Genomic DNA, 44,161 nt, shown 5'->3' on the forward strand with positions numbered 1-44,161 from the left:
CCCGAGCGCAGCGCGCGGCTCAGCGCCCGGTCGAAGCCGAGATCCTTCCACAGCTCGTGCAGCGCAAAGACGTCGCCGTAGCTTTGCGCGGGTTCGTGGGTGAGGTGCGAGGCGGTGTTCTCCGCCCGGCCCAGGACGCGGTTGAGCCCACTGATCAGGGGATCCAGCTTCTCGGGCGTGAGATCCTCGATCCGCCCCAGGTTCGCGATCACGCGGTGGCGAACCTTTCCCGCATCATCACGATAGCCCTCGACCAGCTGCAGATAGCGTCGTCCGCCCGACCGGGTGATCTTCGTGTACATGCCGCAACGATATCACGGCAGAAAACTGCTTTCCATCGTGAAATACCGATGACGTGCCACAACACAACTTCGCTGAAATCACCCCCGGGCAAAGGCTAAGTTATTGATTACCCAGAGGCTAACGGTCCGGGTGCCCGAAAATCGGGGCCGGAAGTGTCGAACTCCGGAGGTATTCATCTGCAACATTGAGTACTGCAATCATTGGGGATGATGGTTTACTGTATCTCGACTCGCCTCAGATTCTATTTTCATATCTGAACTTTGTGTTGAGCAACTTTGACAAAAAAGATGGCTATCACTTTATTGCTGAAAAAAAATTGTTATGTCATCCAACTAAAACTCGACTAGCTATTGAAATGATGAATGCTGTTGCTCTGCCAAGTAGAGATATCCCCTTTGACGAAATTATCTCTTTTCGGACTGAAAGGCTTAAAGAGTTACGTAGGTTCTGGTTGCTCTGCAATGATTTAAATGAAAAAATAAATCCTGATACTGGTAATTTTCAGCAAACCATCCAATACTTCAAAGATACATTGGAGGACAATAATAACTTTGTTAAACAAAATTTCCCTTATCAGATGGTAAATTTTAGTATCCTTTTGACGCTTTCCGAGGCAGCAATCGCAGCAGTATTAGCTTACTTTGCTATTCCCAATGGATACAAGATACCTGTTGCGGCTATAGCCGGGGGAACGGTGGCCCTTCGGCAATTACGTGCACCAAACTTTAATGGGCTCACCATAAATAATCGATATACGTACTGTATATCGGTCTCAAATTTGTAACTATTTTGAGATCGATTTACTAATATACTGTATTTTATCAATAAATATAGTCGACTTTATTTATAATACGTTTGCAAAATTTTCTTCCTGTCGCGCCGACGTCAATAGGTGGTGGAGTATCAGCGCACCTACCGCGAGGCCGCCTTCCGCACAACGTCAGTCTCGCAGCTCAACCACCAGTCCCGCTGGGAGCTGGAGAGCACGCGCGACGCTGCGCCGAACCTGCCATCCCGCCGATAGCGGCCTGAGCGCCCGCTCCACGCTGCGCGGCGTCCTTTTCGGCGCAGGACCTGTCGGTCCGGGTCGCCCGCCGCCGGGCGTCTCTTCGCGCATGGCGGAGTCTCGCAGGCGGGTGGCGGCGCCCCCCGAAACGCGAAACGGCCCCGGCGTCGCCGCCGGGGCCGTCCGGGCAGTCATCCTCGCCCGAAGGCGGCGTCGCGCCGGCGCATGCGCCGGCGCGGCTCGTGTCAGGCGTTCTTGCGGCCGCGGGCGACGTAGCCCATGCCGGCCAGACCGGCCAGCAGCATCCACGCCGCGGCGGGCAGCGGCACCGGCGCCACTTCGATGGAGGCCAGCGAGTAGTCGGGGTTGCCGAGGTTGTCGTTGCTCGGCGCGGCGAAGAAGGTGATCGACGTCACCGGCGCCACGTTCGCGAGACCGACAACGAAGCCGGGCTGATTCGCCGACGGGGTCTGCAGCGCGGCGAACGAGATCATCGTCGACATGTCGTCGTTGAAGTAGATCTTGGCCGTCTCGAGGTCGGACCCGTCAGTGGCCAGGTAGAGGTCGAGGAACGAGAAGCCCTTGACGAAAACCGCGCTGGAGAAGCTGACGGTCGCGGTCTGCACCATCGACCCCTCGGTGGTGATCTCGTCGTCGGTGACGCCGAGGCCGTCGCTCACGCAGGCCAGCGCGCCGCCGAAACCGTCGCAGACGCCGGTCTTGGAGCGGTCATAGTCCTGGGTGAAGTTGATCGCGCCGCCGGTGGCGCTGATGCTCACGGTCGCCCCGAAAACGGAGGTCGTGCTCGCCGCCGAGTTCCACACCGAACGATCGGTGAAGTCGATCGTCGCCGCCGACGCCACGCCGGCCGCGAGAGTGATGGCCGCAGCCATCGTCACTGTCTTGATCCGCATGTCTTACCCATCCACAAATAACGCGAGCGGAACATCAGCCTCCGGTCGCAACCATCTCGTCGTGCAACCGCTTTGGACTTTCTGCGGGAAAGTTTCAAACGTATTTTAGGTAAACACGGCCAAGTAATTTTGCTCGGGGCTGTTAACCATAGCTGTTGATATCTCCGCGTGCCTAGCCACAAATCACGCGTCTGACGTATAACCGAAATGCAAAACGGCCCCGGCGTTTCCGCCGAGGCCGTCCGGATTCGCCGCCCCGCGAAGGGGCGCTGCGCCTCTTATCAGTCGGTCAGCTGCAGGTTCGCCGCCGATTCGCGGCCATCGCGGCCGCGCTCGAGGTCGAAGGTGACTTTCTGGCCGTCATTCAGAGAGTTGAGGCCCGCGCGCTCGACGGCGGAGATGTGGACGAAAACGTCCTTGGAGCCGCCATCGGGCTGGATGAAGCCGAAGCCTTTGGTGGCGTTGAACCATTTCACGGTGCCAGTGGCCATCGTGTGTCTTCCCTTACGTGTTTCCGCCCGCGAGAGTGCGGCGGCGTGAGCCTCAGTCAGAGCAAGATCGTGCGACTGAGATCCGGGTGAGGGAGACAGCGAAGCGACTTGAGCGATTGGACTGCTGTGGGATATGCGCGCAAAGGGCGCGAAATGCAAGCCTTGCGCGCGAGGCCGGCGGCCGTGCAACCCCGACGCGGCTTAGGCGCCGGCGCCCGCCTCAGCCGTGGACGCCTCCAGCCGCGCGCTCTCCCACGCCAGCATCGCCCGCTTGACGTCGAGCCCCCAGTGGTAGCCGCCGAGCGCGCCGGAGGCCCGCAGCGCCCGGTGGCACGGGATCAGCCAGCTGACCGGGTTGCGCCCCACCGCCGTGCCGACCGCGCGCACCGCCTTCGGCGCGCCGATGGCCCGCGCGATCTCGCCATAGGTCACCACATGGCCCGAGGGCACGGCCAGCAGCGCCTCCCACACCTTGATCTGGAACGGCGCGCCCAGCGGCGCCAACGCGACCTCGCCGCCGCCGAAGGCCGCCGCGACCCACCTCCCGAGTCGCTCCGGCGCCTCGACGAAATCCGCCGCCGGCCAGCGCCCCCGCATGTCCGCCAGCGCCGTCGCTCGCCCCGTCTCCGCCGCAAACGCCAGCCCGCAGAGCCCCCTGTCGGTTCCCATCGCCAGCGCCGGCCCGAAGGGACTGTCGAACCACCCGAAGGCGATCCGGAGCCCAGCCCCGCGCCGCGCATAATCCCCGGGACTCATCGCCTCCCACCGCACGAACAGGTCGTGCAGCCGCCCCGGCGAGGAGAGGCCCGTCTCCAGCGTCGCGTCCAGCACCGTGGCGCGCTCGGCGAGCAGGCGGCGGGCGTGGTCGAGGGTGAGGTATTGCAGGTAGCGCTTGGGGCTGACGCCCACCCAGGCGCTGAACACGCGCTGGAAATGGGTGGGCGAGAGGCCGATATGCGCCGCCACCGCCTCCAGCGAGGGCTGCGCGTCGGCGTGCTCGGCGATGTATCTGAGCGCCGCGCCCATCAGCTCGTACTGGAAGGCGTCAGCCTGCGGCTGGGCGGTCATCGGCTCGGCTCCGCGATATGTCGGTCTACCGAACCATCGCGCCCCCGGCGTCGCCCCGCCACCCGGTTCATGCGCCGCCCCCGCGAAGGGGCGGCGCGGGTTCATCTCAGGCCGCGGGCGCCATCGGCGGGGCCGCGACGGCGTCGGCCTCCCTGGAGAGCAGATGCACCCAGATCGCCGCGCCGATCGCCGCGCCGGCCAGCGGGGCCACCCAGAACAGCCAGAGCTGACCGAACGCCCCGGTCTCGGCGAAGAGCGCCGCGGCCGTGGAGCGCGCCGGGTTCACCGAGGTGTTGGTGACCGGGATCGAGATGAGGTGGATGAGCGTCAGGCCGAGCCCGATGGCGATCGGGGCGAAGCCAGCCGGCGCCTTCGGCGACGTCGCGCCGAGGATGATCATCAGGAAGGCCGCGGTCAGCACGACCTCGATGACGAGCGCCGCCGCCATCGAATAGCCGCCGGGCGACTGCGCGCCATAGCCGTTCGATGCGAAGCCGCCCGCGGTCCAGCCCGCCTGCCCCGACGCGACGAGATAGAGCACGAAGGCCGCGACCGCGCCCCCCGCCACCTGCGCCGCGACATAGGCGGGAACCTCGCTCCACGAGAAACGTCCGGCCACCGCGAGGCCGAGCGAGACGGCGGGGTTGAAGTGCCCGCCCGAAATGTGCCCCACGGCGTAGGCCATGGTCAGCACGGTGAGCCCGAAAGCCAGGGAAACCCCGACGAAACCTATGCCGAGTCCCGGAAAACCGGCGGCGAGCACGGCGCTCCCGCACCCGCCGAAAACCAGCCAGAAGGTGCCGAAGAACTCGGCGGAGAGTTTTGGAATCATGACGCATCGTCCCTGCATGCGTCCGACGCCTCCGGCGTCGTCAACGCGTCCCGCACAATGCCCGGGCGTCGCGCGCCACGGCTTCATGGCGTCGGCGCGTCGGGACGAGTGGTGTTTACCACGGCGGCGCCCAGTTGAAGGCGCATTGGCGCCTCGCGGCCGTGGGCAAGATGCCGCGGCGGGAACTAGGCGAAGGATGTCGGGCGCGGCGCCCGCAGGATGATCCAGCTCCCGTCAGCCGGGCGGCGCAGCGCCAGCCGGGCGGCATGGAGCATGAGCCGCGGGACGCCAGCGAGCGCTTCGGCGGGGGCGTAGAACTCGTCGCCGAGGATGGGCAGCCCGATCTCGGCCAGATGGACCCTCAGCTGGTGGCTGCGACCCGTGAAGGGCCTCAGCGCCATGAGGCTGGCGTCTGCGCGGCGCTCGACGACGCGCCATCGGGTGCGCGACGGGCGGCCCGTCTCGCCGCAGATCTTCTGCAGAGGGCGACGCTCCCAGTCGGCGGCGATCGGCAGGTCGACGACGCCGGAATCGGCGGCCGGCGCGCCGAGAACGCGGGCGAGATAGGTCTTTCGCGCGATGCGCCGCTCGAACTGGAGCCCGAGATGGCGCTGGGCGCGGCGGTTTCGGGCGAAGACGATCACGCCCGACGTCGCCATGTCGAGGCGGTGGACCAGCAGCGCCCCCGGCCATGCCGCCTTGACGCGCGTCTCGAGGCAGTCGGCGCGCTCGGGGTCGCGACCGGGAACGGTCAGCAGCCCGGCGGGCTTGTCGAAGGCCAGCAGGTCGGCGTCGGCGTGGAGCGGCTCGGGAAGGCCCGGCGGCGGCGAATAGACGAAGGTCTGAAGATGCATGAGCGGCACATCCGCCATCGGGCGCGCCGCCGTCAAGCCGCGACGACGCCGGGCGGGCGGCGCCCGGAAAGAAGCCGCCCGGAGGTTTCTCTCCGGGCGGCGCTCACTGTCCCAGTATGATTTCGGCTCAGGCCGAGATCACATCATGCCGTCCATGCCGCCCATGCCGCCCATGCCGCCGCCCATGCTCTGGCCCTTCGGCTCGGGCTTCTCGGCGACCATGGCTTCGGTGGTGATCAGCAGGCCGGCCACCGAGGCGGCGTCCTGCAGCGCGGTGCGCACGACCTTGGCGGGGTCGATGATGCCGGCCTTCATGAGGTCGCCGTAGACCTCCTTCTGGGCGTCGAAACCGAAGTTGCGGTCGGAGGACTCGCGCACCTTGCCGGCCACGACGGCGCCGTCGACGCCGGCGTTCTCGGCGATCTGGCGCAGGGGCTGCTCCAGCGCGCGACGCACGATGGCGACGCCAGCCTTCTGGTCCTCGTTGTCGCCGTGGAAGCCCTCGAGCACCTTGCCGGCATGGACGAGGCACACGCCGCCGCCCGGAACCACGCCTTCCTGCACCGCGGCGCGGGTGGCGTTCAGCGCGTCGTCGACGCGGTCCTTGCGCTCCTTCACCTCGACCTCGGTCGAGCCGCCGACGCGGATGACCGCGACGCCGCCCGCGAGCTTGGCCAGACGCTCCTGGAGCTTCTCACGGTCGTAGTCCGAGGTGGTCTCCTCGATCTGCGCCTTGATCTGGGCGACGCGCGCCTCGATCTCGGACTTCTCGCCATGGCCATCGACGATGGTGGTGTCGTCCTTCGTCAGACGGATCTTCTTGGCGGTGCCGAGCATGTCGAGGCCGACGTTCTCGAGCTTCATGCCGAGGTCGTCGGAGATCACCTGGCCGCCGGTCAGGATCGCGATGTCCTGCAGCATGGCCTTGCGGCGGTCGCCGAAGCCGGGGGCCTTCACGGCGGCGATCTTCAGGCCGCCGCGCAGCTTGTTGACGACGAGCGTGGCGAGCGCCTCGCCCTCGACGTCCTCGGCGATGATCAGGAGCGGTTTCTGGGTCTGGATGACGGCCTCGAGCAGCGGCACCATCGGCTGCAGCGACGACAGCTTCTTCTCGTGCAGGAGGATGTAGCAGTCCTCAAGCTCCGCCACCATCTTGTCGGCGTTGGTGATGAAGTAGGGCGAGAGGTAGCCGCGGTCGAACTGCATGCCCTCGACGGTCTCGAGCTCGAACTCCATCGACTTCGACTCTTCGACGGTGATGACGCCCTCGTTGCCGACGGTCTGCATCGCCTCGGCGATCTTGTCGCCGATGATCTTCTCGCCGTTGGCGGAGATCGCGCCGACCTGGGCGACCTCGTCGGAGCCCGACACGTCGCGCGCCATCGCCTTGATCTCGGCGACGACCTTGAGCACGGCGGCGTCGATGCCGCGCTTCAGGTCCATCGGGTTCATGCCGGCGGCGACCGCCTTCATGCCTTCGACCATGATCGACTGCGCCAGAACGGTCGCGGTCGTGGTGCCGTCGCCGGCCTCGTCGTTGGTCTTCGAGGCCACTTCGCGCACCATCTGGGCGCCCATGTTCTCGAACTTGTCGGAGAGTTCGATCTCCTTGGCGACCGACACGCCGTCCTTCGTGATGCGCGGCGCGCCGAAGGACTTGTCGAGCACCACGTTGCGGCCCTTCGGGCCGAGCGTCACGCGCACCGCGTTGGCGAGCGTGTTGACGCCCTTCATCATGCGGTCGCGGGCGTCGGAGGAGAACTTGACGTCTTTAGCAGCCATGTGAGCAGCTCCTTGGAAGGGGGAAAGGAAGGATTACGCGGCCTTCTGGGCCGCGGCGCCGCCCTCGACGATGCCGAGGATGTCGCTTTCCTTCATGATCAGCAGGTCTTCGCCGTCGATCTTCACTTCCGTGCCCGACCACTTGCCGAACAGGATGCGGTCGCCGGCCTTCACCGCCATGGGGATCAGCTCGCCGCTGTCCTTGCGCGCGCCCTCGCCCACGGAGATGACCTCGCCCTCCTGGGGCTTCTCCTTGGCGGTGTCGGGGATGATCAGGCCGCCGGCGGTCTTGGCGTCGCCCTCGATGCGCCGAACCAGCACACGGTCATGCAGAGGCTTGAAGTTCATGGGTTTGTCGCTCCCTTTAACGTAGCGCCACGAAGCCGGCGGCTGCGCCGCCGACCCTGTTAGCACTCACCCGAGGCGAGTGCCAACGCGCTGTGGAGATAGTCTGCGGCGCGGCGTCAGGTCAAGAGGCATGCGGCGGCGGCAAGCGGAGATTTTCGCATTTCGCGCGGCCTTCGCGCGGTCAGGCCCAGCGGTCAGGCCCAGCGGTCAGGCCCAGCGGTCAGGCCCAGACGGCTGCAAACAGGCTCGCCGCCGCGCCAAGCGTCAGCGGCAGCCGCAGTTGCGGCCACCAGGCCGGCGCGCCGCCCTCGGCGGTGAGCCGCAGGTCCATGACGTAGAGGATCAGCAGGCCGAGCCCAAGCATCTCCTTCTCGAAGGGCGGCGGCAGCATCAGCGCCACCCAGGCCCAGAGCGACGGCCCGACGGCCCAGGCCAGCGGCCCAAGCTCCGCCCCCCGCCCCAGACCCGCCGCCGCGAAGCCCCAGCGGCAGCCGCCCATGAAGGCGAGGATCGTAGCGCCGTAATAGGCGAGCGCCTTCAGCACCGTGTCGCTCCACGACGCCGGCCCGACCAGCGCCAGCGCCGCAAGCCCGACGAAGGGGATCAGCCCGGCCAGCCCGAGCAGCCGCGCCGCGTCGGGCACGTCGCCCATGAAGCCGCGACCGCCGGCCATCACGACGCCTCCGCGATGGCCGCGATCATCGCCCGGCTTGCGGGAAACGCCTCGCTCCGCGTTCCGGCGCACGCCTCGACGCCGTCGAGCGCGACGATGCGGCCCGCGAGGGCGCGGCTCGCGCAGCGGTGACGCAGGGCGGGCCGCCCTTCGTGAAGAATGTCCATCGCCTCTCCTTTCCGCGTGCTCGCCCAGCGGCGCCGGCCTGCTATGGATCGCCGCGCATTCGCCCTATCTGATGGCGCATGGAACAGGACCGCGCCACCCCGAACGACCCCGCCGCCGCCGCCGAAGTCTTCTATGACGGCGGCTGCCCGCTCTGCCGCGCCGAGATCGCCCAGTACCGCCGCATGCGCGGGGCCGAGACGATCGGCTGGCGCGACGTCTCGGCGGGCGAGGCGCCGGCCGAGATCACGCCGGAGCTGGCGCTGGCGCGCTTCCACGCGCGCCGCGGCGACGGCGAGTTGGTCTCCGGCTTCCGCGCCTTCCTCGCCGTATGGCGGGCCAATCCGCGCCTTGCGCCGGCGGCGCGCCTGCTCGACCGCGCGCCCTTCACCTGGGCCGGCGAGGCGGCGTACCGTCTGTTTCTGCGCGTGCGCCCGCTCTGGCGGCGTCAGGGGGCCGGGCGCGGCGGGATCGCATAGGTCACGACGGCGTGGGCCACCGGCCCGTCCGCGCGGCCATCCGACCAGATCGTGGCCTCGCCGACGCTCAGGGCGCGGCCCAGTCGCAGGATGCGCGCCTCGCAGACTAGGTCGGCCGACGGCGGCTTGGCGAGGAAGTTGATCGTCAGCGAGGTGGTGACGGTCAGCGCCTCGCGCCCGATCATCGCCAGCGTCGCGACGTAATAGGCGCAGTCGGCCAGCGTGAACATCGACGGGCCGGAGACGGTGCCGCCGGGGCGCAGGCGGCTCTCGTCGACCGGCATCCGCACCCGCGCCCTCATCGGTCCGACCGCCTCGATGATCATCTGGCCGCGCACCTGCGGAAACACCTCGTCGAGGAAGGCCGAGAGCTCCGCCACGTTCATCACCGGCTCACGCGCCATTTCCCGCCCTCCCGGCTTGCGTTACCCTCACGCCTAGACCGGCTCGGGGGAGGATGACCATGGCTGACGGCGCGACGCAGGAAGCGGTTCTGCTCAGGGAAGACGCGGGGCGCGTGGCGACGCTGACGCTCAACCGCCCCGCGGCGCTCAACGCGCTGTCGGAGGGGCTGCTCGCCGCGCTCCAGGCCGAGTTCGACGCGCTCTCGACCGACGATGCGGTGCGCGTCGTCGTCCTGCGCGGCGCCGGGCGCGCGTTCTGCGCCGGCCACGACCTGCGGGAGATGGAGAAGGGCCGCGCCGCGCCCGACCGGGGCCGCGCCTACTACAACGCGCTCTTCGCCCAGTGCGGCCGCATGATGACCTCGATCCGCCGGCTGCCGCAGCCGGTCATCGCGCAGGTCCACGGCATCGCCGCCGCCGCCGGCTGCCAGCTCGTCGCGTCGTGCGACATGGCGGTGGCGGCCGAGGACGCCCGCTTCGGCGTCAATGGCGTCAACATCGGGCTGTTCTGCTCCACGCCGATGGTGGCGCTCAGCCGCAACATTCCCGCCAAGCACGCCTTCGAGATGCTGACGACCGGCGAATTCCTCGGCGCGCCGCGCGCGCGCGAGGCCGGCCTTGTCAACCGCGTCGCCGCGCCCGAGGCGCTGGAGGCGGAGACGCGCGCGCTGGCCGAGACCGTCGCCGCCAAGCTCTCCAGCGCCGTCTCGGTCGGCAAGCGCGCCTTCTACGAGCAGATGGAGATGACGCTCGACGCCGCCTACGCCCACACCGGCCGCGTGATGGCGGAGAACATGATCCACCGCGACACCGCCGAAGGGGTCGCGGCCTTCATCGAGAAGCGCAAGCCGAACTGGTCCTGACCGCGCCCGGCCGCGCCGCGGGCCGGCGGCCGCGACGGGAGAGGCGTCCCGCCACGCCTCGTCAGCCGCCCGGCGGGGCGCGTCGGGCGTCATCCGCGCACGGACACCTCGTCCGGGTAGGCTGCGACGAAGCGCGCGCGCAGCACGACCGCAAAGGTCAGGAGCGCGCCGGCCTGATGGAAGATCGCATACTCCAGCGGGGCGGCGTTCATCACGGTGACGACGCCCCACGCCATCTGCGCCCAGATCGCCAGCGCGGCGAGCCCGGCCCAGCGGCGCGGCTTCGCGAAGAGGACCCAGACCAGCGGCAGGACCGCCAGCGCATAGCCCGCGACCCGATGATTGAACTGCGTCAGCGCCGCGCCCTCGATCAGGTTCCGCCAGACAGGCGACAGGTCGAACGCCTCCGGCGGCAGGATCGCGCCGTCCATCAGCGGCCAGTCGATGTAGCCGCGCCCGGCGTCGTTGCCCGCCACCAGCGCGCCCAGCACGATCTGCGCGAAGCACAGGGCCACCAGCGCTCCCGACCAGACCATCTGGCCCGACAGCCTGCGGCGCCGCGCCTGGAGCTGCGCCCATTCCGGCCGCATCAGCCGCCACGCCGGCCACAGCAGCAGCCCGAGTATGAGAAAGGCGAGCGACAGGTGCAGCGCCAGCCGGTAGGGCGCCACGGAGACGAGGGTGGAGCCCGCCTCGACGCCGCTCTGCACCATCCACATCCCCGCGACCGCCTGAACGCCGCCCAGCAGCCCCGGCGCGACGACCGGCCAGAGATAGCCCGAGGGCAGCATGCGCAAGGCCAGCAGCGCCCCCAGCCCGACCAGCCAGACCAGCCCGATCACGCGCCCGAACTGGCGATGGCCCCACTCCCACCAGTAGATCGGCTTGAAGTCCTCGACCGTCATCCACGCGTTCAGCGCGCGATACTGCTCGGTCGTCTGGTACTTGGCGAACTCCTCGGCCCAGTCGGCCTCGGTCAGCGGCGGTATCGCCTCCAGCACCGGATGCCAGCTCACCATCGACAGCCCGCTGTCGGTCAGCCGCGTCATGCCGCCTACCAGCACCATCGCGCAGACCAGCGCTGCAAGAACGAAGAGCCACAGCGCCGTCAGACGCCGACCCCGCGCCTTGCGCTTCTCCGCCGCGCCGGGAACCGGAGCGGCCTTCGCCGCGTCGGCGCGGCTGCCGCCGACTTCCTCGAAGATCGCGCGCGGTCTGGCGGCTTGGCGGGCCATGAGCATGCATCCACGATTGCTGAACGCTTCGGCAGATAGCCGCCGAGCCGCCGAGGGGCAAGCGCGCGCCCGCTGCGCCGCAGGCGGCGACGCCCGTCGACGCCGCGGCCGGAAGCGTCCGGCGCGCGGCGCGGCGGGGATCGGCCGTTTCGGCGCCGCAGGTCGCGCCCCGTCACCGCGTCGGATTGATCGCAATTGATTTCGCACCGCCATCCTGCCATGAGAGCCGGGCAGATCAGCAGAGGGAGCGCCGCATGTCCGGCCACGTCATCGCCCCGCCCGCCGTCGTCGCGGCGCCCATTCATGGCTCGGATGAGACCTTCCCGGTCCGCCGCGTCTACTGCATCGGGCGCAACTACGCCGCCCACGCGATCGAGATGGGTCACGATCCCGACCGCGAGCCGCCCTTCTTCTTCCAGAAGAACCCCGACAACCTCGATTTCACCGGCGAATTCCCCTACCCGGAGAAGACCTCCGACGTGCATCACGAGATCGAGCTGGTCGTGGCGCTGGGCAAGGGCGGCCGCAACATCCCGCTCGACAGGGCGATGGACTGCGTCTGGGGCTACGGCGTCGGCCTCGACATGACGCGCCGCGACCTGCAGGGCGAGGCCAAGAAGATGGGCCGGCCCTGGGAGGTCGGGAAGGCCTTCGAGCGCTCCGCCCCCATGGGCAGGCTCAAGCCCGCCAGCCAGATCGCCGACCCGACGAAAGGAAAGGTGATCCTCAAGGTCAACGGCGAGGTGAAGCAGGAGGGCGACCTCAACCAGCTGATCTGGAAGATCCCCGAGATGATCTCCTATCTCTCGGACTATTTCGAGCTGGCGCCGGGCGACGTGATCATGACCGGCACGCCCTCCGGCGTCGGGCCCGTCGTGAAGGGCGACGTGATGGAGGCCCATGTCGAGGGCGTCGACGACGTGACCGTGAAGGTCGTCTGAGCCCAGAGCCGCCCGCGCCGCTCATCGGCTGAGCGCGGGCAGCACCTTTTCGCGGACCGTGGCGATGTGGGCCCGCATCGCCGCGGCGGCGGCCGCGGCGTCGCGCCGGGCGATGGCGGCGACGATCGCCTCGTGCTGGGCGAAGCTGAAATGATCGGCCGGCGGGCGCTGCGTCTCGCGCCGCTGGGCCCAGACGATGGTGCGGCGCACGACGTTCAGCGTCTCGAACAGATGCATCAGCAGCTTGTTGCGCGCGGCCCCGGCGACCGCGTGATGAAACAGGTTGTCCCGCGCCTCGTAGCTGCGCCAGTCGCCCGCCTCGACGCAGCGGCGCGACCGGGCGCGCAGCTCCTCGATGTCGGCGGGGGTGGCGCGGACGGCGGCGATGCGGGCGAGTTCCGGCTCCAGCGCCAGCCGCGCCTCCATCACCTGCGCCGGGCTGACGAGCCCGCCCAGATAGGCCACGTCGTCCATGTTGAGCACCGGGCGGGCGCCGATGAAGGTGCCGCGCCCGACATGGCGCCAGATCAATCCCTCGCGCTCCAGCGCCGCGAGCGCCCGCCTCAACGGCGCCCGGCCCACGCCGAAGGCCGCCGCAAGGCTCCGCTCCGGCGGCAGGCGCTCGTTGTGGTCGAAGCCCTCCGCCGCGATGTAGTCGCGCAGCCGCTGCGCCAGCGCCGCCTCGGACGACTCAGCCATTTCCAACCAATTCCCTCATTGGTCCGTCGGAACTCCTGTAGCCCGCTGCGATTCGAGAGTAGCGTCGAGCCATAAACGGGCGCCGACCGGGCCACGACAATCGCGGCGACATCGCCGCCCCGGAAAACGCGCCGCGCGACAAGGCGCGGAAGCGCCCACGAGACTGCGCAAGGGGAGGACGACACGATGCGTCTGGCGTCGCTCGAAGCGGGGGGCCGCGCCACGCCCGCCGCGGTTCTGGAGAACGGCGATTATCTTCGGCTCGACCTCGCGGCCGCCGCGGCGGGGCTGAGCGGCGACGTCCGCGCCGCCTTCGAGGGCGAGGGGCTCGCGCCCCTCATCGCGGCCGGCCCGGCCGCGCTGGAGGCGGCCCGCGAGTTCGCCGCCGCCGCGGCGGACGCGGCCCGCGTGCCGGCGGCGTCGGCGCGGCTGCTGGCGCCCATCCCGCGCCCATCGAAGAACGTGTTCTGCGTCGGCCGCAACTATGCCGAACACATCGCCGAGGGCGAGCGCGCGCAGAACATCAAGGTCGGCGTCAGCGACAACCCGGTGTTCTTCACGAAGCCGCCCGCCACCGTCATCGGCCATGGCGCCCCCGCTCCGCATTTCGAGCACGTCACCCGGAAGCTCGATTATGAGGTCGAACTCGCCGTGATCATCGGCAGGGGCGGACGCGACATCCCGAAGGAGCGCGCGATGGAGCACGTCTTCGGCTACACCATCGCCAACGACCTCACCGCGCGCGACATCCAGCGCACCCATGGCGGCCAGTTCTTCAAGGGCAAGGCGCTCGACGGCTCCTGCCCGATGGGCCCGTGGATCGTGACCGCCGACGCGTTGCCGGACGCCGCCGCCACCGGCCTGCGACTCTGGGTCAACGGCGAGAAGCGGCAGGACGGAAACACCCGCGACATGATCTTCGACATGCCGACGCTGATCGCCTCGCTCTCGGCGGGGCTGACGCTGGAGCCGGGCGACATCATCGCCACCGGCACGCCCTCGGGCGTCGGCTACGCCATGGAGCCGCCGGTGTTTCTCAAGCACGGCGACGTCGTGGTGTGCGAGATCGACGGCATCGGCCGACTGGAGACGCCGATCCGGTCGAGCGGCGCGGCGATGGCCGCAGCCTGAAGAGCGGGGCCGCCCGCCGGCCCCGCCTGCGACAAGCCGGACTGCTACAAGTCCGACTGCGAGAAGAACGAAACATAAAAATGGGGAAACGTCATGTGGACTAGAGGACTGAAGGCCGCCGCCTTCGGCGTCGCCGCGCTGTCGGCCGGCGCACTCGCGGCGCAGGATCTGACGCAGGTCACCTTCGTGCAGCCGAGCCCGTCGGCGATCAACTCGTTCCCGGTGTTCGTCGCCATCGGCGAGGGCTACTTCGCGGACGAGGGGCTCGAGGTCAGGGTCGAGTCGATCAACGGCTCCGGCGCGGTGCTGCAGGCGCTCGCCGCCGGCCAGGCGGAGTTCGGCCGTCCCGGCCCGGGCCCGGTGCTCGCGGCCCGGTCGCGCGGCGTCGACGCCGTCTTCATCTACAACGTCGCGGCGCGCACCAATTTCGGCATCGTCGTCGAGGAGGGCAGCGACTTCCAGACGCCGGCCGACCTCAAGGGAACGGTCGTCGGCACCGGCACCGCCGACGGCGCCGAAGTCGGCTTCGCGCGCAACGTGCTGAGCGGCTCGGGGCTGACCGAGGGCGAGGACTTCACCTTCCTGACGGTCGGCGACGGCGGCCCGGCGACGGCGGCCTTCTCGCGCGGCGACATCTCCGCCTACGCCGCCTCCACCGCCGACGCGGCGATCCTGAACCAGCGCGGCGTGAAGGTGCGCGACATCACGCCGTCGGAGTTCGCCCGCTTCTTCGGCAACGGCCTCGCCACCATGGGCGAGACGATCCGAGAGCGGCCCGAGCTTGTCGAGGCCTTCGGCCGCGCCTTCGCCCGCGGCCACGCCTTCGCGCTCGACGACGCCAACCGCGAGACGGTGCTGGCCCACCTCAAGGCCGGCAACCCGCAGGAGGGCGAGGACGCCGACTTCGCCTCGGCGCTGTTCACCGCCGTCCGGTCCAAGACCTTCCCGATCGATCCGTCCCAGGGCCTCGGCTACCAGCCGCCGGAGGTGTGGGAGGAGTGGCAGGCCGCGCAGGTCGCCAACGGCGAGATGGCCGCGCCGCTCGACGACCTCTCCGCCGCCTTCACCAACGCGTTCGTCCCGGCGTGGAACGCGGGGATCAACTGATGAGCGCCGCCGCAGCCGTCACGCCGCTCCGCGGGCCGCAGGGAGAGCCCGTCTACGAGCTCTCCCGCGTCGGCAAGACATACGCCCGCGGCCATGTCACCGCGCTGGAGGACGTCTCGCTCACCCTACGCAAGGGCGGCTTCTACGCGGTGATCGGGTCGAGCGGCTGCGGCAAGTCCACGTTGCTCAAGATCATGGCGGGGCTCACCCCGCCGTCGAAGGGGCGCGTGACGCTCCAGGGGCGGCCCGTTCTCGGGCCGCGCCGCGACATCGGGATGATGTTCCAGCAGGCGACGCTCTTTCCCTGGCGGACCACGATCCAGAACGTCCTCCTGCCGATCGAGATCCGCGACGGGCCGGCGGCCGCGCGCAAGGCCGAGCCGCGGGCGCGGGAGCTGCTGGAGACCGTCGGCCTCAAGGGCTTCGAGAGCGTCTATCCCGGCCAGCTCTCCGGCGGCATGGCGCAGCGCGCCTCGATCTGCCGCATGCTGATCACCGAACCGGCGGTTCTGCTGCTCGACGAGCCGTTCAGCGCGCTCGACGAACTGGCGCGGGACTTCATGAACATGGAGCTTCAGCGCATCTGCATGGCGCGCGAGGCCACCGCCTTCCTCGTCACCCACTCCATCGCCGAGGCGGTGATCCTTTCGGACATGGTGCTGGTGATGAAGCCGCGGCCGGGGCGCGTCGCCGAACTCGTGCCCATCGACCTGCCGCGACCGCGGACGCTGGACATGGTCACCACGCCGCAGTTCGGCGCGCTGGTCGAGCGCATCCGCGGCCGACTGGACAAGGAGGCGTTCCTGTGAGCGACGTCCGCGCAAACGAAGCCGCCGGCTACGACGGCGGCGACACGGTCTGGACCGAGAAGACCTCGTGGCTCGACAGCGTCCCCCGCTCCGTCTCGATGCTCTTCGTCGCCGCCGTGTTCATCGGCGTGTGGGAGCTGGTGACGAGCCTCGGCCTCGTCTCGCCGATCATCCTGCCGACGCCGATGGAGACGTTCCGCGACATCCTCTTCGTCGGCGAGAACCTGATCTCGGGCGGCTACATGCTGCAGGCGCTCTGGATCACGCTGCTGGAGGTCGTCTACGGCTTCGCGCTCGCCATCGCCATCGGCTTCAGCCTCGGCGTGCTGGTGGGCGAGACGAGCTTCGGCGAGAAGGCGGTGATGCCTTATCTCGTCGCCATCGACACCATGCCGAAGGTCGCCTTCGCACCGCTGTTCGTGGCGTGGCTCGGCTTCGACATCGAGAGCAAGGTGGCGCTGGCCGCCTTCATCGCGACCTTCCCGATCATCGTCGGCACCGCCGCCGGGCTGCACGCCGCCGACCACAACGCGCGGATGCTGTTCAAGACGATGGGCGCGAGCCGCTGGCAGACGCTGGTCAAGCTGAAGTTGCCGACCGGCCTGCCGCAGATCTTCACCGGCCTCAAGATCGGCTCGGTGGGCGTCATGGCCGGGGCGATCACCGGCGAGTTCCTCGGCGGCGGCAAGGGGTTCGGCGAGCTGATCCGCGTCGCCGCCTCGCAGCTCAACACGCCGCGGGTGTTCTCGCTGATCATCTATCTCAGCGTCGTGGGCCTGGCGCTGTTCATGCTGGTCGCCTGGGCGCAGCGGCGCGTGGTGTTCTGGCGCAAGGAGCAGGTGGGCGCCGCGACCGAACACTGAGGCGCGGCGCTTGCTTCGGCGGCGGCCGCCAGCTAGCCGTCGATGACAGCCGTTCCAGCCCTGGGCGCCCCGATGGCCACAGAGACCGCCGCGCTCGTCCACCTCCGCGCCTTCATCGCCGATCGCGGGTTCGGCCCCGGCGACCGGCTGCCGCCCGAGCGCAGCCTCTGCGCAGAGCTCGGCGTCGGCCGGGCCGACCTGCGACGCGCGCTGGAGGCGATGGAGCGCGAGGGCGCGCTCTGGCGCCATGTCGGCAAGGGCACGTTCCTTTCCGACCGCGACGCCGCCGCGGACGACATGAGCGCGCTGGCCAAGCGCCTCAGCCCCGCCGACATCGCCCGCGCCCGCTTCGCGCTCGAGCCCGCCATCGCGCGCGAGGCGGCGCTCCATGCGACCGCGGAGGACATCGCCGGCCTGCGCGCCACCGCGATGCGCGCCCGCAAGGCCGCCACCTGGCGCGAATACGAGGCGCTCGACACGCAGTTCCACCGCGAAGTCGCCGAAGCCGCGGGCTCGCTCGCGCTGCTCGCGCTCGCGGACCAGCTCACGACCCTGCGCCGCGCCGTCGCCTGGGGCCGCCGCGACCGGCTCGGCGCGAGGCCGCCGGCCGACCACCCGAGCTTTCAGGAGCATGACCTCATCGTGGCGGCCATCGCCTCGCGCGAGCCGGACGGCGCGCAGGACGCGATGCGCGCGCATCTGCGCACGGTCGCCGACAAGCTTTTCGCGGGGTGATCGGATGACTGGAGCGGATGCGACGGAAGGTCGGGCGGCAGGGCTGGAGGCAGGGCGGGCGCCTGGGACGCGCGTGGTCATGTGGTCGGGGCCGCGGAACCTCTCGACCGCGATGATGCGCAGCTTCGGCCAGCGCGCCGGCTGCACGGTGGTCGACGAGCCCTTCTACGGCGCCTATCTCGCGGCGTCCGAGGCGGACCACCCGATGCGCGCCGAAATCCTCGCCTCGATGGAGACCGACCCGGCGCGCGTCGCCGCCGCCTGCGCCGCGCCGCCGCCCGCGGGGACGCTGCGCTACGAGAAGCACATGACGCATCACATGCCGCCGGGCTTTCCGCTTGACTGGCTCGACGGCGCCCGCGTCGCCTTTCTCATCCGCGACCCCGGCGAGGTCGCCGCCAGCTACGCCGCCAAGCGCGAGACCTGCCGCCGCGAGGACATCGGCGCCGACGCGCAGGCCGCGCTCTACGACCGGTGCGCGGCGCGCTACGGCCCGGCCCCGGTGGTCGACGCCGCCGACATCCGCCGCGCCCCGGAAGCGATGCTGCGCGCGCTCTGCTCCGCGCTGGGGCTCGCCTTCGAGCCGGCGATGCTGTCATGGCAGCCGGGCCGGCGCGACAGCGACGGCGTGTGGGCGGCGCACTGGTACGGCGCGGTGGAGCGGTCGACGGGCTTCGCGCCGCCGGTCGGAACCGCCCCCGCCCTGCCCAACGCGCTCGCGGCGGTCGCCGACGCGGCGCGCCCGGCCTATGACCGGCTCGCCGCGCTGAAGCTGACCGCCTGAGCGGCGGGCGCGCGCCGCGTCAGATCTCCTGCATCGCCTCCAGCGATTCCGGCAGGATCTGGCCGCCGTCCACCACCAGCGTCTGGCCGGTGACGTATCCCGCCTCGTCGGAGGCGAAGAACAGCGCGGCGTGGCCGATGTCCTCCACCGCGCCCAGCCGCTTCAGCGGAATCGAGGCGGCCATGGTCGCGAGATAGTCCGCGCCCAGCCCCTCCAGCCCCTCCGTCACGATGTTGCCCGGCATCACCGCGTTGATCGTCACGCCGTAGCGCGACAGTTCCATCGCGGCGGTGCGCAGGAAGCCGAGCTGGCCGGCCTTCGACGCGCCATAATGCGCCCAGCCCGGATAGCCCGTCACCGGCCCGGTGATCGAGGACGTCAGCACAACGCGGCCTTTTCCGGCCTTCTCGAAGACGGGAATGCAGGCCTTCACGCAGAGGAAGGCGCTGCGCAGATTGGTGGCCATCACGCCGTCCCACTCGGCGGGGTCCATCTCGACGATCTTCTTCTGGGGAAAGACGCCGGCGTTGGCGCACAGGACGTCGACGCCGCCATGGGCCGAGACCGTCCCGGCCACCATGGCCTGAACGCTGTCCCAGTCCCCGACGTCGCACAGGCTGGCGCGCGCCTCGCCGCCGGCGGCGACGATCTCCGCCACGGCGGCCTCGGCCGCCTCCGCCCCCCGCGCCGCGATCGTCACGCGCGCGCCCCTGGCGGCGAAGACCTTCGCGATGCCCCGACCGATGCCTTTCGAGCCGCCGGTCACGATCACGCTGCGGCCTGCGATGGATGTGAGCATGGAGCGTCCCTCTCTCCCGTTGTCCCGCCTCACCGCGATGCTTTCGCCGTCGCGGCCGGCGCGCAAGCGTGAAAATCTTGCATCGCCGCTTTCGGGCGCCTAGCGTTCGATCCATGTTAGGGCTCTACGATGACGAGATGATCACCCGTCTCCAGCGCGGCGCCGCGGAGGCCGCCGCGGCGTGGGGGTTCGATCAGGGCGCCGAGGTGCGCCTTCTCACCGTCTCGGAGAACGCGACGTTCCATGTCGCGGGAGCGGACGGCGCTCAGGCCGTGCTGCGCGTGCACCGGCCCGGCTACCACACCGAGGCGGAGATCCGCTCCGAACTCGAATGGATCGAGGCGCTGCGCGCCGAGGGCGCCGTCGCGGCCCCGGCGCCGCTTCGCACCGCCGGCGGCGAGCGGCTGGCCTTCTTCGGCGAGGGCGAGGACCGGCGCGCCGTCGCCGCCTTCGCCTTCGCTGCGGGGGTCGAGCCCGAGCCCGGCGACCGCCTCGGCGCCGCCTTCCACGGGCTCGGCGCGACCACCGCGCGGCTGCACGCCCATGCGCGGCGTTGGGCGCCGCCGCCGGGCTTCGTGCGCAAGACATGGGACTTCGACGCGATGCTCGGCGCGCGCAGACTCTGGGGCGACTGGCGCGCGGCCGAAGGGCTCGACGCGGCGGGGCTGGCGCTGCTGGAGCGCTGCGCGGAGACGCTGCGCGACCGGCTCGCGGCCTACGGGCGAGGCTCCGACCGCTTCGGACTGGTCCACGCCGACCTGCGCCTCGCGAACCTGCTGGTGGACGGCGACGCGATCACCGTCATCGACTTCGACGACTGCGGCTTCTCCTGGTTCGTCTACGACTTCGCCGCCGCGGTCAGCTTCATCGAGACCGAGCCCTACGTCCCGGCGCTGGCGGAGGCCTGGGTGGACGGATACCGCGCCGTTGCGGAGCTGCCGGACGCCGACGCCGCCGCCATACCGATGTTCGTGACGCTGCGACGGATGCTGCTGACGGCCTGGCTCGCGAGCCATGCCGAGACCCCCACGGCGCAGGAGCTCGGCCGCGGCTTCGTCGCGGGCACGCTCGCCATCGCCGACGACTGGCTGAGCCGGGCATGACCGGCGGAGCCGCGCCGCCGGCGCGCGACATCCTCGCCATGAACGTCTTCGACGCGGCCGCCCGCCCCGACGAGCCGGCCCTGCTGGCGCGACGCCGGCGCAACTTCGGCGCGGCCTCGGTGCTGTTCTTCGAGGCGCCGCTGGAGGTCATGCGCGGCGAAGGCGCGTGGATGATCGCGGTCGACGGCCGCCGCTATCTCGACTGCTACAACAACGTGCTGTCGCTGGGGCACTGCCACCCCGCCGTCGCGGAGGCCGTGGCGCGCCAGTCCGCGGCGCTGACGGTCAACTCGCGATACCTCACCGAAGGCGTCGAGCGCTATCTGGAGGCGCTGAAGGCGACGCTGCCGCCGGCGCTCTCGAACGCCGTGCTGGTGTGCTCCGGCAGCGAGGCGAACGACCTGGCGCTGCGGGTGGCCGCAAGCGCCACCGGCGCGCGCGGCGTGATCGTCACGGAAGCCGCCTATCACGGCAACACCAGCGCCGTGGCCGACATCTCGCCCTCGTCCTGGCGGCGCGCGCGCGCGCCGGCCCATGTGCGCATCGTCCCCGCGCCGTCGCCCGCGGCCTTCGGGGAGGACGTCGCCGGCGGCTTCGCCGCCGCCGTCGCCGAGGCCGCCGCGTCGCTGCACGGAGCCGGATTCGGGCTGTCGGCGCTGATCGCCGACACGATCTTCTCCAGCGACGGCGTCCATTCCGGGCCGGCGGGCTTCCTCGCCGAGGCCGCGGCGGCGGCGCACGCGGCGGGGGGCCTTTTCATCGCCGACGAGGTGCAGCCGGGCTTCGCGCGCACGGGCGAGGCGTTCTGGGGTTTTGCGCGCCACGGCGTCGAGCCCGACATCGTCACCATGGGCAAGCCGATGGGCAACGGCTTTCCCATGGCCGGCATGGCGACGCGGCCCGACCTGCTGGCGCGCTACTGCGAGGAGTTCGGCTTCTTCAGCACCTTCGGCGCCAACCCGGTCGCGGCGGCGGCCGGGCTCGCCGTGCTCGACACGATCGCTTTGGAGGGCCTTCAGGCGCGGGCGGAGGCGCAGGGCCGCCGGCTGCGCGCCCGCTTCACGGAGATCGCCGCCGTGGACGGCCGGCTCGTCGCGGTGCGCGGCGCGGGCCTCTTCTTCGGGCTGGAGCTGGCGGATGCGGGCCTCGCGCGGCGCGTGATCAACGGGATGCGCGAACGCGGCGTGCTGATCGGCGCGGCGGGGCGCACCGGCGAGACGCTCAAGGCGCGACCGCCGCTGACGCTGACGGACGCGGAGGGCGACCTCTTCGCCGGCGCGCTGGAAGCCGCGCTCGCGGCCGCCTGAGCGCCGCGCCAGCGCCCCTGCGGGGCGTCAGCGGGCCAGCGACCCGCCGCGCGGGGCGGCGCGGCGTCAGCGCGTGGCCGCCGCCCCGCGCTTGCGGCAGATCAGCAGGCTGCTGTTGGACCAGCCCGCCAGGAACGGCGCCCAGCCCAGCGCCCGCGTCAGGGCGATCTCGAGCGGCTTGAACGGGCTCCATTCGAAAAAGCCGCCGCGCAGCGCGTGGAACAGGCGGCCGTAACCGTTGTCCTCGCGGTAGTTCCGGCTCAGCATCGGCAGGTAGCACAGCCAGGAGAGATAGCCGACGCCGCGCACCTTCTCGACGCGCATGGCGCGCTCGACGATGGCGCGCCACTCCGCGAGGGTGAAGCGCACCTGGTGCTCGGGGTAGTGCAGGTGCGCCAGCTTCAGCCGGTCGAGCCGGTAGAGCTGCGGCGCGATCACCAGCACCACGCCATGGGGCGGGATCACCGCGTCGCAGGCGCGCATCACGGCCTCGATGTCCTGCGTTCTGCCCGGCAGATGCTCCAGCACGTCGAGCAGCATGATGACGTCCGGCGTCCAGGGCAGTTCGTCGCGACGGCGGTCGAGCTCGCGCACGTCCATCACGATGTCGGGCGAGAACTGGTCCTCGTAGTCCACGCCGCAGTACTCGAAGTTCAGCCTGTTGAGTTCGAGATAGTGGCGCGAGATCGACGTCGAGCAGCCGAGGTCGAGCACCCGCGGCGGGCGGCCGAGCAGCTTCTCCAGCCGGCGGATCTCGCGCGCCACCACGGCGAACTTCACGGTGCCGTAGAGGTTCGGCTTCTGGCCGGCGAGGCGCGCGACGAGGTAGGGCGAGTGGGCCGCGCCCTCGAAGCCGCGCTCCTCGATGGGCGCAGGCGCCGCATGGGGAGCGACGTCGCGAAAGGCGGGCGGCAGGTCGCTGGCGAGGGACATGGCGTTTATCCTTTGCGTTTGGATGACGGGGCGGCGGCGGCTCGCCGCCGAGGTCAGGGGGCCGTCAGGGGCGCGTCGCGCATCTCCAGCCAGAGCCGGGCGCAGAGGGCCTCCTGCTCGGGCTGGATGCGGTGGACGCCGGGCCTGAAGGCGCCGGTGGCGATTGCGGCCTGCAGCACGATCAGCTCGCCGAGGATCGTCTCCACGATCTCGTCCGCGACGCTGCCCGAGCCGGGCAGGAAGTTGGCGGGGAAGCCGTCGTTCACGAGCAGGACGCGGCGCGACGCGGCGCCGGAGCCGCGCGGCGGCAGCCGCCGGGCGACGACGCCGGCGCAGGCGGGCGCGGCGGGATGCGCCGCAAGGTGCGCGACGTCGATCTCGATCTGGCGCGAACTGGCGCTGGCGACGAGCGCCCCGTCGGGCAGGGCGTCCAGATGGGCGGCCGTGACGGAAAGCCTGCCGGTCGCGCCGACCAGCAGCTCGGTCTCGGCGAGGCGGCGCGGGGCCGCGGCGGCCTCGAAGCCGGCCAGCCGCGCCTTGACGAGCTTGATCGGGTCGGTGTCGACAAGCTCCACCACCATGTCGAGCCGGCGCAGCGCCCGCGCCACGCCCGAACCGATCCAGCCTGCGCCCATCACCGTCGCCCGACGCCCCGCCAGGGAATGGCCGAGCGTCCGCGCCACGCCGTCGAGGCAGCGCGCCACCGTCTCCCCGCAGCGCACCGCCTCCAGCCGCTTCAGCTCGCTGTCGGCGCAGTGCAGCACCGGGAAGGCCAGCGGCAGGGCGGCGGCGCGCCAGACCCCCTGCTTGGTGATCTCCACCACGCCGCGCACGAGATGGAGCCGGTCGGCGAAATAGGCGTGCAGGATCGGCGCCGCGAAGCCGCCGACGTCCTGCACGATCAGTTTCTGGCCGTGCTCCTCGCAGCGCGCCAGCGCGCGGGCGATCTCCTGCGCGACGACGGCCTCCAGCTCGGGCAGGTCCGCAGGCAGGCGCAGGCGGTCGCCGAAGCGGGCGCCCCAGGCCTCGGCGACGCCGGGTCGATTCGAGGAATAGGGCACGCCGATGACGGCGTCGAAGGGCGCAACGGGCTCGAGCGCGTCCAGCATCCGCCGGGTGTCGTCGAACAGATGCGCGATCATGATCCGGCGATGGCCGTCGTCGGCCGCGCAGCGCAGTTCGGCGACCAGGCGCGCGAGGTAGCCGCCCATCCCGGCGGCTTCCGGCCGCCTGGTCGGCGCCCGGCCGGCGGCGTCGCCGCTTTCGGCCAGATCCGCCTCGGAGCCGGGCTCCAGCAGTTCCTCATCGACTGAGTACTTCTCGATCATGGCGACCTCACAGATCAGAGCGGCGCCGAAATCAGTACTGGCAACTTCCAGGAACACCAATTTGTTTTACCTTATAATACATTTTAAATATTACTTTATATTTATTTTAAACAAAGACGATTTGTATTTTGAATGTATAGTTGAAATTACGGCCACACCGGCGAAAATCAAACCCGAACTGGACCGAGATGCGCCTTCACAATCGCTGGTTGCGCATTCGCGAAAAGCTTCCCTTAAAGCTTGTGGAAGCAGAATACCGGGCATGAACGCCATTCGATCAGCGCCGAATCTACGCGCCTGCGAGCCTCCCGCGGCGGCCGAGTTCGACCTCGGCGCGCTCGTCGACGGGTTGTCGACTGCGCTCTGGCTCTACGACTTCGACGCCTGCCGCATCGTCTGGGCCAATCGCAGCGCGCTGCGGCTCTGGGACGCCGCGAGCCTCGACGCGCTGCGCAGCCGCGACCTCATGCAGGAGATGTCGATCGGCGTTCGCAACCGCCTCGCCCAGCACCGCGAGGACTTCGAGCTCGACGCCGCGCGCCGCATCGAGGAGACGTGGACACTCTACCCGTCCGGCGCGCCCTTCCGCGTCACGGCGATCCTGCGGCGCTGCGATCTGGGCGACGGTCGCGCCGGGATGCTCGTCGAGGCCAACCCCGACGACGGCAAGACGCCGTCGACGGTGCGCAGCGCCGACGCCCTGCTGCGGACGCCGGTGCTCACCGCGCTGTTCGACGCCAACGGCCGAGAACTCTACGCGAATCCGTCCTTTCGGGCCGCCTTCGGGCCGGGCCGCCGCCGCTGCGAGGACATCCTGCGCGACCACGGCGACTGGGCGCCCTTCGCGGAAGGGCTGGCCGCGTTCGGCGAGCACCGCGCCACCGTCCGCGTCGCGACGGTCGCGGGGCTGCGCTGGCTCGACGTCCACGCCTCGGGCTGCAACGACGCCGTCACCGGCGACGGCGCCTTCCTCCTGAGCGCGCTCGACGTCACCGGCGCGCGGCGCCAGCAGCAGCGGCTGAAGGAGGCGCTGGACGCAGCGGAGGCCGCGAACGAGGCGAAGTCGCGCTTTCTGGCCACCATGAGCCACGAGATGCGCACGCCGCTCAACGGCGTCCTAGGCATGGCGAGCGTGCTTGAGCACGGCACGCTCGACCGCGCGCAGGCCCGGTCGGTCGAGACGATCCGACGCTCGGGCGTCCAGCTGCTGGAGATCGTCGAGGACATGCTCGACATCGTGGCGCTCGACAACCGCGCGGTGGAGATCACGCCGACGAGCTTCAGCCCCCAGGCGCTGATCGGCGCCGCCATCGAGGGCGCGCGCCGGCGCGCGGAGGCCAAGGCGCTCCGGCTGGAGTGCGACGCGGCGGCCCTGCGGACGTTGCGCTTCGTCCACGACGCCTCGCGCATCAGGCAGGTGCTGGGACACCTGATCGACAACGCCGTCAAGTTCACGCCGAGCGGCTGCGTCACGGTCTCCGTCGAGCCGCTGGACGGGGACTTTTCGAGAGGGCTTCGCTTCGAGGTCGCCGATGAGGGCGTCGGTGTGCCGCCGGGCGAGGAGAGGGCGATCTTCGAGCGTTTCCACCAGGTGGACGGCACGATCACGCGCCGTCAGGGCGGCGCCGGGCTGGGGCTCGCGATCTGCCGCGAGATGGTCGCGCTCTGGGCAGGCGAGATCGGCGTGACGGCGCGCGAGCCGCAGGGCTCGACCTTCTGGTTCACCGTCCCGGCGCTGGACGCGACCGGCTGAGCGCAGGACCGACGCCCGCGCCCGGGCCGCCTTGCGTCAGCCCAGCGTCGTCGCGACCTGGGGGAACAAGCGCTGGTAGGCCTCGGCGTGGACGATCTTGCGCCCGCCGTTGAGCCAGGCCTGGTTGCCCCGCTGGGCCGCCGCGCGCGTCCAGTAGTCCCACAGCCATTCCTGCGCGCCCATCTGCTCGAAAGCCCGCCGCTTGGTCTCGAACACGGCGTCGATGTCGAGATAGACGTCCGGCCGCCAGCCTGCCCATTCGGTCTGGTGCGGCTCGTACATCAGCACCGGCGTCGGGCCGGCGACCGCGAGGCCGGGGTTGTGGCCGCGCGCCTGGGAGATGATCTGCGCCTCCTGCGCGACGCGGCGGGTCAGCTCATGGTCGAAATTCCACGGGTCGCCGGGCGCGTGGCTGAGGATGAAGCTCGGCTGAAGCTCGCGGATCGCATCCGCCAGCGCCAGAATGGTATCGTCGGGCACCCGCATCGGGTAGTCGCCGTGCTCCATCAGCCGCAGCTCGGCGCCCAGCACATGCGCCGCCGCCTCGGCTTCGGCGCGGCGGTTCGCCTTGACGCGCTCCAGCGTCATCCCCGGCTCGCGCCACAGCTTAGCGCTTTCGCCGCGCTCGCCGAGCGACAGGCAGACGACGACCATGCGCCAGCCCTGCGCGGCGTGCAGCGCTATCGCGCCACCGGCCCGCCACACGAAATCCGCCGCATGGGCGCTGATCACGAGACCCGCAGGCATCACGTCTCTCCTTTCGCGCGCAGGGTGCGCTCACGCCGCGCGCCGAGCGCCACCCACACCACGAGCGCCACGGCGGCGGCGAGGAACGCCGCGCTGATCGGCCGCTCGACGAACACCATCGCGTCGCCCCGGCTCAGCAGCATCGCGCGCCGGAAATTCTCCTCGATCAGCGGCCCGAGGACGTAGCCGAGCAGCAGCGGGGCCGGCTCGAAGCCCAGCGCCAGCAGCACATAGGCCGCCATCCCCAGCCCCGCGACCATCAGCACGTCGAAGGGCGCGTTGGCGACGCTGTAGCAGCCGATCGCGATGAACAGCGTGATGGCGGGGAACAGGTAGCGCGGCGGGATCTGCAGCAGCTTCACCCACACCTGCATCAGCGGGATGTTGAGCACCAGCAGCATGAGGTTGCCGATCAGGAAGCTGACCGCGAGCCCCCAGAACAGCTCCGGCTGCTCCGCCAGCACCGTCGGGCCCGGCGTCACGCCATGCACCAGCAGCGCGCCGAGGATCAGCGCCATGATGGCGTCGCCGGGAATGCCCAGTGTCAGGGTCGGGATGAAGGCGGCCTGCGCCGCGGCGTTGTTGGCGGCCTCCGGCGCGCTGATCCCGGCCACGGCGCCGCTTCCGAACCGTTCCGGCGTGCGCGAGACGCGCTTCTCCACCGCATAGGCCATGAACGCCGCCATCGAGCCGCCGCCGGCGCCCGGCAGGATGCCCACCCCCGAGCCGACGCCCGCCCCGCGCACCATGGGCCACCAGCTCTCGCGCAGGTCGGCCCGCGTCGGCATCAGGCTGCGCAGCGTGACGGCGCCGTTGACCGCCGGCCCGACCCGCGGCCTGCCGATGCTGGAGATGACCTCCGAGACGCCGAAGAACGCCATCGCCACCACGACGATGTTGATCCCGTCGAAGAGCTGCGGTGCGCCGAAGGTGAAACGCAGCGCGCCGGAACTCGTATCCGTCCCGATGATCCCGAAGACGAGGCCAAGCGCCACGCTGGCGACGCCGATCAGCGGCCGCCCCTGGATCAGCGTCCCGGCCGCCACCAGCCCAAGCGCCATCATCGCGAAATAGTCGGCGGAATGGAAGGACAGCGCCGCCCGCGCCAGCGGCGGCGACAGCGCGACCAGCAGCATGATCGCCACGAGGCTGCCGAAAAACGATGCGAGCGTCGTGATGATGAGCGCCGCGCCCGCCCTGCCCTGCTTCGTCATCGGATAGCCGTCGAGACAGATCACCGCCGAGGACGCCGTCCCCGGCAGGTTGACCATGATCGACGCGATCGAGCCGCCATACTGCGCGCCGTAGTAGATGCCGGCGAGCATCACGAGACCCGCAGTCACCGGCGCGTGGAAGGTCAGCGGCAGCAGCAGCGAGATCGCCGTGAGGTGCCCGATGCCCGGCAGCACGCCGACGACCATGCCGACCGTGACGCCCAGCAGGCAGTAGAGGAGGTTCTGGGCGCTCAGCGCCGTCTCGAACCCAAGCAGTAGGCCGTCGGCGAAACTCATGGCGCGCCCCAGGCGAAGGCCGGGGCGGGAATGCCGAGAAAGACGACGAAGAGCGCATAGGCCGCCGGCGCCAGGATGACGGAGAGCAGCGCCAGCGCGCGCCACTGCACCGGCGTCTCGGCGAGGCCCGACACGAAGATCAGGATGACGCTGGCCGGAATGAAGCCGAGTCGCTCGACCGTCAGGGCGAAGAGGACGAGCGCCCCCGTCACCGCCAGCATCGCCCTCACGCGCAGGGCCGGCGCCGGCTCCACCGACCGCAGGGCGAACAGCGCCGCCCCGAGCCCGCTGAGCGACAGCACGACCCCGAGCGCGAGCGGAAACATGCCCGGTCCCATCCTGGCGGGCGTCCCGAGACGGTAGTCGAGACTGATCCAGACCACCGCCGCCCCGAGGGCGAGCGCGGCCAGACCTGCGAGCAGGTCCTTGCGCAGGAGCGCGTTCATGGCGTCCTCCCGGCGCGGCTGGGGGCGGCCGAAGCCGCCCTGCGCGCGCGTCATTGGGGCGTGATGTCGGCGGTCTCGATGATCGTCGCGAACTGGCCGCGCAGGCGCTCCAGCATCGCCTGGAAATCGGCGCGCGACGACGGGAAGGGCGCGGCGCCGGCCTCGCTCAGCCGCGCCGCGACCGCCGGATCGGCGAGCACTTCCTGAACAGCGGCGTTGAGCTGGTCGAGGATCGGCTCGGGCGTGCCGGCGCGGCCCATCAGGCCGGTCCACTGGCTGGTGTCGACGTTCGGGACGCCGGCCTCCTGCATCGTGGGCGTCTCGGGGCTCGGCGCGATGCGCTGGCCGCTCGCGGTAGACAGCACCACCACGTCGCCGCTGTCGATGAACGGCTTGGTGGAGGAGTAGGAGACGACGCTCACATCGACCTCGCCGCTGGCGACCGCCGTCGCGGCGGGGCGACCGCCCTTGTAGGGGATGTGCTGCAGCGTGATCCCCGCCTCCAGCGCCATCCACTCCGGCGCAAGGTGGTTCAGCGTGCCGACGCCGGCCGACGAGTAGGTGATCATGCCGGGCTGGGCCTTCGCGGCGGCGAGGAAGTCCTCCATGGTGCTGAACGGGGCCTCCTTGTTCGCGACCAGGATCAGCGGGGTGTCGGTGACGGTCGAGATCGGCGTGAAGTCCGCCTCGGCGTCGTAGGGCGTCTGGTCGAACAGCGAGGGATTGATGGTCATGGTGCCGGCCTCGCCCATGAAGAGCGTGTAGCCGTCGGGTGCGCTCTGCGCGAGCGCGGTCGCGGCGATGAAGCCGGAGCCGCCGGCGCGGTTCTCGACGATCACCTCGACGCCCCACTTCTTCGAAAGCCCCTCGCCGATGGTGCGCGAGGCCAGATCGACCACGCCGCCCGGCGCGAACGGCACGAGGATCGTGATCGCGCGTTCGGGATAGTTCTGCGCGGCGGCGTGGCCCGCCGTCATGGCCGCCAGCGCGGCGGCGAGGATCATGGACTTCTTCATCGTCTCTCTCCCTTTTCTGATTGAGCGCCCGTCGGCGCCGGTGGCCGCGCCCTAACGGCCGAGCAGGTGTTCCTGAACCGCCGCGAGGTGCCGCCGCATCGATCGCGAGGCCCCCTCCACGTCGCGGTCCGCGATCGCCGACACGATCGCGTCGTGATCGGCGAAACTGTGATGGTCCGCCGGCGGCCGCGTCGGCGCCGCCCGCAGGCGCCCCCAGACGACGGCGCGGCGCACGGCGTTCATCGTGTCGAACATGGTCAACAGCACGAGATTGCGCGCGCCGGTGGCGATGGCGCGGTGCAGGCGGTTGTCCCAGGTCTCGTACTCGCGCCAGGTGTCGGCGCGGCGCGAGCCTGCGAGGCAGGCGCGCATGGCGTCGATGTCGACCGCGGTGGCGTTGACGGCCGATTCCATGGCGATGACGGGCTCCACGAGCAGCCGCGCGCGCATCACCTCGGCCGGATTGGTCTGCGCCGCGGTCTGGCCGAGCTCGGCCGCGGCCGCCGCTGGCCGCGCCCCCAGAAATGTTCCCTTGCCAACGTGCCGCCAGAGCTTTCCGTCCGCCTCAAGCTCCGACAGCGCCTTGCGGAGCTCGCTGCGGGAGACGCCCAGCACCTCGCACAGCTCGCGTTCCGACGGCAGCCGGTCGTTTTCGGACAACCCGCGCTGAGAGAGCCAGGCCGTCAGCTGGGTGAGCGCGCCATGTCCGCAATCGGCTCCGCATTGATCGATCAAGAACCAATCCACCCGGTTTCGCTGCACCAATCTCAACCAATACGACATTGGCTGCGCATTGGACGAAAGGCAACCGGATTCGCGCGGCGCCGGGCGGCCGACGCGAGAACCGGCGGCGGAGCCGGGGCGCGCCGCCTCCGGGAAAGTCCGGCCCAGTTCAGTCGATGGCGATCCTGTTGCTCAGCGCCTTGATCTGCGGCGCCGGGTTCCGATCGTCTTCACTGTGGCGGCTGACGAGGCCCCCCGAAGACCGAGGCCGGGATCTGCAGCGCGCCGCCCTGGACCGGCGCGGCGATGGACCGCCGAACGCCGCCAAAGCCCGCCGCGAGCGCGGATCAATCCGGCGTTGCGGGCCGCAGCACGGTTCTGAAACCGATATGGTTCGAGCCGAGCGACAATTCCTGCGGCTGGCGCGCGGCCGGGCGGTAGCGGGCGCAGTAGTTCGGCGCGCAGAGCCACGAACCGCCCTTGACGGTGACGCGGGCTTCGTCGGGAGCGGCGAGGCTCGCGGGACGCGGACTCCACGCATCGCGGACATATTCCCAGACATTGCCGGCCATGTCGTGCAGGCCGTAGCCGTTGGGCGCGAAGCAACCGGCGGGCGCAGTCGTGAGGAACCCGTCCGAGACACGGTTCTCGGCGGGGAAGCGGCCCTGCCAGGTGTTGGCCTTCCAGCCCTCGACCGGATTGTAGGCCTCGCCCCAGGTGTAGTCGGCGCCCTCCAGCCCGCCACGGGCGGCGAATTCCCATTCCGCCTCGGTCGGCAGGTCGCGCCCGAGCCACTGCGCATAGGCCAGCGCGTCCTCCCAGGCGATGTGGACCACGGGATGGTCCTCGAAGCCCGCGATGGCGGAACCGGGCCCGATCGGCTCACGCCAGTTCGCGCCGCCGACATAGCGCCACCACCGGGTCGGGTCTTCGAGGCCAGCCGCCGTGCGCGGCGGCGCGAAGACCATCGAGCCGGGGCGGGTGAGGCTTTCGGGCAGGTGGGAGTGCTCGGCGGGGTCGAGACCACGCTCGGCGACGGTGACGTAGCCGCTGGCGGCGACGAAGGCGGCGAACTGGGCGTTCGTCACCTCGGTTCGGTCGATCCAGAAGGCGCCGACGGTCGCCTCGCGCTGCGGCCCCTCCTCGGCGTAGTGGTCGTCCGATCCCATCAGGAACGTCCCGCCGTCGAGCCGCGCCATGCCGCGCGTCGGCGCCGCGGGATCGGGGAGCGGCGGCGGCGGCGCGCAGACATCGGCGAGCGCCGCGCCGGCGGCGAGCGATGCGGCCAGTGCGATCCGCAGGGTCAGTTTCCGGCCGGCCATACCCTCTCCCAGTCTTCCGCCATGTCCACGAGCAGCCAGCCGCGCGCCTCGGCCTCGTCGAGCCCGCGGTCGAGACGCCCGACATGGCCCTCGCGATCATAGGCGAATTCGCGCGCGGCGTCCGTGTGGTGGACGATCATGCCGAAACGGGGGCCGTCCCCCGCCGTCGTCCATTCCAGCATCTCGAAGTCGCCGTCGGAGTTGCCGGCGGCGAAGATCGGCCGCCGGCCGATGCGGGCGTCGATCGCCAGCGGCTTGCCGGCCCCGTCGTCGACGAACGCGACGCCGGGATCCTTCGCGATCCGCGGAGCGGGCCCCTCGGCGTCGTAGCGCGCCTCGCCAGTCGATCCGACCACCTGCTCGGGAGGCACGTTGTAGACGTCCTCGGCGAAGGCCCGGATGAAGTGCAGCCCGCCGCCGGAGACGATCCAGGTGCGGAAGCCCTCGTCGCGGAGATAGCGCAGAAGCTCCAGCATCGGTTGATAGACCATGGCGGCGTAGGTCATCCCGGTCTGCGGATGGCGCGCGACGTCGAGCCACGCCCGAACCTCGGCCTCGAACTCCTCGACCGAAAGGCCGGAGTGCGTGGCGGCGACGATCTCCAGCAGGCCTTCGGCGCCGGATGCCGCCACCGTCGCCATGTCGCCCGCGGCGGCGGCGCGGAGGGCGTCGGAGTTCAGCACGGAGGGGTCGTCCCCGGCCATCTCGCGGAGGCGGTCGATGGCGAACAGAACCTGGAAATAGATGGGCTTTTCCGCCCAGAGCGTGCCGTCATTGTCGAACACGGCGATGCGGGCGGCGGGCGTGACGTAGTCGCCCGAGGCGGGATCGGTCACCGCCTCGACGAAGCCGACGAGACGCGCCTTCGCGTCCGTGTCGCGCCAGGAGGGCAGCGGGTCGGCGAGCGCCGCCGTGGCGGCGAGCGCGACAAGCGCGGCGGCGGCGGTGGCGGTGGCGGTGGTGAGACCCGGTCGAACCATCATCGCTCCATTCCCATGCAGGAGGCGGGGCGGCCCGGCGGGCCGCCCCCTGATTTTACGGTTCAGGCGCGCGTCACCGTGAGCCGGCGCCCGCCTCAAGCGTCTTCATCACGGCGTCGAGGCTGAAGCTCGCCGCCTCCTGACGCGGCGGGTACTCCCGGAAGGTCTCAAGGAACCGCCCGACATAGGCCTGCGCCGGCACCAGCAGATAGGCCCTGTCGATCCACCAGTCGTAATAGGTGTTCGACGTGCGGTACGCCCGCTCATAGGGGTCGCGGCGCAGGTTGAACATCAGCGGCGTGCGCAGCGGCGTGAACGGCTCGACCCAGGCGCGCAGCGTGGCCCAGGCCTTCTGCTCCATGAAGATCAGCTTCCAGTCACCGTAGCGAAGCGCCGAGAGGTCGCCGTCATCGGTGAAATAGAAGATCTCCTTGCGCGGGCCAGCCTCGCTCTCGCCCGAGAGCATCGGCAGGAGGTTGTAGCCGTCGAGATGCACGCGGTAGTCGCGGCCGAGCGCCGCGTTGGTCACGCCCTGCAGCAGATCCTCCTTGACCGTCTCGGCGCCGGCGGCGGCGAGGAAGGTCGGGAACCAGTCCATGTGATGCGCGATCTCGTTGCTGACCGAACCCGGCTCGATCACGCCGGGCCAGCGCACCATGGCGGGAACGCGCCAGCCTCCCTCCCAGTTGGTGTTCTTCTCGCCCCAGAACGGCGTCATCGCCGCGTCGGGCCAGGTGTTCATGTGCGGCCCGTTGTCGGTGGAGTAGAACACGATGGTCTCGTCGGCGATGCCGAGCTCGTCCAGCAGGGCGAGGAACTGGCCGATATGCATGTCGTGCTCAACCATGCCGTCGGCGTATTCGTCCTGACCGCTGATCCCGCGCAGTTCTTCCTTGACGTGGGTGCGGAAATGCATCCGCGTCCCGCTCCACCACATGAACCAGGGCGTGCCGGCGGCCTCCTGCTCGCGGATCCAGGCCAGCGCCCCTTCCACGGTCTCGTCGTCCACCGTCTCCATGCGCTTGCGCGTCAGCGGGCCGGTGTCCTCGATCTGCTGTCCCTCAAGGCCGTTCGCGCCATAGGTCGCCCGCGAGCTGATCACGCCGCGAGGACCGAAGCGCTCCAGAAAGGTCTCGCCGTTGGGCATGACGAGGTCGCGCGGATAGTCCTCGTTCTCAGGCTCCTCCTCGGCGTTGAGGTGGTAGAGGTTGCCGTAGAACACGTCGAAGCCGTGGTTCGTCGGCAGATGCTCGTCCTTGTCGCCGAGATGGTTCTTGCCGAACTGCGCGGTGGCGTAGCCCTCCGCCTTGAGCATCCCCGCGATGGTGGGGTCCTCGGTCTGCATGCCCTGCTCGGCGCCCGGCAGGCCGACCTTCGAGAGGCCGGTGCGGAACACGCTCTGTCCGGTGATGAAGCTCGACCGGCCGGCGGTGCAGGACTGCTCGCCATAATAATCGGTGAAGATCATGCCCTCGCGGGCGATCCGGTCGATGTTCGGCGTGCGGTAGCCCATCAGTCCCATCGTGTAGGCGCTGATGTTGCTCTGGCCGACGTCGTCGCCCCAGATGACAAGGATGTTGGGCTTGACGTCTTGGGCGGCTGCGGCCGTGACACTCGCCCCCAACGCGAGCACAGCCAAAATCAGTCGCATGGTCTTCCTCCTCTTTTTGGCAACAGATCGTGGATCAATCGAGCCGGCTGACGATAGCACCTTCCGCCGCGGAAATCGCCGCGACTTCGCGACGGCGCCGCAATCGGAGGCGCATGCCGGAGCCGGTCTCGATCCGGTGGACACGCTCCGCGGCCCGGTCTCCGGCGGCCGCGCCAGCGCGCGTCGGGGGGGGGGGGGGGGGGGGGGGGGGGGGGGGGGGCCGTCGACGCCCCGCGCCTGCGCGACGCGGACGCCGGCCGCAGGAGCCGGGCGTGAAGCCGCATCAGCCGCGCCCCGTCAGAAGTTGACGTCGAGCGCGACGAACGGGCCCGACAGGCTCATGTCTAGGTCGAGTTCGCCGCGGTCCGCCTCGACGGCGAGGTGGCGCCAGCCGGCGGCGGCGGTGACGGTGTCGGTGAAGGCGTAGCCGACGCGGCCCATCAGCTCCCACTGGAAGTCGGAGCCGACGCCGAAGCCGCCGATGTCGCCGAGCGCCTGCACCGAGACGCGGTCGGTGACGGCGTAGGTGGCGCGGGCGCCGATGATGGGATCGACCCATGTCTTCGTAGCCGAGGCCTTCGGCAGGTTGGCGAAATCAACCGACGTTTCGAGCGACCAGAGGCGCGCGCCCGCAAAGCCCTCGACACGGGCGCGCGCGTCCTCATGAACGGCGTATCCCACGGCCAGCGCCGCCAGCACGCCCTTGAGGTCGATGTTGGCGCTGACGAGTCCCCCCTGCCCGGTCGCGTCCTCGCCGAGGTTGAGGTAGTTGAACTCGCCCATGATGGTGAGCGACCCCCTGCGCGCCTCGCCGGTGACGAGCGCCGCGAAGTCCAGCACCTCCAGCACCGAGGTCGAGGTCTCGGCGGTCGGGTCGCTGCCGATGCTGGCGGAGGTGTCCATCGTCGGCGCCCAGACATAGGGCGTCAGGCGGAAGCTCCAGCCGTCCTCCTGCGCCGCGGCCGGAGCCGCCGCCAGGAGGAGGAAAGCCGCGAGGCGGCGTGCGGTCATGTCGACTTCTCCGTTGGGTGTCGTGATGGGACGGCTCTCGGCGCCGTCGTCGGCTGCTGGTCAGATCTCGGCGAAGCCGCCGCCCACCCAGCCGGCGACGAGGCGCGCGAAGTCCTCATGCCGGTCCTGATAGCAGAAATGCCCGCACTCCCTGAAAACATGCAGCCGCGACCGCGGCAGCCGCGCATCCAGCCGCTCGCCATTGTCGAGATGGAGAAGCTGGTCCCTGTCGCCCCAGAAGACCTGCACGGGCAGGTCGAGCGTCGCGAGATGCGGGTCGACGGTGGCGAGGCTCTCTGGGTAGCCGGTGAACCAGCGCAGCACGGCAGGGATGCGGTCCCTGTAGGAGGCCACATAATCCGCGACCTCCTCGGGCCGCGGCGTGTAGCTGACATGGCGGAGCCGGTTGCCGGCCTCGACGAAGGCGGTGCGCCGGCGACGCGGAACACCATCCGCCAGAAGGCCGAGTTGATCATCCTGTCGATGACGCTGCCGTTGCTGGACGGCGCGACGCCGGGGCCGGCGCCGATCATCAGGCTCTTCAGCCGATGCTTGTGGTGGATCGCGTATTGCAGGGCCGCGGACATGCCGACGTCAGGGCCGATGATGTGGACGTCCGAGAGGTTCATCTCGCGGATGAAGGCGTCGAGATAGCCGAGCATCCGGTTGGTCCAGAGCGTGTCGGAGAACACGCCTTCGGGCCGCGCGACGCGCACGCCGTCCTCGAAGTGGGGCTCCTGCGGGATGCGCCCGGCCTCGATCGCGGCCTTCTGCTCAGGCTCGTTCATGTCGACGTGGAAGACGCCCGAATTCCAGTGGTTCGCGCCGCCGGTGTAGATGGAATAGCTGCGGTCGAAGCCCCATTCATGCGGGCCCTCGCCGCCATGCCGTGTGCCGCCCGGGCGCCATTTGCCGACCATGGCCCTGAAATAGCCCGCTTCCTGCAACAGCTCCGCGACAGTCACGGCGTTTCGCGTCAGATACGCTTCGTAGCCGGGATGGCCTTCCGCCGGCGGGTAGAGCGCATAGTCGAAGGCGGCCAGCCCGACCTCGACGGGGTCGGCGCCGGTCAGCAGCATCGCGCGCGTGACCGAGCAGACCGGCGAGGCGTGGAAGCGCGTGAACAGCGCGCCCTCGCCGGCAAGCCGGTCGATGTTCGGCGTGCGCGTGACGGCCCCGGCGAAGCCGAGATCGCCAAGGCCGACGTCGTCGCCCACGATGAGCAGGATGTTGGGACGGGCGCCGCCCTCCTGCGCAATGGCGGCCGACCCGGCGAGGTCGACCGCAAGCAGGGCCGCGCAGACCGCATGTCTCGCCGCATGTCTCATTGAAGCATTCCTTTCGGCGCCCGCTGCGGGGCGACGCGCGTCCCTTGCCGCGTCGGCGCGGCGCGGCTTCCACTCATGCGCTTTCCCCCGCCCCTGCTCGTCGCCCGTCTCTTGCGCCGCCGACGCACATCCATCCGGATCGAAGCGCTAACAGCGGCGACGGGCGGCCATCGGCGCCGATGGCGCTTTCATGGCGAACACCTGTGCAAATGCTTCCGAAGCAGTCATTCCGTCTCCGGCGTTCACGGGCTGCAAGCCTATCGCCATGCGCCTGAACGGCGTAGCCTGACGCGGAGAAGAATACGCTTCTGGCAATCAGTGAGGCTGATGTTCGGCGCGACACCACCTGAACTGGCGCGACTTGACCGCGAGATCGACGATTTCGAGGCTCTCGCCGCCGGCTTCGCGCAGTTGCGTGGCCGCTTCACGCAGATGTCGAGCGGCGCCTTCCGGGGGCGCCTGACGGTGTCGGTGGGCAGGCGCCTGCGCATCTTCCGCGCCGTCACCAACCAGACGCTGCGGCTCGACGGCGAGGCCGACGGCGAGACGGCGACGTTCATTCCGATCACGCGATCCAATGAGGCCAACCTCTGGCAAGGACGCAGGCTCGACCGCGGCGCGCTGCTCGTGAAGGGGTCGGAGATCGATTTCGCTCCGCGCACCGCGCGCGACAGCGAGACCACGGCGATCGTGGCGCCGGTCGGCCTGCTGGACCGGGCCGCCTCGGCCCTGTCCGGCGGCGACGCCGCGCCGGACTGGACTGGCTGGCGCGCGCCGTCGCTCGACCCTGCCGCCTTCGATTGCCTGGAGACTGCGCTGGCCGGCTTTCTCGCCGCGCCCGAGCATCGCAGGGTGGACCCCTTTGCAAACGACGCCGAGGCGACCGTCCTGCGCCGCCTGATCGACGCGCTGACGCCGCCCAGAACCCCGGGGCCGCGTCTTGAGCTCTCCGCCCGCACTCGCCTTGTCGCCAGGGTCAGGGAACATCTCCGCGACCGCCTTTCCGAGCCCGTGACGGCGATGGAGCTGTGCGAGACCTTCGGCGTCAGCGACCGACTGCTGCGCCTCGCCTTCCAGGAAACCCATGGCGTGGGCCCGATGGCGTTCTTCCGCCTCCTCAGAATGCACCAGGCGAGGGCGGCGCTGCGGGCGGCGCGAGGCCGGGACGCGTCCGTGGCGGCGATCCTCGCGGCCTGCGGCGTGACGCGCCCGGCCGCCTTCGCCGGCGCCTATGCGCGCCATTTCGGCGAACGTCCGTCCGAAACCCTCGGCGTGCGCGGCTGGCGCGGCGTTCGGGCCGCCGCCCGGGACGCGCTGATGCGCCGACAGGCCGAGGGTTGACGGCGGCGGCGTCAGCGAGCCATGCCCGCCGCAGGCTTGGCGAAGCGAGGGGACGGCATGGGGCAGAGTGTCGGACTTGAAAGCGCAAGGGGCCTCGCCCGCGCGCGCGCCTCGATCGCCGGCATCGTCGCGCTCGCGCTGCTCGCACTCTCCGCCTGCACCACGGCGCCCCCGCGCAACCCGGCGCCGGAGGCGGCGCTTGCGTCCCTTGCGGCGGCGCATCCCTATGGCATCGACGGTCCGGGCCTGCGCTTCTGGGCCGACGACATCTCGGATGAGGACATCGAGCGCGTCCTTGCGGATCGCGGCGACATCCTCGCGGAAAGGCTCCGCTCCCGCGACGCGGCCGATCGCGACCGCGCCTGGCTCGCGCTCTCGGGCGGCGGCGCCGACGGCGCGTTCGGCGCAGGGCTGCTCGCCGGATGGACGACGCGGGGCGACCGGCCGGATTTCCGCATCGTCACCGGCGTGAGCACCGGCGCGATCGTCGCGCTCTTCGCCTTTCTCGGGCCCGACTACGACCCGGTCCTGCGCGAGATCTACACGACCTACGACACCGAGGATCTCGTCGCCCGCGCGATCCTCGCGGGCCTGCTCGGCGGCTCGGCCGTTCTCGACACCAGCGGCTATCGCCGGTTGATCGACCAGTACATCGATGACGCCGTCGTTGAGCGGCTGGCCGGAGAGCAGATGCGCGGCCGCGCGCTGCTGATCGGCACCACCAACCTCGACGCCTCCCGCCCGGTCGTCTGGAACCTCACCGCCATCGCCGCGACCGGACATCCGATGGCCAAGACGCTGATCCGCGACGTGATCCAGGCCTCCTCCGCGATCCCCGGCGCGTTTCCGCCGCAGATCATCCCTGTCGAGACGGCTGGCGGACGTTACGACGAGATGCATGTCGACGGCGGCGCCACCCAGCAGGTGATGCTGTTCAGCCCGGAGCTGTCCGTCAGGGAGATCGACCGCCGCCTCGGCCTCGATGTCGCCCGGACGATCTACGTCATCATCAACAACAAGCTGCGCAAGCCCTACGCCCCGGTGCGCCCGCGGCTCGCCGCCATCGCCGGCGGCGCCATGTCGAGCCTGATAGGCGGCTCAGGCGCCGGCGACATCTACAAGATATTCGCCATCGCCGAGCGCGACGGCATCGCGCTACGGGTGACCTCAATTCCGCGGGACTTCGAGGCGGAGGCGGAGGAGCTCTTTGATCCGGCGTACATGACGGCGCTGTACCAGACCGGCCTGAAACTGGGCGAGGAAGGCGTCGCCTGGCTGCCGCACCCGCCGGATTTCCGGCCCCGGGAAAGATGACCTGCGCGCAGGCGGCGCCTTTCCCGCAATCTCCGCCCCACCGCGACCGCTCATCGTCGGCCGTCCCATCGCTGCATCACGCCCGCAGAGCGTCGCACGCCTCGTCGGTGAGCCAGAGCATTCTCCGAGCTGGCTGGGCACTGTTGCGGAGACGCTCCCAAATGCCCTCCATGAACTGAAGGCAATTTCGACGGGCACGCGCTGTCAGCAGTTTATGTCTTCGATGAGCCTCAACCCTCCTGAAACCGGGTCGGCGCCAACGACTCTGATGCGGAGATCACGGCATGGCCGGATCTTCCCTTCCCCCGGACGGACCCATCCCATGGCTTCGGTGACAGGTATGCCGAGGGCGGCGAAGCGGTTCAGGACGGCGATCCTGACATGGAGCTCGGCAACCTGACGGTCGAAGTCGCGCGCCATCAGGCGCTGACCGAGCAGCTTGATGCAATGCATCTTGGTCTCGGCGCGGCTTCGGCGGTGATAGCCATTCCATCGTCGCCAGATCGCACGGCCGAGGCGGCGTGACGTCCGGAGGGCCTCATTGCGCGCCGTCGCGCCCGCGGTGGTCTCTTTCCACGGCTGGGCATAGCTCCGCGGCGGGAGTGAGGCGGCACAGCGGCTCTTCCCGTGGAAGGGCCGCCCGCCGAACGCGGCGGCGCCGCGGTCGGCGATGGCCTAATGGCGCTTGCGGGTGTCGTGGGCCCCGTCGGCGGTGACGCTCGCCACCTCATGGTTCGGGCGATCTGGTCGAGGAGCTGCGGCGGCATCGGCGCGTCGCCGACGGCGCTGCGCGCGCAGGTGCGCCCTCGATGGCGCGAACTTCCCGCGTTTGTTCATCGATCCTGAGGTGGTCTTGCGCCAGACCCGGCGCTTGGCGCCGCCGTGCCTGCGCATTCGGCGAGAAAACAGTTCGCAGGACTGTTTTCTGATCCGCCTCACTCCACTCGCCTTCGCCTTCGCCCTCGACCTTGAACCCGATGCTGTCGATCAGCAGGCGCCGCGGGCCTGCCCCGACGACCTTCCGACTCCCCGAACGGGTCGCACGAAACGGGTGGACGACGCTCACCCTTGCTGGGGATGGCCGCGTCCATTCGAGGGATGCCCCGCCCTTTCGATGTCCATAGCCTTCGCTTGAGTGCGTCGCCAGTTGCGCACCGCAGGGGAGGAGAACCACATGCAGCCGATGGTCGAGGCCGAGGATCGCATCGGCCGAACGCTCAGCTTTCTTATGGAGGCTTTCGCCGAGGTTCTCACCGAACTGGGCGAGGAGCGCATCGCTGCGCGCCTGCCCTGGGCCGGAGAGTGGGCCGGGACCGCCGACTCTCCGAAGGAGCCTGACGCAGAGCCGCCTGCGCCCGAGCGCATGGCGCAGGCCGCCTCGATCGCATTCCAGCTCCTGACCATGGCCGAGGAGAACGCGGTCGCGCAGACCCGCCGGGCGCTCGAGGCCGAGGGGGCGCTCGATCTCGACGCGGGCTCGTGGGACCAGCACTTCGCGCGGCTGGTGGCGTTTGGCCGAAGCGAGGTCGAGATCGCAGCGGCGCTCGGCCGGCTGCGTGTCGAGCCGGTGCTGACCGCGCACCCCACCGAAGCCAAGCGCCAGACGGTTCTCCACCACCACCGCGCACTCTACCGGGTGATCGTCGAGCTGGAAAACGCGATGTGGAGCCCGACGGAGCGCGCCGCCCTGCGCCAGCAGGCGAAAGCGGCCATCGAGCGGCTCTGGCGCACCGGCGAAATCTTCCTGCGCAAGCCCACCGTGGCCGACGAGCGCCGCAACGTCATGCACTATCTCAGCGAGGTTTTCCCCGCCGCGCTGCCCTGGGTGGACCTGCGGCTGGAGGCGGCATGGCGGCGCGCAGGCTTCGCCGCGGAGACGCTTGAAGGCGCCCGCCCGCGGCTCAGCTTCGGCGACTGGGTCGGAGGCGATCGCGACGGCCATCCCGGCGTCGACGCCGTCGTGACCCGTGAGACGCTGGCGCTGTTCCGCGGCGAGGCGCTTGAGCGGGTGAGGGCCGCGCTTTCCGACCTGGCCGCCCACCTGAGCCTGTCGGCGATGCGCCAGCCGACGCCGTCCGCGCTGTCGGATTGGATCGCCGAGCGCGCGGAGGCGCTGGGCGAGGCCGGCGCCGCGGCGCTCGAGCGCAACGCCGAGGAACCGTGGCGCCAGGCCGTGAATCTGATGATCGCCGGCCTGCCCGCAGCGCAGGGCCCGTCCGCGCCCGGCGCCAGGACCCGCGCCACGGAGCTCGCGGCCGACCTCGACCTTCTGCGGCGTTCGCTCTGCGCGGTCGGCGCCGGGCGGCTGGCGCGCGAGGACATGGATCCTGCGCTGCGCGGGGTCGACTGCTTCGGATTTCACCTCGCCACGCTCGACGTGCGCCAGAACAGCGCTTTCCACGATCGGGCCCTTGGCCAGCTCCTTACGGTCGCCGGCGAGCCCTGGGGCGCGGACTATCCCGGGTGGGACCTCGCGCGCCGCAACGCGCTGATGCGCCGCGAACTCGCTTCGCCGCGCCCCTTCGCCGCCCCCGGCGCGCCCGCGGGCGCCGAGGCGGAGGAGACCGTGGCGCTGATGAAGGTGCTGCGCGACCACGCCGCGACCTGCGGCGACGAAGGCCTCGGCGCCTACATCGTCAGCATGACGCGCAGCGCCGCGGACCTATTCGCCGTACTTCTCTTCGCCCGCGAGGCCGGCATGATGCGCGAGAGCGCCGACGGACCGTGGATGCCGCTTCCGATCGCGCCGCTGCTTGAGACCATCGAGGACCTTCAGAACGGCCCCGCGATCCTCGAAGCCTTCCTCGACGAGCCGCTCGTCCGCCGGTCCCTGCGACGACAGGCCGATGCGGCGGGGCTGGACGCGCCGGTGCAGCAGGTGATGGTCGGCTACAGCGACAGCGGCAAGGACGGCGGCATCGTCGCAAGCGTCTGGTCGCTGTACCGCGCCCAGAGCGCCATCGCCGAGGCCGGGGCCCGGCGCGGCGTGCGCATCCGTTTCTTCCACGGCCGCGGCGGCACCATCGGCCGCGGGGCGGGACCGACCCACCGCTTCCTGCGCGCGCTGCCTCCCGGAGCCGTCGCGGGCGACCTGAGGCTGACGGAGCAGGGCGAGACGATCTCCCAGAAATACGCCAACAGAGTGACCGCCGCGCATCAACTGGAACTCTTGATGGCCGGCGCGCTTGGCGCGTCGCTCGAAGCGCGGCGCGATCCGCCGGAACTTGTCTCGGCGATGGACGCGCTGTCGGCCTCGGCGCGGGCGGCCTATGGCCGGCTCGTGGAGGCCGACGGCTTTCTCGCCTTCTTCGACGGCGCCACCCCCATCGATGCCATCGAGCAGAACCGCATCGGTTCGCGCCCCTCCCGCCGCAGCGGCCGGCGCAGCCTCTCGGACCTGCGCGCCATACCGTGGGTCTTTGCGTGGAACCAGGCGCGCTTCGGCATACCGGGCTGGTTCGGGCTGGGCTCGGCGCTGGAGGCCTTGAGGAGCGAGCGGCCGCAGGCTTTCGCCGCGCTGAGGTCGGCGAAGGCCGAGGGACCGGATCGCTGGCCGCCGTTCCATCACCTCGTCAGCAACGCGGCGACCGCCTGGGCGGTTTCCTGTCCGGAGACCATGGCCGCCTACGCGGAGCTGGTGGAGGACGAGACCGTGCGTCGGCGCATTCTCGGCGCGATCCTCGCTGAGCACGAGCGCACCGGGGAGATGATCGGCGAGATCTACGGCGCGCCGGTCCCCGTCGCGCGCCCGGTGGTCCAGCAGCAGGTGGAGCGGCGCGACCGCGCGCTCGCTCCGCTCCACGAGCGCCAGATTGCGCTGCTGCGCCGCTGGCGGACCGAGCGCGACGCCGGCGGCGAGCCGGGCGCGACGCTCACAGAGCTTCTGCTGACCGTCAACGCCATCGCCTCGGGGCTCGGCGGCACCGGCTGAGCCCGGATCTTCCGGACGCCCGCGCCGTCGGGTGCATGCGTGACGGAGCCGGGTGTCGTGGCGCCCTAGTTGATGCAACTTGGACACGACCGCCGTTCGTGAGGGGTAGACCAAAAGGCGACAGGCCGGTGAGCGTTCATTCGGATGAGGCAGGCAGGCGCGCCGCCATGCTTCGACTGGTTGATCAGATGTCGGCGAGAGCGCCGCCGGAGATGGGCGCCTTGCGATTCCTCCACGATCATCTTACTTTTTCTCTATCGATACGCTTCGGGTATGAGCATGACCGAGACCGCGACGCTCTCATCGAAGTTCCAGATCTCGATTCCGAAGGCCATCCGGGCCGCGCAGAACTGGGAGGCCGGTCTCACCTTCGCGTTCATCCCGAAGGGTTCGGGCGTGCTGCTCGTGCCGATCCCGAAGCGTGAGACGCTGAAGGGCATCGCGAGAGGCGCCCGGGCCGAAGACTATCGGGACCGCTCGGATCGCACCTGATGTCGCTTGTCGACACGTCCGCGTGGATCGAGTGGCTGATCGCCTCGCCGACAGGTGAACGCGTCGCCGAGCATCTGCCGGATCAGTCGGACTGGCTGGTGCCGACCATCGTTCAACTCGAACTGGCCAAGTGGCTGACGCGCGAGGTAGGCGATGACAAGGCTGATCAGGTGATCGCGTTCACGCAGGTCTGCAGGGTTGAAACGCTCGACACCGAGATCGCGCTGGCGGCTGCAGACGCCTGCAGGGAACGCGGTCTCGCCATGGCCGACGCCATCATCTTCGCGACAGCGCGACTGAGGGGGGCAACGCTTCTGACTTGTGATGCGCACTTCGACGGACTTCCCGGAGTGCGGCTCATCTCGAAGGTCAGGGCTTGATGAAATGCGACGCACAACGCGCAAGCCTGATCGGCTTCTCCCGGTTTCGGCCGGTCACGGGGCCGGAGGGAGGCGCCAGTAGGCGGCGGCTTCCGTTAAGATTTTTCGACGCGGGCCGCGTCGGAACGGGCGCCCGGGGCGCTTTGCGGCCCGTGTTGACAAATCTCCGATGATGGAAGCCGCGGGATGGCGGCGGAGGGTCCGGCTATGGGGAATTGACGGTTGAGGGCGGCATCTGAGCAGGAGCGGTGTCAGGGGC

The 44,161-nt window shown here is 70.2% G+C and carries 43 protein-coding genes and 3 pseudogenes; 18 read left to right on the forward strand and 28 right to left on the reverse strand.

What is annotated here, in order from left to right:
- Positions 1-302: pseudogene (locus BLW43_RS18990) on the reverse strand (IS1634 family transposase); the annotation flags it as partial.
- A 266-nt stretch (positions 303-568) separates the two neighbouring features.
- On the opposite strand from BLW43_RS18990, the gene BLW43_RS23115 reads away from it, so the two are divergent.
- A complete protein-coding gene (locus tag BLW43_RS23115; RefSeq protein WP_139284146.1) occupies positions 569-1,087 on the forward strand; it encodes a hypothetical protein in 519 nt (172 codons plus the stop codon).
- Positions 1,088-1,554: 467 nt separating this feature from the next.
- Here BLW43_RS23115 and BLW43_RS18995 read toward each other — a convergent pair whose 3' ends face one another.
- The 9 genes from BLW43_RS18995 to BLW43_RS23735 all read right to left on the reverse strand — a co-directional run bounded on the left by BLW43_RS18995 (position 1,555) and on the right by BLW43_RS23735 (position 8,438).
- Complete coding sequence (locus tag BLW43_RS18995; protein WP_093255871.1) at positions 1,555-2,223, reverse strand: VPLPA-CTERM sorting domain-containing protein; 669 nt, start codon at positions 2,221-2,223, stop codon at positions 1,555-1,557.
- Between the two features lie 281 nt (positions 2,224-2,504).
- Entirely contained in the window at positions 2,505-2,714 is a 210-nt protein-coding gene (locus tag BLW43_RS19000) for a cold-shock protein (RefSeq protein WP_093255872.1), read from the reverse strand.
- A gap of 201 nt (positions 2,715-2,915) precedes the next feature.
- On the reverse strand, positions 2,916-3,782 hold the full coding sequence (locus BLW43_RS19005; protein WP_093255874.1) for a methylated-DNA--[protein]-cysteine S-methyltransferase: 867 nt from the start codon (positions 3,780-3,782) through the stop codon (positions 2,916-2,918).
- A 106-nt stretch (positions 3,783-3,888) separates the two neighbouring features.
- Positions 3,889-4,614, reverse strand: coding sequence for an aquaporin Z (aqpZ, locus tag BLW43_RS19010; RefSeq protein ID WP_093255876.1), 726 nt, complete (start codon positions 4,612-4,614; stop codon positions 3,889-3,891).
- Positions 4,615-4,799: 185 nt separating this feature from the next.
- Positions 4,800-5,468 (reverse strand): RluA family pseudouridine synthase, encoded by a 669-nt coding sequence (locus BLW43_RS19015; RefSeq protein WP_093255938.1) that lies wholly within the window; start codon positions 5,466-5,468, stop codon positions 4,800-4,802.
- A gap of 138 nt (positions 5,469-5,606) precedes the next feature.
- The gene (gene groL / locus BLW43_RS19020; RefSeq protein WP_093255877.1) at positions 5,607-7,250 is read right to left on the reverse strand and encodes a chaperonin GroEL; all 1,644 of its coding nucleotides are present in this window, start codon (positions 7,248-7,250) and stop codon (positions 5,607-5,609) included.
- 33 nt (positions 7,251-7,283) lie between these two features.
- Positions 7,284-7,598 (reverse strand): co-chaperone GroES, encoded by a 315-nt coding sequence (groES, locus tag BLW43_RS19025; RefSeq protein WP_093255879.1) that lies wholly within the window; start codon positions 7,596-7,598, stop codon positions 7,284-7,286.
- A 220-nt stretch (positions 7,599-7,818) separates the two neighbouring features.
- The gene (locus BLW43_RS19030; RefSeq protein ID WP_093255880.1) at positions 7,819-8,271 is read right to left on the reverse strand and encodes a DUF3429 domain-containing protein; all 453 of its coding nucleotides are present in this window, start codon (positions 8,269-8,271) and stop codon (positions 7,819-7,821) included.
- Positions 8,271-8,438, reverse strand: coding sequence for a hypothetical protein (locus tag BLW43_RS23735; RefSeq protein ID WP_175479004.1), 168 nt, complete (start codon positions 8,436-8,438; stop codon positions 8,271-8,273). Before BLW43_RS23735 ends, BLW43_RS19030 begins: the two co-directional genes overlap by 1 nt.
- Positions 8,439-8,516: 78 nt before the next feature.
- On the opposite strand from BLW43_RS23735, the gene BLW43_RS19035 reads away from it, so the two are divergent.
- Positions 8,517-8,915: a thiol-disulfide oxidoreductase DCC family protein gene (locus BLW43_RS19035; protein WP_093255882.1), complete on the forward strand. Its 399-nt coding sequence runs from the start codon at positions 8,517-8,519 to the stop codon at positions 8,913-8,915.
- On the opposite strand, the gene BLW43_RS19040 is transcribed toward BLW43_RS19035, so the two are convergent.
- Positions 8,885-9,319 carry a PaaI family thioesterase gene (locus BLW43_RS19040; protein WP_093255884.1) on the reverse strand — a complete coding sequence of 145 codons (435 nt, stop codon included), beginning with the start codon at positions 9,317-9,319 and terminating at the stop codon, positions 8,885-8,887. The genes BLW43_RS19035 and BLW43_RS19040 overlap by 31 nt on opposite strands.
- A gap of 59 nt (positions 9,320-9,378) precedes the next feature.
- On the opposite strand from BLW43_RS19040, the gene BLW43_RS19045 reads away from it, so the two are divergent.
- Positions 9,379-10,182 carry an enoyl-CoA hydratase gene (locus tag BLW43_RS19045; protein WP_093255886.1) on the forward strand — a complete coding sequence of 268 codons (804 nt, stop codon included), beginning with the start codon at positions 9,379-9,381 and terminating at the stop codon, positions 10,180-10,182.
- A gap of 89 nt (positions 10,183-10,271) precedes the next feature.
- Here the strand turns inward: BLW43_RS19045 and BLW43_RS19050 are convergent, their stop codons facing one another.
- Positions 10,272-11,417 carry a COX15/CtaA family protein gene (locus tag BLW43_RS19050; RefSeq protein ID WP_093255888.1) on the reverse strand — a complete coding sequence of 382 codons (1,146 nt, stop codon included), beginning with the start codon at positions 11,415-11,417 and terminating at the stop codon, positions 10,272-10,274.
- A gap of 254 nt (positions 11,418-11,671) precedes the next feature.
- Here BLW43_RS19050 and BLW43_RS19055 point away from each other — a divergent pair, with 254 nt between their 5' ends.
- Complete coding sequence (locus BLW43_RS19055) at positions 11,672-12,358, forward strand: fumarylacetoacetate hydrolase family protein (protein WP_093255890.1); 687 nt, start codon at positions 11,672-11,674, stop codon at positions 12,356-12,358.
- Between the two features lie 21 nt (positions 12,359-12,379).
- On the opposite strand, the gene BLW43_RS19060 is transcribed toward BLW43_RS19055, so the two are convergent.
- Complete coding sequence (locus tag BLW43_RS19060) at positions 12,380-13,057, reverse strand: FadR/GntR family transcriptional regulator (protein WP_093255892.1); 678 nt, start codon at positions 13,055-13,057, stop codon at positions 12,380-12,382.
- Positions 13,058-13,243: 186 nt separating this feature from the next.
- Between BLW43_RS19060 and BLW43_RS19065 the strand changes: the two genes are divergently transcribed.
- The 6 genes from BLW43_RS19065 (at position 13,244) to BLW43_RS19090 (ending at position 18,486) form a co-directional block, all read left to right on the forward strand.
- Positions 13,244-14,188 (forward strand): fumarylacetoacetate hydrolase family protein, encoded by a 945-nt coding sequence (locus tag BLW43_RS19065; protein ID WP_093255894.1) that lies wholly within the window; start codon positions 13,244-13,246, stop codon positions 14,186-14,188.
- Positions 14,189-14,281: 93 nt separating this feature from the next.
- Positions 14,282-15,295, forward strand: a complete 1,014-nt coding sequence (locus tag BLW43_RS19070; protein WP_093255896.1) for an ABC transporter substrate-binding protein — start codon at positions 14,282-14,284, stop codon at positions 15,293-15,295.
- Positions 15,295-16,104 (forward strand): ABC transporter ATP-binding protein, encoded by an 810-nt coding sequence (locus tag BLW43_RS19075; RefSeq protein ID WP_093255897.1) that lies wholly within the window; start codon positions 15,295-15,297, stop codon positions 16,102-16,104. Before BLW43_RS19070 ends, BLW43_RS19075 begins: the two co-directional genes overlap by 1 nt.
- Positions 16,101-16,967 carry an ABC transporter permease gene (locus tag BLW43_RS19080; RefSeq protein ID WP_245731132.1) on the forward strand — a complete coding sequence of 289 codons (867 nt, stop codon included), beginning with the start codon at positions 16,101-16,103 and terminating at the stop codon, positions 16,965-16,967. Before BLW43_RS19075 ends, BLW43_RS19080 begins: the two co-directional genes overlap by 4 nt.
- Before the next feature lie 72 nt (positions 16,968-17,039).
- Positions 17,040-17,702: a FadR/GntR family transcriptional regulator gene (locus tag BLW43_RS19085; RefSeq protein ID WP_093255898.1), complete on the forward strand. Its 663-nt coding sequence runs from the start codon at positions 17,040-17,042 to the stop codon at positions 17,700-17,702.
- Positions 17,703-17,781: 79 nt separating this feature from the next.
- Positions 17,782-18,486, forward strand: a complete 705-nt coding sequence (locus BLW43_RS19090) for a sulfotransferase-like domain-containing protein (protein ID WP_093255900.1) — start codon at positions 17,782-17,784, stop codon at positions 18,484-18,486.
- Between the two features lie 19 nt (positions 18,487-18,505).
- Here the strand turns inward: BLW43_RS19090 and fabG are convergent, their stop codons facing one another.
- The gene (gene fabG, locus BLW43_RS19095; RefSeq protein ID WP_093255902.1) at positions 18,506-19,285 is read right to left on the reverse strand and encodes a 3-oxoacyl-ACP reductase FabG; all 780 of its coding nucleotides are present in this window, start codon (positions 19,283-19,285) and stop codon (positions 18,506-18,508) included.
- Positions 19,286-19,422: 137 nt separating this feature from the next.
- Here fabG and BLW43_RS19100 point away from each other — a divergent pair, with 137 nt between their 5' ends.
- Positions 19,423-20,388: a phosphotransferase enzyme family protein gene (locus BLW43_RS19100; protein WP_245731133.1), complete on the forward strand. Its 966-nt coding sequence runs from the start codon at positions 19,423-19,425 to the stop codon at positions 20,386-20,388.
- 38 nt (positions 20,389-20,426) lie between these two features.
- Positions 20,427-21,695, forward strand: a complete 1,269-nt coding sequence (locus BLW43_RS19105) for an aspartate aminotransferase family protein (protein WP_093255942.1) — start codon at positions 20,427-20,429, stop codon at positions 21,693-21,695.
- Positions 21,696-21,761: 66 nt separating this feature from the next.
- On the opposite strand, the gene BLW43_RS19110 is transcribed toward BLW43_RS19105, so the two are convergent.
- Together BLW43_RS19110 and BLW43_RS19115 are read right to left on the reverse strand one after the other, a co-directional pair.
- Positions 21,762-22,628, reverse strand: coding sequence for a class I SAM-dependent methyltransferase (locus BLW43_RS19110; RefSeq protein WP_093255906.1), 867 nt, complete (start codon positions 22,626-22,628; stop codon positions 21,762-21,764).
- Between the two features lie 53 nt (positions 22,629-22,681).
- Positions 22,682-24,013 (reverse strand): Rossmann-fold NAD(P)-binding domain-containing protein, encoded by a 1,332-nt coding sequence (locus BLW43_RS19115; RefSeq protein ID WP_175479005.1) that lies wholly within the window; start codon positions 24,011-24,013, stop codon positions 22,682-22,684.
- Positions 24,014-24,218: 205 nt separating this feature from the next.
- Here BLW43_RS19115 and BLW43_RS19120 point away from each other — a divergent pair, with 205 nt between their 5' ends.
- Complete coding sequence (locus BLW43_RS19120; RefSeq protein ID WP_175479006.1) at positions 24,219-25,709, forward strand: PAS domain-containing sensor histidine kinase; 1,491 nt, start codon at positions 24,219-24,221, stop codon at positions 25,707-25,709.
- 36 nt (positions 25,710-25,745) lie between these two features.
- On the opposite strand, the gene BLW43_RS19125 is transcribed toward BLW43_RS19120, so the two are convergent.
- From BLW43_RS19125 to BLW43_RS24765, 11 genes and pseudogenes are all read right to left on the reverse strand, one after another.
- Positions 25,746-26,456, reverse strand: coding sequence for a PIG-L deacetylase family protein (locus BLW43_RS19125; protein WP_093255912.1), 711 nt, complete (start codon positions 26,454-26,456; stop codon positions 25,746-25,748).
- Complete coding sequence (locus BLW43_RS19130; RefSeq protein WP_093255914.1) at positions 26,456-27,967, reverse strand: tripartite tricarboxylate transporter permease; 1,512 nt, start codon at positions 27,965-27,967, stop codon at positions 26,456-26,458. The genes BLW43_RS19125 and BLW43_RS19130 overlap by 1 nt, the downstream gene beginning before the upstream one ends.
- Entirely contained in the window at positions 27,964-28,413 is a 450-nt protein-coding gene (locus tag BLW43_RS19135) for a tripartite tricarboxylate transporter TctB family protein (protein ID WP_175479007.1), read from the reverse strand. Before BLW43_RS19135 ends, BLW43_RS19130 begins: the two co-directional genes overlap by 4 nt.
- A 50-nt stretch (positions 28,414-28,463) precedes the next feature.
- The gene (locus BLW43_RS19140; protein WP_093255917.1) at positions 28,464-29,429 is read right to left on the reverse strand and encodes a Bug family tripartite tricarboxylate transporter substrate binding protein; all 966 of its coding nucleotides are present in this window, start codon (positions 29,427-29,429) and stop codon (positions 28,464-28,466) included.
- A gap of 51 nt (positions 29,430-29,480) precedes the next feature.
- Positions 29,481-30,164, reverse strand: a complete 684-nt coding sequence (locus BLW43_RS19145) for a FadR/GntR family transcriptional regulator (RefSeq protein WP_217632241.1) — start codon at positions 30,162-30,164, stop codon at positions 29,481-29,483.
- A 335-nt stretch (positions 30,165-30,499) separates the two neighbouring features.
- On the reverse strand, positions 30,500-31,474 hold the full coding sequence (locus tag BLW43_RS19150) for a formylglycine-generating enzyme family protein (protein WP_093255921.1): 975 nt from the start codon (positions 31,472-31,474) through the stop codon (positions 30,500-30,502).
- Positions 31,456-32,457 carry an HAD family hydrolase gene (locus BLW43_RS19155; protein ID WP_245731135.1) on the reverse strand — a complete coding sequence of 334 codons (1,002 nt, stop codon included), beginning with the start codon at positions 32,455-32,457 and terminating at the stop codon, positions 31,456-31,458. The genes BLW43_RS19150 and BLW43_RS19155 overlap by 19 nt, the downstream gene beginning before the upstream one ends.
- A 70-nt stretch (positions 32,458-32,527) precedes the next feature.
- Entirely contained in the window at positions 32,528-34,105 is a 1,578-nt protein-coding gene (locus BLW43_RS19160; protein WP_093255925.1) for an arylsulfatase, read from the reverse strand.
- A 297-nt stretch (positions 34,106-34,402) separates the two neighbouring features.
- Positions 34,403-35,116, reverse strand: coding sequence for a porin family protein (locus BLW43_RS19165; protein ID WP_093255927.1), 714 nt, complete (start codon positions 35,114-35,116; stop codon positions 34,403-34,405).
- 60 nt (positions 35,117-35,176) lie between these two features.
- Positions 35,177-35,686 carry an alpha/beta fold hydrolase gene (locus BLW43_RS24680; RefSeq protein ID WP_342741628.1) on the reverse strand — a complete coding sequence of 170 codons (510 nt, stop codon included), beginning with the start codon at positions 35,684-35,686 and terminating at the stop codon, positions 35,177-35,179.
- Positions 35,687-35,973: 287 nt separating this feature from the next.
- Positions 35,974-36,444: pseudogene (locus tag BLW43_RS24765) on the reverse strand (sulfatase-like hydrolase/transferase); the annotation flags it as partial.
- Positions 36,445-36,771: 327 nt separating this feature from the next.
- Between BLW43_RS24765 and BLW43_RS19175 the strand changes: the two are divergent.
- Both BLW43_RS19175 and BLW43_RS19180 read left to right on the forward strand, forming a co-directional pair.
- Positions 36,772-37,785, forward strand: coding sequence for a helix-turn-helix domain-containing protein (locus BLW43_RS19175; protein ID WP_093255930.1), 1,014 nt, complete (start codon positions 36,772-36,774; stop codon positions 37,783-37,785).
- A gap of 57 nt (positions 37,786-37,842) precedes the next feature.
- Positions 37,843-39,099, forward strand: a complete 1,257-nt coding sequence (locus BLW43_RS19180; RefSeq protein ID WP_175479008.1) for a patatin-like phospholipase family protein — start codon at positions 37,843-37,845, stop codon at positions 39,097-39,099.
- 204 nt (positions 39,100-39,303) lie between these two features.
- On the opposite strand, the pseudogene BLW43_RS19185 reads toward BLW43_RS19180, so the two are convergent.
- A pseudogene (locus tag BLW43_RS19185) lies at positions 39,304-40,105 on the reverse strand (IS5 family transposase); the annotation flags it as partial.
- Positions 40,106-40,273: 168 nt separating this feature from the next.
- Here BLW43_RS19185 and BLW43_RS19190 point away from each other — a divergent pair.
- The 3 genes from BLW43_RS19190 to BLW43_RS19200 all read left to right on the forward strand — a co-directional run bounded on the left by BLW43_RS19190 (position 40,274) and on the right by BLW43_RS19200 (position 43,902).
- A complete protein-coding gene (locus tag BLW43_RS19190; protein WP_093255934.1) occupies positions 40,274-43,030 on the forward strand; it encodes a phosphoenolpyruvate carboxylase in 2,757 nt (918 codons plus the stop codon).
- A gap of 279 nt (positions 43,031-43,309) precedes the next feature.
- Positions 43,310-43,522, forward strand: coding sequence for an AbrB/MazE/SpoVT family DNA-binding domain-containing protein (locus tag BLW43_RS19195; protein ID WP_093255944.1), 213 nt, complete (start codon positions 43,310-43,312; stop codon positions 43,520-43,522).
- Complete coding sequence (locus BLW43_RS19200; RefSeq protein ID WP_093255936.1) at positions 43,522-43,902, forward strand: type II toxin-antitoxin system VapC family toxin; 381 nt, start codon at positions 43,522-43,524, stop codon at positions 43,900-43,902. The genes BLW43_RS19195 and BLW43_RS19200 overlap by 1 nt, the downstream gene beginning before the upstream one ends.
- The last annotated feature ends 259 nt before the right edge of the window (positions 43,903-44,161 follow it).

It is taken from the genome of Rubrimonas cliftonensis (genome assembly GCF_900107585.1).
GTDB classification, from domain to species: Bacteria; Pseudomonadota; Alphaproteobacteria; order Rhodobacterales; family Rhodobacteraceae; genus Rubrimonas; species Rubrimonas cliftonensis.

What these genes read in the sequence shown, in the direction of transcription:
- BLW43_RS19060 (WP_093255892.1), bottom strand. Translation starts at nt 13,057, where the DNA reads ATGGCTGAGTCGTCCGAGGCGGCGCTGGCGCAGCGGCTGCGCGACTAC.
- BLW43_RS19090 (WP_093255900.1), top strand. Translation starts at nt 17,782, where the DNA reads ATGTGGTCGGGGCCGCGGAACCTCTCGACCGCGATGATGCGCAGCTTC.
- BLW43_RS19065 (WP_093255894.1), top strand. Translation starts at nt 13,244, where the DNA reads ATGCGTCTGGCGTCGCTCGAAGCGGGGGGCCGCGCCACGCCCGCCGCG.
- fabG (WP_093255902.1), bottom strand. Translation starts at nt 19,285, where the DNA reads ATGCTCACATCCATCGCAGGCCGCAGCGTGATCGTGACCGGCGGCTCG.
- BLW43_RS19055 (WP_093255890.1), top strand. Translation starts at nt 11,672, where the DNA reads ATGTCCGGCCACGTCATCGCCCCGCCCGCCGTCGTCGCGGCGCCCATT.
- BLW43_RS19200 (WP_093255936.1), top strand. Translation starts at nt 43,522, where the DNA reads ATGTCGCTTGTCGACACGTCCGCGTGGATCGAGTGGCTGATCGCCTCG.
- BLW43_RS19110 (WP_093255906.1), bottom strand. Translation starts at nt 22,628, where the DNA reads ATGTCCCTCGCCAGCGACCTGCCGCCCGCCTTTCGCGACGTCGCTCCC.
- BLW43_RS19105 (WP_093255942.1), top strand. Translation starts at nt 20,427, where the DNA reads ATGAACGTCTTCGACGCGGCCGCCCGCCCCGACGAGCCGGCCCTGCTG.
- BLW43_RS19045 (WP_093255886.1), top strand. Translation starts at nt 9,379, where the DNA reads ATGGCTGACGGCGCGACGCAGGAAGCGGTTCTGCTCAGGGAAGACGCG.
- BLW43_RS19035 (WP_093255882.1), top strand. Translation starts at nt 8,517, where the DNA reads ATGGAACAGGACCGCGCCACCCCGAACGACCCCGCCGCCGCCGCCGAA.
- BLW43_RS19180 (WP_175479008.1), top strand. Translation starts at nt 37,843, where the DNA reads ATGGGGCAGAGTGTCGGACTTGAAAGCGCAAGGGGCCTCGCCCGCGCG.
- BLW43_RS23735 (WP_175479004.1), bottom strand. Translation starts at nt 8,438, where the DNA reads ATGGACATTCTTCACGAAGGGCGGCCCGCCCTGCGTCACCGCTGCGCG.
- BLW43_RS19050 (WP_093255888.1), bottom strand. Translation starts at nt 11,417, where the DNA reads ATGGCCCGCCAAGCCGCCAGACCGCGCGCGATCTTCGAGGAAGTCGGC.
- BLW43_RS19190 (WP_093255934.1), top strand. Translation starts at nt 40,274, where the DNA reads ATGCAGCCGATGGTCGAGGCCGAGGATCGCATCGGCCGAACGCTCAGC.
- BLW43_RS19040 (WP_093255884.1), bottom strand. Translation starts at nt 9,319, where the DNA reads ATGGCGCGTGAGCCGGTGATGAACGTGGCGGAGCTCTCGGCCTTCCTC.
- BLW43_RS19075 (WP_093255897.1), top strand. Translation starts at nt 15,295, where the DNA reads ATGAGCGCCGCCGCAGCCGTCACGCCGCTCCGCGGGCCGCAGGGAGAG.
- BLW43_RS19120 (WP_175479006.1), top strand. Translation starts at nt 24,219, where the DNA reads ATGAACGCCATTCGATCAGCGCCGAATCTACGCGCCTGCGAGCCTCCC.
- BLW43_RS19195 (WP_093255944.1), top strand. Translation starts at nt 43,310, where the DNA reads ATGACCGAGACCGCGACGCTCTCATCGAAGTTCCAGATCTCGATTCCG.
- BLW43_RS19160 (WP_093255925.1), bottom strand. Translation starts at nt 34,105, where the DNA reads ATGCGACTGATTTTGGCTGTGCTCGCGTTGGGGGCGAGTGTCACGGCC.
- BLW43_RS19140 (WP_093255917.1), bottom strand. Translation starts at nt 29,429, where the DNA reads ATGAAGAAGTCCATGATCCTCGCCGCCGCGCTGGCGGCCATGACGGCG.
- BLW43_RS18995 (WP_093255871.1), bottom strand. Translation starts at nt 2,223, where the DNA reads ATGCGGATCAAGACAGTGACGATGGCTGCGGCCATCACTCTCGCGGCC.
- groL (WP_093255877.1), bottom strand. Translation starts at nt 7,250, where the DNA reads ATGGCTGCTAAAGACGTCAAGTTCTCCTCCGACGCCCGCGACCGCATG.
- BLW43_RS19000 (WP_093255872.1), bottom strand. Translation starts at nt 2,714, where the DNA reads ATGGCCACTGGCACCGTGAAATGGTTCAACGCCACCAAAGGCTTCGGC.
- BLW43_RS19070 (WP_093255896.1), top strand. Translation starts at nt 14,282, where the DNA reads ATGTGGACTAGAGGACTGAAGGCCGCCGCCTTCGGCGTCGCCGCGCTG.
- BLW43_RS19155 (WP_245731135.1), bottom strand. Translation starts at nt 32,457, where the DNA reads ATGATGGTTCGACCGGGTCTCACCACCGCCACCGCCACCGCCGCCGCC.
- BLW43_RS19085 (WP_093255898.1), top strand. Translation starts at nt 17,040, where the DNA reads ATGGCCACAGAGACCGCCGCGCTCGTCCACCTCCGCGCCTTCATCGCC.
- BLW43_RS19125 (WP_093255912.1), bottom strand. Translation starts at nt 26,456, where the DNA reads ATGCCTGCGGGTCTCGTGATCAGCGCCCATGCGGCGGATTTCGTGTGG.
- BLW43_RS19100 (WP_245731133.1), top strand. Translation starts at nt 19,423, where the DNA reads ATGATCACCCGTCTCCAGCGCGGCGCCGCGGAGGCCGCCGCGGCGTGG.
- BLW43_RS19150 (WP_093255921.1), bottom strand. Translation starts at nt 31,474, where the DNA reads ATGGCCGGCCGGAAACTGACCCTGCGGATCGCACTGGCCGCATCGCTC.
- BLW43_RS19165 (WP_093255927.1), bottom strand. Translation starts at nt 35,116, where the DNA reads ATGACCGCACGCCGCCTCGCGGCTTTCCTCCTCCTGGCGGCGGCTCCG.
- BLW43_RS19175 (WP_093255930.1), top strand. Translation starts at nt 36,772, where the DNA reads ATGTTCGGCGCGACACCACCTGAACTGGCGCGACTTGACCGCGAGATC.
- BLW43_RS19005 (WP_093255874.1), bottom strand. Translation starts at nt 3,782, where the DNA reads ATGACCGCCCAGCCGCAGGCTGACGCCTTCCAGTACGAGCTGATGGGC.
- BLW43_RS19015 (WP_093255938.1), bottom strand. Translation starts at nt 5,468, where the DNA reads ATGCATCTTCAGACCTTCGTCTATTCGCCGCCGCCGGGCCTTCCCGAG.
- groES (WP_093255879.1), bottom strand. Translation starts at nt 7,598, where the DNA reads ATGAACTTCAAGCCTCTGCATGACCGTGTGCTGGTTCGGCGCATCGAG.
- BLW43_RS19135 (WP_175479007.1), bottom strand. Translation starts at nt 28,413, where the DNA reads ATGAACGCGCTCCTGCGCAAGGACCTGCTCGCAGGTCTGGCCGCGCTC.
- BLW43_RS19130 (WP_093255914.1), bottom strand. Translation starts at nt 27,967, where the DNA reads ATGAGTTTCGCCGACGGCCTACTGCTTGGGTTCGAGACGGCGCTGAGC.
- aqpZ (WP_093255876.1), bottom strand. Translation starts at nt 4,614, where the DNA reads ATGATTCCAAAACTCTCCGCCGAGTTCTTCGGCACCTTCTGGCTGGTT.
- BLW43_RS19030 (WP_093255880.1), bottom strand. Translation starts at nt 8,271, where the DNA reads ATGGCCGGCGGTCGCGGCTTCATGGGCGACGTGCCCGACGCGGCGCGG.